Below are 57,671 nucleotides of genomic sequence, written 5' to 3' on the forward strand. Positions count from 1 at the left end.
TCCGCCATTGTCGCCACCTTCCGGGCCAAGATCGATGATCCAGTCGGCACTTTTGATGACTTCCATATTGTGCTCGATGATGATGACGCTATCACCCTGTTCTACCAATGCATTGATTGCCTTCAATAATTTCTTGATATCATGGAAATGCAATCCCGTAGTCGGCTCGTCGAAAATGAACAGCGTTTTGCCTTTGCCGGAACTGCCTTTACCCAGGAAAGATGCCAGTTTTACCCGTTGTGCTTCCCCGCCGGACAAGGTATTCGAAGATTGGCCCAAACCGACATAACCAAGCCCCACTTCCTGCAATGGCATCAGCTTGTCGGCCAGCTTCGGTTCGGATGTCCTAAAAAATTCAATGGCTTCGTCTACTGTCATATCCAGGATTTCCGCAATATCCTTATCGTGGTAGCGTACTTCCTGTATTTCCTGTTTGAACCTTTTGCCATTACATCCCTCGCACGTCAGGTAAATGTCGGCCATAAACTGCATTTCAATCTTCACCTCACCCTCACCCTGGCATATTTCGCACCGGCCACCATCGACATTGAACGAAAAATGGGATGGCTTATAGCCCCTGGCCTTGGAGAGCGGCTGTTCCGACATCATTTGCCGTATGTAGTCGTATGCTTTGATGTAGGTAACCGGATTGGAGCGGGACGACTTCCCGATCGGGTTCTGGTCGATCATCTCCACAGCTTCGATGCGGTCGACGCTTCCGGAGAGTGCGTCAAATCTTCCTACGTCTTCACTGAACTCTCCTTTGAGGCGCATTAGTGCAGGATACAGGATTTTCCGTATCAAGGTTGATTTTCCTGAGCCGCTGACGCCTGTCACGACAGTCAGGTTATTCAAAGGAATCTTTACATCGAGTTCCTTTAAGTTATTCTCACGTGCTCCCTTTATTTCAAGAAAATGAAGAGACTTTCTTCGCACAGACGGCACGGGAATGGAATCGTTGCCCAGCAGGAAATCAAGCGTGTGAGATTTGGCGCTGGTTTCTTCGGATTCGTGCCCATTGTCCTTCAACGTAATAATATCGCTTTGGTTACCCTGGAAAACCACATGGCCACCGCCTGTACCGGCTTCTGGGCCGATGTCGATGATCTGATCGGCGGCATGCATGACTTCCTCTTCATGTTCGACCACAATGACCGTATTGCCCAGATCACGAAGCGATTCAAGTACGCCCACGAGCCGTTGCGTATCCCTCGGGTGCAGGCCAATGCTGGGTTCGTCCAGAATATACATGGAACCTACCAATGCGCTACCCAGGGAAGTAGCGAGCTTAATGCGCTGGAATTCCCCACCAGACAATGTACTTGTCAGGCGGTTGAGCGTCAGATAACCGAGCCCGACCCGGTTCATATACTGAAGGCGTGATTCGATTTCAGTTAAGACGCGCCGGGCGATCTGCCGGTCGTGATCGCCGAGTTCGAGTTGTTTGAAAAACGATGAAACATCCTGAATCGGCATCAAAACCAGGTCTGTAATGGATTTGCCCCCTATTTTGACATAGGAAGCGTCTTTGCGTAACCGTGAGCCACGGCAGTCCGGACAGGTCGTGCGACCGCGGAAGCGGGAGAGCATCACGCGATACTGGATCTTATGAGTTTGCGATTCGAGCTCAGAAATAAAGTCATTGATCCCCTGGAAATATTGATTGCCGGTCCACAGCAGTTCTTTTTCCTGAGGGGTGAGGTCTTTGAATGGCCTGTGGATCGGGAAATCGAACTTCACCCCATTCCGAACGAGCGGCACGAGCCATTCACTCATTTTTTCGGTGCGCCAGGGAGCAATGGCTCCGTCGTATACCGAAAGGGCTTTGTCCGGAATAATGAGATCGGGATCAATACCCAGGATTTTTCCAAAACCTTCACACCTTTTGCATGCGCCGAATGGATTATTAAAGCTGAAAAGGTTGACGGTCGGCTCTTCGAAAGTAATGCCGTCGAGTTCGAACTTATCGGAGAAAACCCGTTTTTCACCATTCACAATATGAACCGTGCAGGTCCCTTCTCCTTCGAAAAAGGCAGTCTGCACCGAATCAGAAAGACGGTATTGGGTATCTTCATCATCGTGCCGGACTGCCGCACGGTCGATGAGTATGAAAACCTGGTTTCCGGCCTGCGGGAACTGATCAGGATTTTCGAGAATATCTTCAATGGAAACCACCTCCTCGTTCAGCACGATCCGGTTATATCCCTTAGAAAGCAAAATGGTCAGTTCCTCCATCTGTGAACGTCCGTCCCGGATCAGCAGGGGGGCGAGGATCATTACGCGCGTCCCTTCGTCATGCGCGAGCATGTAATTCACGACATCGGTCACCGAGTCCTTTCTGACCAGCTCTCCTGAAAGCGGAGAATAGGTATGCCCGATGCGTGCGAAAAGGAGTTTGAGATAATCATAGATCTCCGTTGACGTGCCTACGGTCGATCTCGGATTTCGGGTATTCACCTTTTGCTCAATGGCAATGGCCGGGGAAATTCCTTTAATATACTCTACCTCAGGTTTTTCCATGCGCCCGAGAAACTGTCTTGCATAACTGCTGAGGCTTTCCACGTACATCCGCTGGCCCTCAGCAAACAGCGTATCAAAGGCCAGTGACGATTTGCCCGAGCCGGAAAGACCAGTAATGACGACCAGCTTGTTGCGCGGAATCGCTACATCGATGTTTTTAAGATTATTAACGCGGGCACCTTTGATCAGAATGTATTGTCTCGGATCCAGCTCATCGAATTGAGCAGCTTCGATCCGGGGCACAGCTAAATGCATCATAGGGGATTATCGAATGGAAATGCGGTGTAAGTTTGTTGTCGTTGTGATCCTGTATTAACCAAAAGTGCCGGCATTTAGTTTGGTATTCCAAAACGTGATCGGGCGGTTGTTACTTTTCAGCGAAGACCTGACTGGCTTTTGAAAATGTCATGCCGTTTTTCACCGCTTCTTCAAATATAGGGTCAGCCAGATACCCGAAATTGGGCACGTCGGACATGCAATCCGATAATGCCACCACCTTGGACGCCAGGGCCGGTGCATACCTGACGATCTGCCGGATGCTCGTTGCAACGCAATGCGACCGTGCTTCACCCGCGATCAATACCTCATCGAAGGTACCGAGCTCGGCCAGAAATTGTTCATCCAGCTCTGTTTCCGGCGAACCTGCAACAGGAACCTGCGCTTTGAAAATCCCGAAATGCTCTGTCAGGGGGTTGATGCCTTTGGTAACTGCTTTGTATTCCCGACGCGTCCGGTGCGTCCATGCAAGGATCGAATGCATCAGTGTTTCATCCAGCGCTGCGCCTTTGGAGCCGATCAGGCAATGCTCGGGCCATATGAAATGGCGGAATTCACCTTCGTCTTCCAGCGTTTTGAGATATTGAAGAACATAATCCTTGTGATAACGGGGTATCCATTTTCCCGCTTCAACGGCCTGTGCTGTGATCAATGTAAATGGGGCGACGGTATTGCCGTTCTGATCTTCCCAAAAAAGCGGATGAGCGATGTCGAGCACCCGATGGGTATCCAGCGTCACGAAAATGGAATCGATATGCTCTCCTTCCAGCGCGATCAGGTTTGCGATACGCTCCACGTCTTTTTCCGCTCCGGGCACATACAATGCGCCATTGGGATTACAGAAGTCGTACTGGGCGTCTATGATGAGCAATGCGGTTTTTTTCATAGTCATTAGAAGTGTGGTCAATATTCCAGCTCTTGCGGCAGTTCCATTTGCCGGGCGTACATTTTGGAGCATAGGCTGAAAACAAGTTGCAGCATCCGGTTCGCATCTCTGAGATAATCAACCCGGTAATCTTCGTCCAGCTTGTTCAAGCCATTCAGGATGGCCTGGGCTTTTTTCGCAATGTATAATGCGCAGGTGTCGGCACGTGACGAATAGGTTTTCAGGATGTCGGCATAGCCTTCCAGGAAAGTATTCAGGAGAAAAATATTCAGTTCGATACCGCCTGTCTTGTCCTTGGTAACCTTCACATGATAGGCAATCTCGGAACTAAGGCTCCGCATATCCATAAGAACCCATCCGGGGGTGTTCTGATTGAATTTTGATGTTCTCAGGATCCGGCCCATTAATTCCTCCCGGCGCTCGGGGATGGTTGCGCTGTCCTCGATCAGTTCGAAATGGAGCTTGTCGCTCAGGGCTTTGTCTTTGGTGATGAGCCGCAGGAGGAGTTTATCCTTTTCTTTGGCGGGCATCTGGATAATCGCTTTTTTAAGCTGCTCTGGTAACGCCATTCGGGTGCTTTTTGATAACTTTAGTTTAATTCCCCGGTTATGCGATGTAACTTTATGATTCGAAAAAAGGGCGGGGAAGCTTTTTGACAAAAATATCAGATATGCCTAAATATCTCTCAATCAGTTTGAGCGTTGCGATTCTTTTAATTTTCGGATATACACTGATACAAAATGCCCTGAATGCCCCTTCGTTTGATGACTACGACACCACCGTCAATTTCATCCGGCGTTACTTCTTTGAACATTTCGATGCGGCCACACGACTGAAAGTGCTGTTCAGCCGCCAGAATGAGCATCGGATCGTTGTTTCCAAGGGCCTTGCTGCCGCATATTATGCATTTTTCGGTGAAATCAATTTCCGGAGCCTTGTATTGATCCAGAACCTGTTCCTGCCGTCGTTCTTTGTGCTCATGCTGGCGATCATGCGCTCGAAAGGATTGTTTTCTGCTCCCGCGGTGCTGTGGGCCGCAATTTTTCTCTTCAGTCTGGCTTTCTGGCAGGTTACGTTTTACTATTGGGGAGGAATTCAGCATTATACGGTTTTTTTCTTCTCCTTTCTGGCATTGTATATGCTCGATAAATCGGAACGTATAGTAAGTTCGTCATTTTTTATTGCACTTTTTGCAGGGGTAATGGCAGTGATTTCTTTTGGAAACGGATTTCTGGCAGTTGTGCTGGGGAGTTTCCTGCTGTTTGCCCAAAAGAAAAAGACGTTGTGGTTTTGCTGGACGGTTTTCGCCATCTTACTTGTGCTGGCAACCTTCCTGCCCCGGCCAGACCGCGTCGCAGAATCTCATGTCCCCTTTAATATGGAATGGATGGCGCGTTTACTGTTCACCTTTCTGGGGAGTTTTGTCTATGTAAATCCTCCCATAGGCCTGCAAATGAACATTGTGCTATGCATGATCGTGGGAGTTGGGGTAATGGGCACCTGGCTGTGGCTATTTTTCAAGGGATATGCATGGAAGGCGCCGTTGCTCTATTCCCTGCTTTCGTTGCCCATGTTGACGGGCATAATTATCGCTGTTTCCCGTTTTGAAACCAAAGCGGCCGGCGGCATTGCCCCGCGGTATATGTTCTTTACCGCATCGATTCCTGTCCTGCTGCTAATGATATTTATTGATTTGAGGATCCTGAAAAAGCAGCATCTGAAGTGGCTGACGAGCCTGGGCTTCATACTGTGGGGCGTAGTCTTTTTTAACAACCGGCAAGCGCTGTTTCAAAACAATGCGGAGATAGTGGCGACATTGCAACGATGGGAAAACGATCACAGCACGCCACTGATCTACTATAAACGATCGGAAGAGTATTCACAGATACTGGAATGGGCGGTTTCACAAAAGGTGGTAACCATTCCGTCAGATCATGCGGTTAATAAATAATGGGGATTGAAAACAGAAACCCCGTTTGGGTTACGGGGGCATTAAGTGTTACTTTGCGACATTTTGTAATTAAATACAGATACACATTATGATTTCAGTGGCTATGTGTACCTACAACGGGGCAAAGTTCCTGCCCGAACAGTTGAAGAGCATTGCTGATCAGACGGTTTCAGTGGACGAATTGGTTGTTTGTGACGACAGATCAAAAGATGACACGGTTGAAATCATAAGAACTTTCGCAGCGACGAGCAGATTTCCGGTCCGGATTCACGTCAATGAACAGAATCTGGGTTCGACCAGGAATTTTGAAAAATGCCTTTCGTTGTGCGAGGGAGAGATAATTATTCTGTCAGACCAGGACGATCGCTGGCGGAAGGACAAGGTGCAGAAGCAAGTCGCATTCCTGAATGCCCGGCCCGACGTGGACGCTGTGTTCAGCGACGCGGAGATAATCGACGACGATTCATTATCGACGGGCAAGACCATCTGGCAGGAAATTGAATTCGATAAAGCCCGGCGGCAGATATGGCAGGATGGCAAGCCGTATGAAATCCTTTTCAACGGATTTGTAGTAACCGGCGCCACATTGGCCATCAGGAAGTCGTGTCTTGAACGCATGATGCCATTTCCGACGCATGTTCCCGACCTGATACACGACGCCTGGATCGCCATGGTGCTTAGTTTGGAAAACAAGATCGAGTTCATTACCGATCCCCTGATCTTCTATCGGATCCATTCCAGCCAGCAGGTTGGGTTTGGCAATAAGGTAGAAAAGGTATATTTGAAGGACCGTTTCAAACGCGACCGCCGGAAAAAACTGATTCCGCTGGAAGAAAAGGCGAACAAACTTCATGAGCTGTACCTGCTGCTGCGCGCACTTCCGTTCGTTCCGCGTGAAAAACTGATCAAACTGTATTTGTCACAAAAACATTTTTATCGCAGGGCCTCACTGCCGGAGAATCGCTTCAAAAGACTTACGCCGATTCTAAGTCAGCTGATCCGGGGTTATTACAGGTTCAGCAGCAAGGATTGGTGGTTGCCCGCGATAGGAGATTTGTTGGAATAAAAAATTGGAAGTGAAAATGGCCGATAAAAAGTCATTGGTTGCCGTGCTTATCCCTGTTTACCAGGCGAAACTGAGCGATGCGGAGCAAATGTCGCTGCGACAGTGCATGGCTGTGCTGGGTAACTACCCGGTGATCATCGTGAAGCCTGTGAGCCTCGATCTTACCGAATTGCAGCAGCAATATCCGACGCTTGGTTTTCAATCGTTCGATGACAGCTTTTTCACCAATGTGGACGCCTACAACAGATTAATGGTATCCATTGATTTTTATAAAACCTTCACCACCTACGAGTATATCCTCATTTACCAGCTCGATGCATTCGTTTTTCGCGATGCGCTTAAAGAATGGTGTGGCAAGGGCTACGATTACATTGGCGCGCCCTCGTTGCACCAGCTAGTGTTCGATAGTATTCCGGCGGCGTCCAGTCAGGTTTTTGCGAATGCATTATCAACCCATCGTGTTGTTTTGAACGGGGGGCTTTCGCTGCGGAGAATTCCTGCATTTTTGCGGTATCTCAGAATTTACAATACATTTTATCCATCCTGGAAGGGTAACGAAGACATGCTTTTTTGCCAGGAGGCCGCGCGGCTCAGGCCTCTGAAGATCTTTATGAAATTGCCAGATTGGCGGGAAGCATTGCGGTTCGCATTTGAGAAAAGCCCGGCGGCGAGTTATGAGCTCACAAATCACCAGCTTCCGTTCGCGTGTCATGCCTGGGAACGCTATGATCCGGCATTTTGGGCCGGATTTATTGCTGTAAATCAGTGACTTTCTGCGTTTAACAATTTTTAACAAACTATCACCGATTTTCAGGCGTTCTTGCTGATATTATCAAAAACCCAATATCATCATGAATTTCAAGTTGCTTTCGGCCTGTTTTGGAGCGATTCTTATCTCCTGCCATACCAGCTTCGGGCAAGTTACCAATAACCCCAAAGTAGATGAACAGTCGGCGTCCTATGTGAAGATCAAACGCGTAGAACTGACAGATAACAACACCATTATTTACCTCCAATTTATTGAAAAAAAGGCTTCTGTACCGGAATTTCGCCCCCAGCCCAGAATGATGCCGTTCCCGGATTCCCGTCCGCAGCAAAGGCAGCAACTGCAGGAAGATCAGATTTGGCTGGATCCTGAAACGCGATTGTACAAGCCCGGGGAAATCGACAAAAAATTCAAATTTATCAAGGCTGAAAATATCCCAACGACTTCAAAGATGAACGTGGCATCGGGTGATACCGTGGACTTCGTGGCTTACTTCGAAAGGCTGTCTCCTGGTATTGAAGAGTTTGATTTTTATGAGGGAAGAAGCATGCCGGGGCAGCAGTCCTGGAATTTTTATGGCGTACACATCAAGAACCCGCTTAAAAAACAAACTAACCCGCCTTCTAAATCCACTGCAAAAACCGCAGTACCCTCCAAAAAGCCAGGTGAAAAGCCGGCGACGAAAGCTCCCGACAAGCCATTGTCTGCCAGGCAACCGGAGAAGGGGGCCAACCACGCATTTTCGGTGGTCAGCGGTACAGTATATGATTCAAAAACAAAGCAACCCATTCCTGCACGCATTACCTATATAGAGAAGGGCGATACACTTCAGGTTCAGTCGTCTTCCGGCAAGTACCGCGTCGGACTCGATCCCGAGGAAAAATATAATTTCCGCGTAACTGCTAGGGGTTACTATGGATCGTCGTTTACACTCGCGCCGGGGGACTCGTCTGAGCGCCCGGGGGGCAATCGGGATGTTTACCTCACGCCGCTGATTGTCGGAGAAACCATCCTTTTGCCGAATATTTATTTTGAAACCTCGAAATACACGCTTTTACCGGAGTCGTTCGACGAGCTGGACCGGCTTGTTGAGGTAATGCGGGACAATCCTTCTATTGAAATACGGGTGGAAGGTCATACCGATAATGTGGGTGATTTTGATAAAAACCTGGAATTGTCACGGCAGCGCGCAGAGTCGGTCAGAAATTACCTGGTCGAAAAGGGCATTGCGGAGGCGCGTATCGAAGCGAAAGGTTACGGAGGAACGCGCCCGCTTAAAAAAGGCAGCGAAGAAGAGCGGAAGAAAAATCGGCGGGTAGAATTTGTGATTACTGAGTTGTGAGGCAGTAACGTCGGTGAAGGTCAGTTGTAGTCAGGTATGGTCAGTTGAATCATTGATTGTCAGGAGGAGATACACACCTGTATTATGACAATTCCTGACTTAACTGACAACAACTGACTACTTCTGGCTATTACTTTTACCTCGCTTTGATAATATTGGTGAACTCCCTCGATTTCAGGGAAGCGCCTCCAACCAGACCTCCATCGATATCCGGCGCGGCGAACAGCTCGGATGCGCTGGCAGCCGTAACGCTTCCGCCGTACAGGATAGAAATTTCATCTGCAACTTCTGCGCCGTATTTGGAAGCGATGTGCTGACGTAAAGCAGCGTGCATATCCTGTGCCTGCTCCGCCGAAGCCGTCAGGCCGGTTCCGATCGCCCAGATGGGTTCGTAAGCGATAACCACTGAAAGCAGTTGTTCGGCCGACAAATGGAAAAGGCTTTCGGTAAGCTGGTTTTTCACAAAACCGATGTAGTCTTCATTCTGACGTTGTTCCAGCGACTCACCGCAGCAGAAAATAGGGGACACGCCGAAAGAGAGCGCAGTATTCACTTTCTCTGCAAGCAATGCGTTGGTTTCGTTGAAATACTGACGACGCTCGCTGTGACCGATCAGGACATATTCCACGCCAATCGATTGCAGCATCTGCGCGGAAATCTCGCCGGTGAATGCACCTGAAACTTTATCGGAACAGTTTTGAGCTGCCAGTGCAAAATTGGATTCGCTCTCGATATATTTTTGAATCGTAGTGAGGTAGATAGCCGGAGGGCAAAGGATGATTTTCGCGTCATTCCGGACCTCGTCTTTGGCCATATTAACGAGCTCCGACGTAAGCGCAACTGCTTCATCCAGAACCTTGTTCATCTTCCAATTGCCGGCAACAATTTTTTTTCGCATGAGAAAATTTTTATTATGGGAAAAAGTCTTTTAACGCAACAAAATTACCATATTTTCCTCATTTACATGATTATATGTATGTGATGAAAAAAATGTCGAAAAGTTTGCACATATAAAGATTTTTTTGTGTTTTATTCATGTGAAATGCATTATTTTTACTTTAATAACCAATTGGACTGAATTCGATACTTAGTATACACAGCAGGATATAAATAAGATAGTTAATTCATTTATAATCAATGTGTTTTGTGATGTTATCAGCGGAAATCGAAACTTAGCATTTAAAGAAAGGAGGCCACGATGAAGACGTCTAAGTGGTTAATAGCAGCGATCATACTTATTGCCCATACCCTAACATTCGGCCATTCCAGCGACGTACCCCCCGTTTCAGAGGAAAAGTATGGTTATTTTTTAGATAAAAACTATAAAATAGCCCGCATCCCGTTTGAACTGCATTCAAATCTCATCCTGGTCTATGTCAAGATCAATGACAATGATTCTCTGAGGTTTATACTGGATACAGGCGTCAGTTCCATTATCATTACAGACCCCCATGTGCTGAAACCGGACAAGCTGCGTTTAACGCGGAAGGTTAATCTCACCGGGGCCGGTGAAGGGAAAGCCATTTCGGCCCACGTAGCTATCGACAACCGGTTTTCGATGGGCAGGCTCAAAGCCAACCATCAGAATATCGTGATCCTGGAAGAAGATTTTCTCAGGTTATCGGAGTATGTCGGTGTGCCGGTCCATGGGATTTTCGGTTATGAGATATTTAATAACTTCGTGGTTACCATCGATTTTGCCAAAAAAGAACTGCTGTTGATGCGCCCTGACAAATACCGCTATAAAACCAGCAAAGGGGACAAACATCCATTGATTATCGAAGACACGAAACCGTTCACTGATGCCGTCACACTTTTTGCCGATGGGCGGGAGCACCCTATCCGGGTTCTGATCGATACGGGCGCCGGACATGCGTTGCTGCTCAACAATACACCGAAAGAAACTTTCAGATTACCCGAAAAAGTAATCAGGGCGCAGCTCGGACGTGGTCTGAATGGCGTGATCAATGGCAATCTGGGACGTGTCGATAAAATGCGGCTCGGACGCTTCGAGCTCAACAATGTAGTTGCATCTTTTCCCGATAGCATCGCATTCGGGTCCAAGCTCCGGGCCGGAGCAGAGCGGCAGGGCAATATCGGATGTGAATTATTGAGGCGGTTTAAGGTTACTTTCAATTATCAGGAGCACTATATGGTGCTGAAACCGATTAAGAGCCGCCTGCGTGAAAAATTCGAACATGATATGAGCGGGATGGAGATACGTGCGGAAGGTACAGACCTGCGTTCTTACATAGTGAACCATATCGTGACGGATTCTCCCGCCGCCAGGGCCGGATTGTTGGAAGGAGATCAATTGCTTTTTATCGATGACCACTCTGCGTCTGAGCTCAATGTCAGTGAGATATACAAATTGTTGCAGCGCGGTGACGGCAAAAACATAGACCTGCTGGTGAAGCGCAAAGGTGATATTTTCTTTACCCAGGTCACACTGCGCAGGATGATTTAGTATTTTTGACCAAACAAAAATTTGGCCGTTTGGAACGCTTCATCATCACAGAGGATGGCTCGCACTCATTATTCAGCGCGCAGTTTAACCAGCAATACCACTCTTTACAAGGTGCTTTGAGTGAGTCAGAGCATATCTATATCAATCTAGGCTTAAAACCGGTTCTGGAAAATACTCCAGGGCCGGTTTATGTTTTTGAAATGGGTTTCGGTACGGGTCTGAATGCGTTTCTGGCCTGGAAGCTCGCCGATAGCCTTCAAAAGCAGGTTCACTACACTTCTGTTGAGGCATATCCCATCAGCGTGGAGGAAGCCTCCGCGCTCAACTACGAAAAGCTTACGGGCGAAACCGGCCTGATGCGGCTACACGAAGCACCGTGGGCTTCAGATAACCATATGTCCCCCTATTTTATTCTCCGGAAAGACAAAGTCGCATTGCAGGATTTCGTTTCGGAGCGGTTTTCTGACGTAGTGTTTTATGATGCTTTCGACCCGCGCGCGCAGCCCGAATTGTGGACAGCAGAAATATTTTCCCAGGTAGCGGCCCAAACCAAACAAGGAGGCGTATTAGTTACATATTCTTCAAAAGGGATCGTTAAGAGAGCTCTGGCAGCGGCCGGATTTGTAGTAGCAAGGCATAAGGGCCCCGGTAGGAAGACACACGTATTGAAAGCCATTAAATTATAAGATTCATTGAAATCCATACCAGTATGAATTACCAGAATATCATTAGCCAGGAATTAAAGGAAGCGCAAGCCGTACTCGACGATTTTCTCAATGACCCTGCTCAGATCGAAAAAATCGAGGTGGCTGCCGGCCTGATGGCCGATGCGATCATCCATAACGGCAAAATACTTTCCTGCGGCAACGGTGGCTCACATTGCGACGCCATGCATTTTGCGGAAGAGCTGACAGGTCGTTACCGTGATAATCGTCGTGCGTTACCCGCGATCGCGATCTCGGACGTCAGCCATTTAAGCTGTGTCAGCAATGATTTCGGATATGAATATGTATTTTCAAGATATATCGAAGCGTTGGGGCAGCCGGGCGATGTATTGCTGGGATTGAGCACCAGTGGAAATTCGGGTAATATAATCAGGGCGGCAGAAGCTGCACGGGCAAAAGGCATGAAGATCATCATCATGTCGGGTAAGGACGGCGGAAAGCTGGCCGGCGTGGCCGATGTGGAGATTCGTGTGCCGCATTTCGGGTATGCCGACCGTATCCAGGAAATCCACATCAAAGTCATCCATATTTTTATGCTGCTGATCGAAAAGATGGTCTTGCGCGACTGACGGCGGCAGCTGTTTGGGTAATCTGGAAATGAAAGGAAGCAATGCACGCCATTTTGCATCAGGCGTTGTTTTTTCTGGTTGGAAGTTTGTTTATTGAGAATTAATGCCGGACCCATTGGCAACACCTGACCCATGTCCGGCTATTCTTGACCAACACTGACCAGTACCTATTATGAATGTCCGTCCATCCGCTGTTGTATTTCAAAATGATGCTATACTCACACTGCGTTATTGCTATGGAGAAAAAGAGGTCTTTGCATTGCCGGGAGGAAATCCGGATCCGGGCGAATGCCTTACTGATGCGCTTGCACGCGAATTGATGGAGGAGCTTGGTGTAGAAATCAGTGTGGTAGACATGCTTTTTTGTGGAGAAGTGATATGGCCGGAGGTTCAGAAAGAAACTTTGCACATGGTATTCAAGGCAGAAATAGCCAAGGGTGTGCCCACGCTGAATCCTGTCCATACAACAGCACTGGAGATCGTCTGGCTGCCTGTGGGCGCATTGGCGGGAATGCACCTGTACCCTAACACGGGAAAGCAAATTGCCGGATATTATAATCGGACGCAGCAGCCGGCGCATATCGGTATCATCGACCAACCCTACATCCGCTAACAATTCCCTAAGCCGGGCATTACTTCTTCGTTCGTTTCTATAAGACAGAAACATACTGTACTTTTGCATTTTTAATAGGCAGCAGGGTAAATGGAAAACGAAAAGAAGGAGAAATTATCCAACTTCTTAATAAGACGGGCGGAGAGGGATGTATTATCGAGAGGGCGTTCCATTTATAGCAGTGGCGGCTTAAAAGTTTCTAAACTCGATTACAATGGTCCCGGTAATGCGGAATTTAAGGTCAAAAGCGACTATTCGATTCAGTTTTACCAGATTTTTATCCGCGACTTTCTTACACCGCAGATCACTACCGAATGTTCATGCCCCGATAAAGCGGGGCTGTGTAAACATCGTGTAGCAGCGATTTTGTACATTCTTGACAAAATGCCGACGATCAAACAGGTTGTTCACGAGATGAGCAATACGGTGATCGAACTTCAGGAAATCCGGGAAGCGCAGCTGCGCAGTATGGTTTTGGATGAAACCTGGCAGAACCGGGAGAATGCCGGTCCTGTCGAGATCCTGTCTGCCAAAGAAGGAGAAGCTGAATGCCGGATGTCGGAAAACGGACTGGAGTTTCTGATGACATTCAAGCGTGTAAAGGGAACCCGGCAGGTCCAGACTTCCTGCACATGCAACCAGAAACTGTGGGTACCCCTTTGCGAACACAAGCTGGCCGCGTTGCTGAAATTACGTGAGGAGCTGGGAGAAAAGGCATTCGAGGTCATGCGTGATCTGACTGCTGAAAAGAGCAATTTGCTGGCTGAATACGGCTACTCGCTGAATGATCAGTTCAAAGATAAATTTGAATTCAGGCTCGACGAAGATGGAGGCCTGCAACTCATAAAACTGGATCCCGCGATTCAGAAAGTTGGCCCTTATCAGGACTGGAAATCACTGCGCGACAGGATTTTACCGACGCAGGAGGCTTCTTTTAGTGTAACGTTAACCGAGAACGGGCAGGAAGATGAGGATCGGATGTCCATATTCGTTTTCTGGCCAAAAGGAAAAAACCACCTGCTTGACATCGGTTTTGGTGTTTTTTCAGTCAAATACAGTTCCAAGTCAGAGAAAGTGACTAATATCCGGAACATTGCCGGAGGGTCAAGTCATTATTATTCCGCGGACGAAATACCGGTACTGACCGAATCTGATGCGCGTCTGGTACGCATTGCCAAACATTGGGAAGAAGGACTTCAGAAATTTATCCGTAAACAGGGCTGGGCGTATAATGCTTATCTGCATTTTGATGATGTGGAAGCAGATCAGCGCTATGAGGCGAGGAATTACGTGGGCAAGCAACTTACCCGCGTTTTCAATGACCTGGATCCTGAAAGGCTCTTTCTGGCGGACGGTGATTATGTTACCAGCAACCACCAGCTTACCCAGCTCGAATTGCACCGGGAGCCTGTCAAGTTGTTTTTTGTCCTGACCGAGGACAAAGAATTCATCACCCTCAATCCTTATGTGGAGCTTAAAGCTGGTACACCGCTGGAATTACAGAAGGTCGTCTCGCTGGATAGCTTTTGGCTGGGTATTTATAACGAAAAGATACTATTCCGCTGGGCAGGGATCAGTGAAGCCGAAATGGTGACCTACCTCAGTCATAATGGTTTTAAAATCCGGGTAAAAAAGGATTTTGCGGAAGACTTCCTGACCAACTGGATTATTCCGGTAACGGAGAAGTTCGACGTGATTTTTCAGACCCGACATGAGATCCGGACCTCCCCGCTGAACTTTCAGAAGCCGAAATTTTACCTGAAAGAGGATGAGGCTAATCTATTGATTGTACCTTCCTACGTGTACCTGGGAGAGAACGGAGAAGCCGAGGAGCTGGAATTGTTGCATGACCAGCGGCGCACCAAAGCTAGCTACGAGAACAGCCAGATCACCATGCTGGAAAGGGACAGCCAGGCTGAAAATGATATATGGGAGTGGACGAGAGGGTTACACCCGGGCTTCGGGCACCAGACCGGTCAGCCGTTCTTTTATGTTCCTTTCGATCATGTGATGAAGGATGGCTGGCTTTTCAATTTCGTAGATGCCGCCAAGAAAAAGCACTACGAGGTATTCGGGTTCAAGGACCTGAAAAAAATGCGTTTTAACCCTAACAGGGGCACAGTTAAAGTGCATACTTCTTCAGGCATTGACTGGTTCGATATGAAAATCGAGATCAGCTTCGGAGATCAGACCGTGTCCCTTGCCGACGCCAAGAAAGCATTGCTGAAAAAGCAAAACTATATACAACTTCAGGACGGATCGCTGGGCGTGCTCCCCGACGAATGGATTGCGAAACTCGAACCGCTGATGCAGTTTGGCAGGATCGAAGACGATCAGATCCATTTGTCCAAAATCCATTTCTCGCTGATCGACGAACTGGTTTCCGAAATCGATAATGAAGCGGTGTACAAGGAATTATGGGAGAAGAAGCAAAAACTGCTCAATTTCAAACAGATTCCTTCCGTCGCACTTCCTCAGAATATTGAAGCTACATTAAGACAATACCAGGAGGAGGGTTATAAATGGATCCATTTCCTGGACGAGTTTGGCTGGGGAGGTTGCCTTGCGGATGATATGGGTTTGGGAAAAACCCTGCAAATGCTCACATTCCTGCAACAGCAAAAAAACCTGGATCCAAAATATACGAATCTTGTCGTAGTTCCTACCACGTTGATTTTCAACTGGCAGGCGGAAGCTGCGAAATTTACCCCAGACCTGAAACTGTATGTTCATCGGGGGATGTCGAGAAGAAAAGACATCGATTTTTTCCGGGAATATGACATCATTCTGACCACCTACGGAACCATGCGAAGTGATGTGGAGCTTCTTCGGGCGTTTGACTTCAACTACATTGTTCTCGACGAGGCACAAGCCATTAAAAACCCCGATTCGCTAACATCCAAGGCATCCCGGCTCCTACGCGCTCGCAACCGGCTGACCATGACTGGTACTCCGGTAGAGAATAATACGTTTGATCTTTACTCGCAGTTTGAATTCCTGAACCCGGGGATGCTCGGTCACGCGGATTTTTTCCGCACCGAATATGCGACGCCTATCGACAAATACCAGGATAAGGAAAAGGCCGCTGAACTACGCAAGCTGGTTTATCCATTCATGTTGAAACGGACTAAAGAAGAAGTCGCCACGGATCTGCCCGACAAGACCGAGACAATCCTCTTCTGTGAAATGGGTAACAAGCAGCGGAAAGTTTACGACACGTTCCGCGAACGGTACCGGCAGGAGATTGCCGAGAAGCTTGCAACAGAGGGGCTTAATAAAAGTAGTTTCCTCATTCTGGAAGCACTCCTCAAACTACGGCAGATATGCGACTCTCCCTCGATATTGTCGGGAGATGAAGATTTCGGAAATGAGTCGGCCAAGCTGGAAGAGCTTACCCGCGAGATAGAGGAGAATGCCTCCAACCATAAGATATTGATTTTTAGTCAATTTCTGGGGATGCTGGATCTTATCCGGAAGCATCTGGAGAAGGTCAATATTCCTTACGAATATCTGGACGGGCAGACTGTCGATCGGGCGGGAAGGGTGAATCGTTTTCAGAGTGATCAGACTTGCCGTGTGTTCTTAATGAGCCTGAAAGCGGGTGGCGTGGGATTGAACCTAACCGAGGCGGACTATGTGTACCTCGTCGATCCGTGGTGGAATCCGGCGGTAGAGCGTCAGGCGATTGACCGTACGCACCGGATCGGGCAGACGCGCAAGGTATTTGCTTATAAAATGATCTGCAAGGATACGATTGAAGAGAAGATCTTGCTGCTGCAACAGCGGAAGCAGGATCTGGCGGAAGATTTGGTGGGAGGAGAGTCCGGTTTTATCAAGAAGCTAAGCCAGGAAGATATTATGGGGCTTTTCAGCTAACCTACCAGACCAGGCTTAGTAATTTAGTATTTTGCCTCCCGAAGAAATGTTCAGCAGCCTCTGATTGACCAGCCGGGCTGATATTTCCTTTTTTGAAACGGTATCGGCCGAGGCGAATTCAAATGTTTGTGAATCGGTCAGTAGCTGATCACCGAACTGTGGTTCCTGCGTTTTATCGTTGTTCTGGCCAATTGGCGAAAAATTGTACATTTTTTCTACACTTTCGCCCTTGGTCGCCCCATACCTGGACTCTTTTTGCATTACGCAGAGAACCAGTAAGACTGAGGCAATTAGAAGTGTAATTTTGTTTTTCATGACAAGAGATGTCTTTTGCATAGGGTTTAAATCAGACAACTGCTTTTCAAAGAGCAAAATTCGCGCCAAAAGGTTGGAAGACATAAAGAAATTGAAAGTGAAAAGGCCGCAAATCTGCATGATTTGCGGCCTTTTGATATTTAGAAGCTTACGGAAGCACCGCAGTGAACTCAATTTCAACAAGATAGTCGGGCGATACCAGTTTACTGATTTCGTAAATTCCGGTAGTAGGCTTGATGTCACGGAAATAAGCGCCATGAGCTCTCGCGATTTCATCAAAACAAGTAATATCGGTGGTGAAAATCCGTGTACGAATCACGTCGTTCAGACTTGCGCCAGCGTCCTGCAACACCTTGTCGATTCGTTCGATGATGTTATTGGTCTGGGCATAGGCATCATCAGCTTTCACTTTTTCGCCGTCAACGATCGCGACAGTGCCGGCTACTTCAACGATGTTTCCAATGCGTACCGCGCGACAGTAGCCCATTTTGTCTTCCCAGGGAGAGCCGGAGAGAATATTTTGTCTTGACATATGAATGGTTAAGTATTTGAAAATGCAAATATACGTAGTGACCGGACAGACGCCGCGTGCCATATTTATCTTTCCTCTTCCCTTATAGCCAACGCAATCCGGATCTGCCCATAGTCAAACTGCTCGTTCAGCAGCTCGAAGAGGGGCTTCAGGGGATCATTTTTACCAACCTGCATTTCGTTGGCGGCACTGGTGATCGTCTGGTAGGAATGGGGATCGATGAGTGATTTGAGATCTACCGGATGACCATCTTCACGGAGCTTCACTAAATGAGAGATGATGGTTACCGGGTTAAGATCGCGTTTCTCCGCAATCACTTTGACGGAATACCCGGCATTGTAAAGGTCTAACGTTTCGACGAAAGTCATGCCTTTCATGATCCGTGTACCCGGCTGATTGTTTTCCCGGGCGAAATTCAGGATTTCGTTAATGAATGCTTCCCCATATCGTCTGAATTTTTCGGCGCCTACTCCCGAGACGGCCTTCATCTGCGCCTCGGATACTGGTTTTCTCTGCGCCATTTCGGAGAGCGTCGCGTCGCTGAAAACAACATAAGGCGGTACGCCCAATGCGTCGGCCAGTTGCTTTCGCAGTGTACGCAGACGCTCGAAAAGCGCATCCCGGACGATCTCCTGCTTTGCTTTTTCCTTCGGAACCAGTTCTTCTTCCTTGGCTTTGCGCTCACTGAGCGGGATGAATTTCACCAGCTCCACATGGCGTTCGCCTTTCAGGATCTGACGGCTTACCGGGTTCAGCTTGAAACTGTGTGCCTCGTCATATGCAATGTCCATGATGCCGGAATTCAGCATCTGACTCAGATATTCAGCCCATTCATCGCCCCGAAGCTCGTGCCCGACGCCGAATGTGGGCAAGCGATCATACCCGTGTTGCAGAATGTTGCGGTTACGGCTACCCCGGAGGATGTCGATCAACATACCCATGGCCACTTTCTGTTCGGTACGTGCGATGCCCGACAATGCCTTTTGCGCGATGACCGTCGCGTCGAACCGGGTCCGTGGGTTCCGGCATACGTCACAATTACCGCAGTCGTGTTCGACGGGCTCATTGAAGTAGCTCAAAAGGATCCTTCGCCGGCACATATCCGCCTCCGCATACTGCTTCATGCGGTTCAGTTTGGCGTGAAGGAGTTCCTTTTGCTCCGCCGACTGGTCCGAATTGTTGATCATGTCCTGCCGGGTGATAATGTCCAGATAGCTGTAAAACAACACGGTATCTGACGGAGAGCCGTCGCGGCCGGCCCGACCAATTTCCTGGTAGAAGCTCTCCACGTTGGAAGGCAGATTATAGTGAATTACCCAGCGCACGTTCGATTTGTCGATACCCATTCCGAACGCAATGGTAGCCACGATGATCTGGATATCGTCCCGCAGAAAGTTCTCCTGGACCTGGGAGCGCTTGTCGGCAGCCATACCTGCATGGTAGTAGGCTACCCTGAATCCTTCCTTTTGCAGGCTGGCAGCAACTGTTTCAGTACCCTTGCGGCTCAGGCAGTAGATGATGCCGGGCTGCCCGTCGTGACGTTTGAGAAAACTCTGTATCTGTTGAATGCGCTTCCTTCCTGGAAGTACATTGAGACTGAGGTTGGGTCTATCGAAGCTTGAAATGAAAGTTTCGGCGTGCTCGATGTTCAGCTGCTTAAGAATATCGCGGCGTGTTACCCTGTCGGCGGTTGCGGTCAGTGCTATAATGGGCACATTGGGAAAGCGCTGCTTCAATGACGTAAGCTGCCGGTATTCCGGCCGGAAATCGTGCCCCCAGGACGAGATACAATGCGATTCGTCGATGGCAAACAGGCCGACATTCCATTCCCTCAGAAACTCAAACGTATTTCCTGAAAAAAGCCTCTCGGGAGCGATGTAGAGGAGTTTCAGCTCCCCCAGTTTAGCCTGCCACATGACCTGGTCCTGCTCTGGGCCGGAGAGCGTCGAATTCAGGAATGCAGCATTGATCCCGTTGCCGCGCAATGCTTCTACCTGGTCTTTCATCAGTGCGATCAGCGGGGAAATGACGATAGTCAGTCCTGCACGCAGCACTGCGGGGATTTGAAAACAGACAGACTTACCGCCACCGGTTGGCATCAGGACCAGGCAATCGCGGTCGACCATGACAGTATCGATGATTTCGGACTGCAGCGGACGAAAGGAGTCGTATCCGAAATATTTCTTTAATGCTTCCAGTTTGTTGACAGACATCGGTATTGGTTTAATATGTACTTCTAAATTTCCTTTCGCGGTGCAAAAATAGGCACTCAGAGCAGATACATGACCTGCAATTTGATTTCACTTCGTTTGTTTCCGCTAATTTCATTCAATCCCGAGCTGATCTGCGCAAGGTTGAGGTAGCGTGTTTGAGACCATCGGACCCACATTTTCAGGTTCTTAGCGAAGGTGTAGCGCAGCATCAGGTAGTGTCTCGTGCCGGCATCATAATAGGCCGGGATTGAGAAAGCGTACAGCATATCTTTTTCATAAACATATTGTCGGCTGTCGTAATCGTCTGTTTTGAAAAAAGCTAGGCGAATGCTGACCTCCAGTTGCCGGAAATGTGCGGTAATGTCCTGTAAAACAGTGAACCCGTTCGATCCACGAAGTCCTTCGTATTTTAAGCCGCCATATTGGAATCTTGTTCGTAGTGTGTATTTCATCGGCACCTCATATTCGAGATTGAGCATTGCTGTGCGACGGGTAGAATTAATAACAGGTGCTGGTTCTGTTTTGCTGTCGGGCTCGTTGCTTTGTTTGTGTTTTTCGTGAAAAAGCAATGAGGCATTGAACCGTTTATTCGGCTTCCAAAGTGCCCGAAGGAGATAATCGAAGCCTTTGGAGGGTGCATCGACCTGATATTTCAGCCAGGGAAAGTGGAAGTGGTCGTAGAATGCGCTGAGTTGCCAGCGGCGCGGGGCAAATCGGATTCCGGCATATGCCCCGGTTTCATTGATGGGACGCGTGGCCTCGCTCATTGGATTGCCATATAAAGTATGGAAGTTACGGGCATAATGTCTGAGTAATATCGAACAATCCCATTTTTTACCTAAACTAATAACCGCACCACCCAATGCGCCCAATCCGCCGCTGCGAGAAAAGGCACTTTCTCCGAAAAAGTGAAAGTTTTGCCAGCGGTAATCGCCATGCAGGCCGGCAATGAAGTTTTGTTTCCCCGAAAACTCGTATTGGTTGTAAGGAAGATCCCGTTTCCTGAGCACAGAGCTGTAATGCGTTTGCAGTAATGACAGGCCAACCTGCCCTGACCGGAGCTTTTGCAGTAAATGCAGACCAACGTTCCATTCGGTGAGTACATGATGCTTATCGATTTCCGCAGGCGTGCGATGATAGCCGGATAGGGGTAGTGAAGTAGTGATGCTCTCTGCGGCTTCATCCGTCGGCTTTTCCTGTGTAGCATCCCTTTTTACTCTTGAAAAAAACGTAGTAATGTCGGTGCGCTCCGCAACCCGGACCGTTGCTGCCAGGCCGCGAAAGAAATTGGCTTCCGTTGAAGAGGTATAAGGTTTTATGCCTGTTGTGCTTCGATAGGTGGTTTGGATGACTTCCGAGCTTTTACCCAGTGAAAACCCGGCACCGGTGATCATCCCTTGCCCCGCCTGCATTTGGAAGTCGCCAACCACCAGGTTTTTAAATCTGCCGCGGTTCATGATCTGTGTGTGGAAGGAAAGAAAGTCAATGCCGAAAACCTGTTGCTTAGGCTGCCAGGTCCAGAACTTTTCTCCCGCATCTTTCTCCAATGTCAGGCCAATGCTATGCGAGCCGGTACGTGCATTGCGATAGCGCAAGTAGCCGTTGAAAGCGGAACCCTGATAGCGGGTTGTTGAGGATGAGCCGGAATCCAGTGGAGAAAAGCCCTTTTGTCTTTCGAGTAACTTCCCCGATCTGAACATCAGAAAATGCTGTCCCGGATTTTTGAGCGACTCGTTTATTGAAAGCACAGGTTTGCTGATAGTGATAAAAGGAAGCAATCGCCGGATGGTCTCGAGGTCGAAGTCGGGAACGGCCTGCAATTCATACAAGGACAATAATGGGCCGAATTTTTCGCGATAATCCAGTAATGACCGGAGTTGTTTTTCGGATAAAATAAATGTTGCGGAGAGCTCGTCGGCGGTACCTTTATTCAGGTCCAGTGGGCTGGCGTAAAGCTGGATCAACGCTTCATAGAGCTCGGATGCGTCGGTATCTTCGGGAGGGATTGGAAAAAGCTCGGCGATGAATGCATTGATATCGATTTCCGGCCGCGGGGGTTCCTGCGCTTCGCAATGCGGAAAGATTATTGCAAATAGTAATGCAAGGCACAATTGGCAGCGAACGGCCACGGAGCCCCGAAGGTCAAAAGCGTATGTCTGTTTCATCGATCTCAGCATACGCTTTTGATAAAATGAAGAGGTTAGAAGGCTTTCAGGCTTAAATCCAGACTTCGTGCCTGATGCGTGAGCGCACCGCTGGATATGCCATCCACGCCGGTCTCCGCCACGGCACGCAATGTTTTTTCGGTAATATTCCCGGATGCCTCGGTTTCATAGCGTCCGCCGATCCTTTTCACCGCTTCACGCAGGTCTTCCAGCTGGAAGTTGTCAAGCATGATGATGTCCACCTGACCTACTCTCAATACCTCGTCCACCTCTGAGAGATTGCGGGTTTCGATTTCGATTTTGAGCTTTCTGCCGTTTTCTTCCAGGTATTTCCGGGCACCAGTAATGGCTGCTTCAATGCCTCCCGCATAATCCACGTGGTTGTCTTTGAGCATGATCATGTCATACAAGCCCATCCGGTGGTTTACCGCGCCGCCGATTTTTACCGCTATTTTTTCAAAGAGGCGGAAGTTCGGGGTTGTTTTGCGGGTGTCGAGCAGTTTTACCGGCAGGTCTTTGATCAGGTCCGACATCTGCCTCGCATAAGTGGCAATGCCGCTCATGCGCTGCATGATATTGAGCACCAGGCGCTCTGCTTTCAGGATCAACCGGGCATTTCCTTCTACCGTCAAAACAATGTCTCCTGTTTTGACGACAGAACCGTCAAAAAGTAACACATCAATTTTCGCTTTGGGGTGATTGTAATATCCAGCGGTTTCGTCGAAGATGATTTGCGCTACTTCTACGCCGGCGAGAATGCCGTCCTGCTTCACGAGCAGTCTGGCGCGCTTGGTTGCATTTTCAGGAACACTTGCGAGGGATGAGTGGTCTCCGTCACCGATATCTTCCAGCAGGGCGAGTCTGAGAAGATTCCGGAGTTCATGTGGATCAGTTTCCATGATGTAGTTGAATTTGAATCAGTAGGTCTGTTGCCGGTACGCCATATTGTAGCGTATTGCAAATGTAAAAACGTTGGAGTTGGTTGCCACGTTTACATCCTGCGATTTCACCTTCCTGATTTGATAGCGGCCATCCAGAAAAAGGTTGTGGGCCAATGAATAAGACAAACGAAGATCAGTAAATAATGTCGAAGCCTTGATACCCTGACCGATTTTCTGGCCATCTTCACTTTCGCCTACGCGGTTGTCGCCCCGGGTTTCATAGTTTTTCGAAATATCGCCGCCGAAATTCATGGGTAAGCCGGTAGTGGGGTCTTTACCCTGGCTTGCCTTCATGACTGTGCCGTATATCGACAACCTCGGCGTGACTTTATATCGCAAGATCCCGAGATACTCCCGGAAATTCGCGCCCAGCGGGTGGGCGAGCGATTGCCCGTAATGCATATAATTGCGCCCGCCGTCCTTATGCGAGTAGGTGTACGGTCGCACAACATTGTATTCGGCCTGCAAATCGAGGTTAGGAACTCCGAATGCGTCCACATATTTAGCGCCGAGCTGGAAGCTGTATTTGTTCGTCCAGGACTTGCTGCCGTTGAAGAGGAATTTGGTCAGAAATTCATCGAGTACAAACTGGCTGTAAATCGAAGCCTTCTTACCCACCAGCCAGCGGAAGTCGAATCCGAGCAATGCATTGTCCTGGCTTCCGATATAGGACTCGATGTAGCGATAGAAAATGATCGGGTTGAGATAGTTCAGGTCATATCCGCCGCCCACGGAGTCGCGGTTGAAGACTTCCGCTTCGAATACGCCGAAATTGATCTTGTCGGTCAGGTTCACGCTGAGGTGGTGAATGGCGGCAAATTTCTTTCTTCTCAGAAACTCGGAGAATGAATCTTTACCTCCATCGATCATGCTGGTCCACAGGTTGGTGTAATGAAATTTGCCAAGCTGCGTATCAACTCTCAGGAAGAGATAGGGGCTGCTGTTGTCCGAGAGGATCAGCGAACGGTAGCCGCTGCCGAAAACGTTGTGGTCGTGACCGAATTTGACATTAACCGCTTTGAGTGGACGGAAGGTAATATATCCCCTGGCCGACAGGAAGTCGATGCCGTGGTTGCGGGTGACTTTGGCCAATCCTTCTCCCGGGAAACTAAATTCCGGCTTGAAATTATCGACATAGCGCGGAAAACGCCCCTGGCTGTCCGAAACGAATGTGTAGAAACCCAGCTTATCGTTGATCATCCCCCGGATTTCCACGCCTCTGGTCGTGAACCAAAGCGATTGGGTCGTATCATAGCTGTTGTCCTTACCGATAAAATTGGTGGTCGTAAAATTAAAATGAAGGTCGAAGTCCTTGTTGTGAATGCTGTACAGATCAGCCGGGTGATCGAAAAACTTCCTTTTTTTTCCCGGAGGCGGTGATTTGAACCAACCTAGCCGCGCCAGCTTGCTGTATTTGGCGGAGTCTGTAGCGACCATGCCTTTGGTCCATTCCCAGCTGTCTTCTCTCAGATAATCAATAGTTTCCCAATCCCGGTCGGTAAGCTCCACGGTCCCTTCTTTGAGAATGGAGTCGGTCAATGCAACCACTGCCTTTCTTTCAAACGGCTTGACATTCGAATGAAATCCCTCGGTGAACTTGCCGCGCTTGATTTCGAGACGATCGATCAGATGGTAGTAGTCGTCATTGAATGGAACAAAAGAGCTTTGCGCTTGTACGTATGACAGGGATACCAGTGTAAAAAGCAGTATTTTAAAAGGCCGGATAATTCCTTGATACATAGGCAAAAAAATATCTTCTGATCACGCAAGTATAGCTCTTAGCAATAATTTTTAGAATTGGTGTTCCAAATTACGTCAATGAATTTGTATTATCTTGCATGGAGTAGTCTAAAAAACTGTTATCCCCATGTTTTTACTGTCCCAGAAACCTTCCATTGCAGATCACTATCTCGCGGAATTACGCGACGTAAATTGTCAGAAAGACAGGATGAGATTCCGGCGCAATATGGAGAGACTTGGGGAATTACTCGCCTACGAATTATCCAAAACACTGACTTACAAAACGGAGAAAGTAGAAACTCCGCTGGGTATGGCCTCCGCCAGATCGTTGTTGCAGCCGATGGTTTTAGCCACGATCATGCGTGCGGGACTGCCGTTCCACCAGGGCTTTCTAAATGTTTTCGATAAGGCCGACAATGCATTTGTGGGGGCGTACAGGGGCCATCATATCAACGCGGAGGAGGAGTTTACGGTTGAAATGGATTATATCACCAGCCCCGACCTGACCGGTAAGATCCTGGTCATGATCGACCCGATGCTCGCTACCGGCCGGTCGATGGAAAAAGTTTATCATGCGTTATTACGTTTCGGAATCCCTTCGCAAACGCACATTGCCTCGGTGATCGCCAGTCCCGAAGGAGTAGAATATCTCCGGAAAAGGATCCCGCAATGCCGTCTCTGGCTCGGGGCGGTTGATCAGAAACTGAACGAGCAGTATTATATAGTACCAGGCCTCGGCGACGCCGGTGACCTGGCCTATGGTGAAAAATAAGTGCGTTAGTTCAGCAGCTGGTCAAACAGTATCGATACATAGTAGGTACTGCCTACATTCGGGCTTGCATAGGATTGTATGTAGGATTTCCCAAACAGATTCGTCCCACCCAGTTTGACAATCGATTTGATCACAGGTATTTTCAGACTGACCTGAGCATCCAGATTGTTGATCGCCGGTACCTGTGTGTTGGAAAAGACCGGTACGTCGGTGGTTGTAGGCACCACAAAGCTGGACTCCCACAAAAATGCCTGCTGGTGGCGGAACACGACATTGAAACCCCATGTATTGCTGCTGGTAATGCGTCTCCCGAAGTTGACGTTATACCGGTATTTCGGTGTGTTGAACTGTGAGTACTGCACTTCCGGTGAAGGTTTGAAGTCGTGTAGTTCGTTGTTGGCCAGATTGCCCCCCACGTTGAAACCCTTTGGCAGCGCATAATTCAATCCGATTGCAAAGCCCCTGGTGGTGATCGTCTCACTGGTATTTACAGTGCGTGCATAGCCGGAGTAATTCCCTACACCGATTCCCGATTCGATCGGAAGGCCGAGCGCGGCCGGGGCCGTTGGTACGACAATGACCGTTCCGCCGAGCAGATTTTTGTATTTGCTGATATAATAGTAGGCGTCAACAAACAGCTTTTTTGCAATAATCCCTTTGTATCCGATTTCATAGGATGCAATGCGTTCGGGCTTCATTTTGACGGGCTGATATTTGGGCAATTTTTCCAGCGCATATGCCTTGGCCAGGTCAGGAAGCAACCCCGGGACCTGGGCTGCCAGAATGCCCGGAAGTTGTGCAGCCAGCACACCTGGAAGTGCCTGGTTGACCCCCGCTGTAATCGCGGCCTGTATGACCGACGGATTATTGGGAATTGTGCCCGCTGCTACACCCTGGTTGACTTGCGCTGTTACCTGTGTGGTTACGGCTTGGGTAATGCTGGCTGTGGCTTGCTGAGTTACGGCTGCAGTGGCGTATCTTTTCGCACTCTCAATCACCGAGGGATCGCTGTTGACGACATTCATGACAGCCGCTTCCGAAAGGTTTTGCCGGAGAATACCGTTCGACAGATTGTACCGGGTATCAAACTCGGGTAACCCGCCTACCAGAGTTCCCGACGGAGTTTTAAGGTCGATGTATTGATTCTGGGTGGTAGGAATGCGGAAACCGGTCTGATATGAAAGACGGATATTATGCTCACCGAAGGTTGTAACAGCGGACACCCGTGGAGTGAACTGGCCCTCGAAATTCTCATTTTTATCGTAGCGGATAGAGCCCGTCAGTTTCAGGTGGTCCGACAGGAGGTTTTTGCCCGCCTGGACAAATGCCCCGAACTCGTTGATCGGAATGCTGCCGTCCCGCCCCTCTTTAGTGTCTGCAAAAAGTGTCCCGGCTGAGCGCAATGTATAAAGGCGGTAGTTGGCGCCGGCAATCAGTTCGAGAAAGCGGATCTGGTTTTTGAAATTGTAAAAACCCTCGGCATGATACATATTGGTCCGATCTGCAAATCCTCCTCCGCCATTGACGATCGGCATATTCCGGTACTTGTCGAGCAGTTGATTGAACGCACCGCTTCCCGGTTGAGGCATCCCCTGATCCGCTGCCTGCCGCGCGAGCAGGTGCGCGTCCGCTTCTGCCGTACCGGCACCTCGCGCGCCTACAAATGCACCTACATACTGGCCAAACCAGGCATTATTCGGTTTGATCTCTCCGAGCATGGAAACTGCCGCGAGACCGGTGAGGTATGATTTTCCTGAGCGTTCCTGCGTGGTGTATGCTCTTATTGTAAAATTGTCTCCCCGAAGTTCCAGTTTTGCCTGTGTCAGATTAAAATCTCGAAGCGAGTAACGGCCGGTCCCGGTATAAACGGTAGTGCCGTACCCATAATTAACCTGAGCAATGGCTTCCACTTTCTCATTCAGCCGGTAATGTAATGCCGCATTGGCCTTGAAGCTTTGGGTATTATAGTCGACGAGGTCTTTTTCGCGATAACCGGTTCGGCTTACAAATGTATTGGGCACGAGATTAACCGCCTCCTGAGGAATCTGACCCACCGCTGCCAGCGCTTTGGCCACTGCATTGATATTGGTTTGGATTTCGTCGCCATAAACATTCACACCGTCATAATCGAGGTCGGTACCTTTGCCTCTGGCGGGATCTCCATTACCCCCCACATTGAGATTGGTATAGTTGGTTGCCTCCCAGTCTTTGGCCTTGATGTATGACAGGTTGACTTTAAATGCGACCTTGTTGTTAAATGCTTTTGCATAACGGATCGTGGCGTCGACAAAGGGTGTGGTCGCTTTGGAACGGTTGGATTCGTGCATGACCCCGCCCTTGACATTGGCGCTCAAACCCTGGTATAGAAAAGGACTTTTGCTGTTCATCAGGATCAGGCCGTTTACGGCATTGGGTCCGTACAGCGCGGAAGCCGCTCCCGGCAACACCTCTACGCTTTCCACGTCCAGCTCCGACATTCCGATAATATTGTCGAGCGGAAAGTTAAGGCCGGGTGCCTGGTTATCCATACCGTCGATCATCTGGACAGTCCGTGGATTACCCGTGGCCCCGAAGCCACGCATGTTCACCGATTTGAACAGGACACCCTGGGTAGTCATGTCGATACCCTTAAGGTTGGCAAGTGCGTCGTAAAAATTGGTGGACGGTGTGTCACGAATGCCCCGGATATTCAGTTTTTCAACTGCAACAGGTGACTTCATAACACTTTCCTCGACTTTCGACGCAGAAACGACGATTTCCTTACCAAGAATGGGTTGCTCGGCTAACTTGATATCGAGATTGGACATACTTGCTGTGACAGCTATTTCCTGCGACTGAAATCCCACCGAAGAGAAAATGATCGAAAATGGGGGATTCGATGAAGTGGCGAGCCTAAATTCACCTTTTGTATCGGTAATGGTACCTGCCACTTTGCCCTGTATGCGGATGCTGACACCGGCAAGCGGTTCTCCGGTGACGGACTCCGTTACCTTTCCGGTTAAACTAATCTGTGCAAAAGAATGTTGGCAAAGCAACAATAAGAAGAGGCAGTACCGCGAAATTTTGAAGGATGTAGAGATTGAGTTCATGGTTTTTAATGGGTTGATGTTAGTAACAAGTTAACAAGAAATCAGGCTCGTTGTAATTGTGTCCTATTTTTTCTTTATACGGTTACAATTCTAAAGGGAGGAGGAATTAAAAGCAAAAAATGAATCGATGCTAAACCGGCATTTAATTTTTACCCGGGAGGCGCTCAGATCGCCGTGAACTAACTTTCCCGCACTTTTCGTCGGAACGGATGGAGCATACTGACTCTTTATCATTAGTTTTGGGTGATTTTATTTAACGTTATAACAAAATATACCTTACACAACACAAATGCAGGATACTTATGTAATTATCATGGCAGGCGGTGTGGGCACCCGGTTCTGGCCTTTCAGCAGAACGGATTTCCCAAAGCAGTTCCACGATGTGCTTGGCACGGGCAGGACACTGTTGCAGCAGACTGTCGACCGGTTCGATGGCGTTTGCCCTATTGAGAACATTTATATAGTTACCAGTCAAGAGTACAAGGAGCTCATTAAAGAGCAGATTCCGGAATTAACCGACGATCAGATCCTGCTCGAACCTCACCGGCGGAACACCGCGCCTTGCATTGCTTACGCTTGCTACAAAATTGCGGCCCGCAATCCGAATGCGAACGTGGTCGTGGCCCCTGCCGACCATATTATTCTGAAGGAGGAAATATTCAAGGATACAATCAAGGTAGCACTTGGTGCAACCCGCAATGAGGATATCCTCGTAACGTTGGGTATCCAGCCAACACGCCCGGATACCGGTTATGGCTATATACAGTACATTCCGGATAAATTGACGGTGAAAAAAGTTAAATCGTTTACCGAAAAGCCACACCTGGAACTCGCACTGCAGTTTCTGGACAGCGGGGATTTTGTCTGGAATGCCGGCATATTTGTCTGGAATATTAATGCATTTAAAAAGGCACTAGCGCAATTCCAGCCAAACATAGCCGAGATTTTCCAGGGTGGAAACGATCATTATTATCTGGATACGGAAGACAATTTTGTGCAGCGGGCGTATCAGCACTGCGGCAGCATTTCCATTGACAATGGGATCATGGAAAAGGCCGACAATGTACACGTCGTTCTGGCCAGCTTCGGATGGTCGGACCTGGGTACCTGGAAATCGATGTATGAAGTTTCGGAAAAGGATGCCAATATGAATGTTACGGATGGCAACCTTATTCTGCACAATACGACCAACTCGATCATCAAAACCCCGCAGGATAAGCTGGTTGTGATCAATGGGCTCGACGGTTTTATCGTAGCTGAATTTGACGGGGTACTTCTGATCTGCAAAAAGGACGACGAACAGAAAGTGAAGGAGTTCGTAGCCCAGGCTAAGGAGCTCGATCCAAAATATGTTTAAGAAGCATTATCAAGTTCAAAGCCAGGTTGTGAGACCTGGCTTTTTTTGTCTGGAAGCAAGTGCAGAAAAGTTTACCTCTTCAATTCAGAACCTTCTCAATCTCAAAAAACCTCACATCCGCCTTTACATGCTCCAAAATGCGCTGTGAGCGCTCGGGCCGGGCATCGGTGATGAATACCTGGCCGAGGAAACCGGTGTCGATGAGTTCGATGAGCTTGTGGATGCGGCGATCGTCGAGTTTGTCGAAGATGTCGTCGAGCAAAAGGATCGGCGTTTTATTCTTCTCCTCTTTCAGTAGTTCGAACTGCGCAAGTTTCAATGCAATTAAAAAAGACTTTTGCTGCCCCTGCGACCCAAATTTCTTCAGGGTTACCCCGTCGATTTCGAAAACATATTCATCCTTGTGCACGCCCTTCCCTGTGCGCTGCGCGTGCAGGTCGCGGCTGCGATTGCGCCTGAATTCGGTTGGAAAATCAGGACTCGCTACTTCGCTTTCGTAAATCACGTCCACTTTTTCATGCCCGCTGCTCAGGAATTCATAGTATTTATGAAAAATCGGGATGTATTTCTGCATGAAAACGCTGCGGTGTTCATAAATCCGCTGCGAAAGGATGATCAGCGGTTCGTTATAGGTTTCCAGCAGGTCTTCGTCGAGGTAATTCCTTTCCGCAAACAGTTTGAGCAGTCCGTTTCGCTGGGTTAATATCTTGTTGTATTGAAGAAAATCACCCAGATAGCCAGGTACGGCTTGTCCCAGGACACCATCGAAAAAGCGTCTTCGCTCCTCGCTGCCGTCGCGGATCAGGTCGGTGTCGTCCGGGGCGATCAATACCACGGGAAAAAGCCCGATGTGGTCGCTTAGGCGGTCATAATGCTTCTTGTCGGCCATGAAAACCTTTCGCTGGCCCCGTTGCAGGCTGCATGTGATCTGGATGTGCTTGCCCGACTCATTGAATACACCGTCAAGCAGGAAGAAATCGTTAGCATGGCGCACTCCCAGCGCGTCCTGATTGTGAAATGCGCTTTTGGTAAGCGTTAGAAAATAGATTGCGTCGAGGAGGTTTGTCTTTCCGCTGCCGTTCTCTCCGACTATACAGTTCACATGTTTTCCAAAAGTGAAGGCCTTCTCCTCATAACTTTTAAAGTATGTAAGGTGGAGCTTTTCTAGCCACATGAACTTCTTTGTTATTTAGTTTATGCTTATTTTCGCAAATCATTTGCGTGAGTACGGCAAAAACAGACTCTGTTCAAACCACTAACTTTAAGACAAAGTTCTGTCTTTATAAACGAGAACCAAATACATGGCCACCGTTACTGAGAAAAAGAAAGCTTCAGCCCCCAAAAAATTACAGCATTCGACCGAACGCTATATGTTCTGGTTTGAGAATATGCTTCTACAACGTCGTTTTGAAGAAAAAGCGGGCCAGCTTTATGGTCAGCAGAAGATTCGTGGTTTTTGTCACTTGTATATCGGCCAGGAAGCTTGTTCTTCCGGTGCGGTAAGCGCTTTGAAAAAAGGCGACAAATACATTACGGCTTATCGTGACCACGGTATCCCCATTGCATTGGGTACTGATCCGAAGGCAATCATGGCAGAACTTTACGGCAAGAAAACCGGTACCACCAAAGGTAAGGGTGGTTCAATGCACATCTTTGACAAGGAAAATGGCTTCGTCGGAGGCCATGGTATCGTCGGAGGTCAGATTCCCCTGGGCGCTGGTCTGGCATTTGCGGAGAAATATAACAAAACCGATAACCTGTGTATCTGTTACTTCGGTGATGGCGCGATCCGCCAGGGTTCATTCCACGAAACGCTGAATATGGCGATGAGCTGGAAGTTGCCTGTGATTTTTGTAGTGGAAAACAACGGATATGCCATGGGTACTTCCGTGGCACGTACATCTAACGTGACTGAGCTTTACACCCTTGGCGAAGCTTATGATATCCCCTCGGAGCCTGTGGATGGCATGAGCGTTGAGGCGATACACGAAGCGGTGTCACGCGCGGCGGACCGCGCGCGAAAAGGCGAAGGACCTACTTTCCTTGAATTCCGGACTTACCGTTACCGCGGGCATTCGATGTCTGATCCTCAGAAATACCGTTCGAAAGAGGAGGTGGAAGAATACAAACACCGTGATCCAATCGAGCAAATCCGTTCGGTGATCCTGGAAAACAAACTTGCTACCGAAGAGGAACTTGAAAATATTGATAAAAAAGTGAAAGAGGTCGTTGCCGAATGTGTCCAGTTCGCGGAAGATTCGGAATGGCCGGATCCGAAAGAAGCCTATACGGATGTGTATGCCGAAAACGATTATCCTTTTGTGATGGATTAGTATAATCCGAAACGCATGAATAAAAAACCCGCCGGATTACTTCGACGGGTTTTTTAAGTAATTTCAGCTTTTAGTAAACGGGAGTTGATCCTGTGTTAAGTTTTTCACGTAGATTGAGTTCTAGTAATAATTTAAAGTATGTCCCTGGATCAGGATTTTGAAAACGAAGAAGAGGAAGGCGAAGGCAAGGAGATGTCGTTCATCTCGCATCTCGAAGAGCTGAGATGGCATGTCATTCGTGCTGGTGCTTCGATTCTGGTATTTGCAATACTCGCTTTCGTTTACATTAAAGAGCTTTATCACTATGTAATCATCGCCCCTTCCCGGTCCGATTTCTGGACTTACAAAATGCTTTGCAAGTTGTCGGTGATCGTGGGTTACGAGGATTTGTGTATCAAAGCGCTGAACTTCAAATTGCAGGCGATCGGAATGGGTGATCAGTTTACTATGAGTATGACCTCATCAGTAATAGCCGGTCTTGTATTCGCATTTCCGTATGCATTCTGGGAAGTATGGCGTTTTATCAAGCCCGGTTTGAAACCTTCGGAGCGGCGATCTGCACGCGGAGCTGTTTTTTACGTTACTTTCCTGTTCTTCTCCGGCGTGCTGTTCGGGTACTATGTGGTAACGCCGCTGGCGATCAACTTCCTTGCCAACTTCACGCTGGACCCATCGATTATCAACGAATTCAGCATATCCTCTTACATTTCCCTGGTCGCGACGCTTACATTGGCTTGTGGTGTGGCATTCCAGCTTCCGATCGTGGTGTTTGTGTTGTCGAAAATCGGAATTCTGACACCCGCATTCATGAAGGAATACCGTAAGCATTCCATGATCGTTATCCTGATCGTTGCGGCGGTTATTACGCCATCGCCGGATATTTATAGCCAGATTCTGGTCGCAATTCCATTGTTCCTGCTCTATGAGGTGAGTATTATGGTTTCCGGAAAAGTGGAGCGGGAAAAGATCCGTGAGGAAAAGCGCCTGGCGACATTGGGTAATACCAGTACCGAAGACTAGGTAGGTTCAGGCATTAAACTTTTGACAGACCTCGGCCAACCGGTCGAGGTCTTCTTGTTGGTGCAGGGTGCTGATCGCAATGCGGGTTACCGGCGCATCGCTGGCAGAAGGGTAGGGGAAACACGATGCCATGATGCCATTTTGAAGCAGATGATCAAACAATGCAGCATTGCGCGAACAAAATACGGGATAGCTTGCTAGGGAATCGAAATGCGTGCCCCGTTTTATAAGCTCATTGAAATAAGTAACATTCTTCATCAGTAGTGCATGTGCAGCCCGATAATGGTCCTGTTCCAAAAGCATTTTTAACGCATACGCATAGGCAGGTGCTGGCGGGGACGCGCCCGCGTACCAGGGAGATTTTTGCAATGTTTCAATCGCCGCCCCGGCCCCCCAGATAGCCCCGGCAGGAATTCCCATCGCCTTGTTCAGGGACGACACAAAAATGGTTTGTGCCAAAATCTTTTCATCGAGTTGTGGTAAAATGCCCTTTCCTTCCTTGCCAAGAACACCGAGCGAATGGGATTCGTCAATCAGCAGCCATACCTGGGTAGAATCTTTCAGTCCATTGAAAATGGAGAAATCAAAAGCCTTTACGATAGGCGAACCCACGGCGTCGGTGCAAATAATGTGCGTGGATCCCGGAGCCGAGCCGTTGATTTTTTGAACCGTCCATCCTGCCCATTCGGCCCAATCCATTTCCGTTCGCTGAAATTGATTGCCCCAAAGAGCGGGATGGACACCCGGCGCATAATGGTACCTGACATCGGACTGAATGGATTGCCTGGAAACAATGGCTTCGATTTCCTTCATCAGCAGCTGCCCTGCCCACATACCGGAAGAGACGATCATCGCAGCCGGAGCATTCACGAAACTAGCGAGATTAGCCTCTGCTTCCGGGTAAATGTCGAGTCGGAGGCTGTTGTTTCTCGAACTCCCGTAATGATTTCCGAAAGTCGCCGTAGCCAGTTGCAAATATCTACGAAGGGCTTCGTTGTGTCCCATACCCAGGTAATCTGTCCCGCTGAACCAAAGGTAATGTCGTCCGTCGTTCGTCTCGACAGTCCTTCCGGGAAGTTGGCGGGTATGATAGGTTGCCACGGCGCAGGGTTACAGGAATTCTGGTTTCAGGGTCGCACCGGTTCCGTAGCCGGACGCGTAAATGATTTTTCCATCGTCGAATGTAACGCCGGTTGCGGGGTCATTGGTGATCAGTAATGACCCGTCCATGTCGACATAATCCAGAAGTGGCAACAGATGGGCGATGGCGGAGATACCGATACTGGTTTCTGTCATACAGCCTATCATGGTTTGCATGCCCAGGCTTTTTGCTTCGGCTATCATGCGCAATGCAGCGGTAGGTCCGCCGCATTTGGTCAGCTTTACATTCACACCATGGAATAGTCCTGCACAGTTTTTTACATCGCTTTCTATAATGCAGCTTTCGTCTGCGATCACGGGAAGCGTGCTTTGGGAAAATACTTTTTTCATGCCGGTTATATCATCGGCAGGCAAGGGCTGTTCGATGAATTCGACACCTAACGCAGCGAGCTGCGGAGCCAGTTCAATGGTTTTTTTCGCCGTCCAGCCACAGTTGGCATCGACGCGGAAAAGCGCATCGGTATTTTTGCGAAGTTCCTGCACGATACGGAGGTCCTCCTGCGTGCCCAGTTTAATTTTATAGATCGGCCAGGGCATTTCCTTCATCTTGGCGACCATTTTTTCCACAGTATCGATACCAATGGTAAAGTTGGTCATCGGAATGCGGTCGGGTAGTAGTCCCCAGCTTTCATACAGTTTCTGTCCTTTCTTTTTAGCAAAAAGATCCTGCGCAGCTTCGTCAAGCGCACATTGGGCAAATGAATTGGATTTCAGTTTTGGATGGACCAGTGCCCACAATTCTTCCGCTGACCGATAGTTCTCCGACTCAATGAGCGATTTAGCGGTTTCGAGGGCTTCGATCATGTTATCGATCGTGATGCCATAGTAGGGATTGGCAGTAGCCTCGCCAAACCCGCAAAGCCCATCGTCGTCTAGTCTGACAATCAAGGTCTGCTGAATGTCGCGTGAGTCATGCGCAATGGTGAATGTATGTCTGAGTGCGAGATCGAACCGGTAGTAGGAAAGCTTCATAGGGTATAGGGGTCGGTGAATATCATCGTTAGTTTCGCATATCGAGACCCCACGATAATTTACTTCTTAAGGTATTCAAAAAGCTGTCGTCTTTCATCTTGATAAGCCGGGCAATAAAGCCCGCTTTTCTAACCAGCAATTGCGTGTTTTCATCCACGATACGGGAACGAGCATCGAGCGAGACCAGGAAATTGCTGCTCCTGCTTTTGACTTCCAGCCGGATAATCGCCGTGTCTTCGACCACCAGCGGGCGTACATTCAGATTATGCGGGCTGATGGGTGTCACGATGAAATTCTGGGAATGTGGCACCAATACCGGGCCTCCGCAGCTCAGGGAATAGCCGGTCGAGCCCGTGGGGGTCGAGATGATCAAACCATCGGCCCAATACGAATTCAGAAATTCGTCGTTCAGGTAGGTATGAACCGTGATCATCGACGAAGTATCCGTCTTGGTGATTGTAAAGTCGTTGAGGCCGAAATTCAGGCCGTCAAAGAGGTCAATGTTGGACTCGACTTCGACAAGTGTGCGCTCATCGATCCGGAATTGGCTGTTTTCCAGGGCGGTTATCATGTCTGAAATGCGCTCGGGTGGCACAGTAGCCAGGAAGCCCAGGCGTCCGACATTGATTCCTATGGCAGGGGTCTGTTTTTTACCAACGTGGGAAATGGTTTCCAGCAGTGTTCCGTCACCGCCCATACTTACGACGAGTCGCGCGTCAAAGAGTTCTTCGGGTTTTTCATAAACCAGCTCGGAATAGTGTGTAACGTTGTTTTGGTCCAGGAATGTGCGGAAAGCTTTCGAAAGCTGAACTTCGACTTTCCTGCGGGACAGTTCACCGAACATATTTTCAATGAACGGACGGGCGGACTCATTGAAGTTGCGTCCGTGGATAGCTATTTTCATGAATGAAAAAGTAAAACTGCTGGTTTCCCCCGAAAGATACACGACAAATGGGCCGATTCAAAAGCCAGGATGCATTTACGAGTGACCGGATTTAGGTGGCCAGATAGCGTAAAAGCATATCGAGCCGCTCCTGATCCAGGCTTTCAATGGGATCGTTGGCGTGCGCTTCTTCGATTTCGTATCCGAAACGTTCCAGCGTGGCTATAATGGGGGTAATGTGGGTCCGGTTGAGTTTAAGGGTCAGGCGAGCTTCGTTGGTGGGATTGTAAACTTCCCCTGAGGAATAATAGCTGCTCAGAATTTTTACGCCGTTGGACTCGATCAACCGGCTGATTTCGGACAGAGAGTAACTTCTTTCTGCAACACGCAGCACGATCACAGCACCTTTTTCCTGAATACCCAGCTCGTTGACAAACTGCTCGACAAGATTAGTGACGAGGATACTGCCGGCAAATGTACGGTCTTCGTGCAGTACCGGAATTATCAGCAGCCCAAATTGATTGACTAACCGAAGGAGCTCGTAAGGATGCTGATCTTCTGTTGCGAATATATCCTTATGCTGAATGATAACTTTGGAAAGCGGCTCGGAAATGTCGGTGATATCGAAGAGAATGTCTTCCGAAACGATACCCTGATAAGAACCGGAATCGGCAACGACCAGCTGTTTGGTGCCGAATTCATCCATCCAATCCAATGCCGTACCCACCGAATCATTCGGTTTCAGGACTGGGATCATTGGGTTGATGAGATTGGCTGCTAGCATGGGTCAGAACGTCATTTTCCGAAGCTATAAAAAAACAATATATGGATCAACTTTCGTAGCAAAAGAAATTTCGGCCCAATTCCCGGCCAACTAGGCAACCTGTACTGACACGTGCTTTTCCAGAAAGCTTTCCAGTATCACATTAAACTCATGCGGATGCTCCATCATCGGCGCATGGCAACACTTGTCAATAAAGTACAATTCGGAATTGGCGATCAGGCGGTTGAATTCGTACCCGACGTGAGGCGGAGTGATCGTATCATTCAATCCCCACACCAGGAGCGTCGGCACGTTGATTTGATGCAAATCTTTGGCCAGATTATGACGTTGGGCTGATTTGGCGATTCCGACAATGCTCATACACTTTGGAATGCTCGATGTGGTTTCAAACACCTCGTCGATCAGGTCTTTTGTAGCAACTTCCGGATCGTAAAATGTATAAGCCACGCGTTCCTTTATATAATCATAGCTACCCCGTTTCGGGAACGAGCCGCCCATTGAGTTTTCGAACAGGCCGGAGCTTCCCGTAAGCACGAGACGCTGAACGTTCTCCTGGTTTTTCAATGTGTATAGCAGACCGATATGACCTCCGAGCGAATTGCCGATGGTGGTTACGTTGGTAAGGTTTTTAAAGGAAACGAAGTCTTCAAGAAATGTCAGCAATGCTTCCAGTCCGGCTTCCCGCGGAGGAAGTTCGTATATGGGCAGAAGCGGGATCACGACTCTGTAACGGGTAGAAAAATGGTCTATAATTCCATCCCAATTGCTCAATGCCCCGAAAAGGCCATGCAAAAGCAGTAAAGTCTCGCCCTTTCCCTCGTCGATAAACTGAAACCTGCCTTCCGCACGTACTGGATATTTCATTCTTTTTGTGGATTTAAGACCATTTATAACTTATCAAAGAAACTAGTGCATGATAAGGATACTCTACAAAACTAGTTATTTTTTTGGTTGTTCAATGACGTAAAGTAACAAACGGGTTTCGAATTTCTTGTAAATATTATATTAATAATAAAAGAATAAGTCGATTAACACAGAATGATGCAATTCTGTTCCTCCGATGGAAGGCTGCCCCTCCCCTGTCGCACAGGTATATTTTGTCAAATTAAGTCTTACCCCATTGGTCGGCTTTCCTGCTGACCGGATTGCGGTTCAGGCGAACCGGTTATAGTTACGTCAAGCCACTTGGAGTCTAACCGAAATTTAGCCAGAATTTATATTGAAAAGGAATTAGAAAAAAATTAAATCCGTCTGTAAATTCTTTGATTATCTGAAAATGAAGAAGATTTCCCGCCTGATCGCTGCATTACTGATCATCCAAGTTTTGAACATTCCGTTACTGGCGCAAACAGAAATTCCGCTTTATCCCGGGAAAGTACCCCATGCTATCGACGCCGAAAATCAGGAAACCAACCAGAACAATGTGATAAGGAATGTCTCCAAACCTACATTGCGTATTTTTCTTCCACCAGAGGGCAAAGGGAACGGAGCGGCGGTTATTGTTTGCCCCGGGGGCGGGTACGGTGTGCTTGTAATCGACCGGGAGGGATTTCAGGTTGCAAAGGCATTGAATGAAGCAGGTATAGCGGCATTCGTATTGAAATACAGATTACCCAGCGACCGGATTATGAAAGACAAGTCAATCGGACCGCTCCAAGATGCACAACAGGCTATCAAAACAGTAAGGGAAAGAGGGACGGAATGGGGTGTTGACGGTAGTAAAATTGGCATTATGGGCTTTTCAGCCGGAGGGCATCTGGCAGCTACTGCGGGAACACATTATGATAGCAGCTTCATCGAAAATCCGGCAAAAACGAGCCTTCGTCCGGATTTTATGATCCTTGTCTATCCTGTTATCAGTTTTCTGGATAAAATAGGGCATAAGGGGTCAGCCACTAATTTGCTCGGACCCGCTCCGCAAATGGATAAAGTGAAGTACTTCTCTAACGAGTTGCAGGTTACAACCACCACGCCGCCCGCGTATCTGACGCATGCGGGTGACGACACCGTCGTGCCGGTTTCCAATAGTATCCGGTTTTATGAAGCATTGAATGCAAAAAGCATCGCCGCCGATATGCATATTTATTCCAAAGGCGAGCACGGCTATCTCAAAGTACCCGCTTTCGAAGAATGGTTCGGGCGATGTTTGCATTGGATGCGCACAACCGGAATACTTCCTTTAAAATGATCAGCCCGGTTGGATTTCTTCCACGGAATCCAGTTTGGAGAAGGGCGAATTCGCGCTGATGTACTCGGGGATAACCATTTTCAACACAGCCACGATCCGCTCCGGCTGGCCGGAATCCAGTGCTTTCTGTAATGCCGACATAGACTGTCTTACGCACATGCCGGAAGCTTCCGGGAATCGCGTCGTTTTGATCTTTCCGTGTCGGGCTGCAAGGTTGTCTTCTTCCGGAAGGTCCTCCGACAGCTTCTCGCCGGGCCTTAGCCCCGTGTATTCGAGAAAAATGTCTTTTTCCGGCAGCAAACCAGCCTGAATAATCATTCGCCGGGCGACATCGGTAATCCGGATCGGCTGGCCCATATCGAACGACAATATTTCGCTGCCGTAACTGATCGCGCTGGCCTCGAGTACAAGCTGACAGGCCTCGGTGACCGTCATCATGTAACGGTTGGCGTCCGGGTGGGTAATGGTCACAGGACCGCCATTCTGAATTTGCCTGGCAAACCGGATCAGAAATGAGCCGTTGGAACCGAGTACATTGCCAAACCGGGTAATAATGAAATGGGTTTGTTGCGGATATTCCCGGGCGAGGTACTGGAGGTAGATTTCTCCGAACCTTTTCGTCGCACCCATAACACTGGCCGGTCTGACGGCCTTGTCTGTAGAGATGTAAATGAATTTTCGGACGTGATAGGCAACGGAAAGATCTGCAAGGATCTCTGTGCCCAGGATATTCGTCTTGACCGCTTCATAAGGGTTTCTCTCCATGAATGGCACGTGCTTGTAGGCCGCGGCGTGAAATACGCCGTGTATGTGCGCCTGCGAGAATATTTCCGACATGCGGAGCGCATCGGTTATGCTTGCAACATGGGATTGGATATCGGTTTGAGGAAATCTTTGCCTGAGATGGAGATCCAGATCGTTCAGTGCCGTTTCAGCCTGATCAATGAGAATAACACCAGCTGGATTATATGTACAAACCTGCACAGCCAGTTCACTCCCGATCGAGCCTGCGGCGCCGGAGATGAGGATGGTGTGACCGCCGATTTCCTTTATGATGTTTTCCGGATCGAGGGTAATGGGTTCGCGACCAAGAAGATCTTCCGGCATAAATGGGAAGGGAGGGTAGGTGTGAGAGCTCAGCATCCAGAATATCTTTTATATGTGTTCGATATTCTTGATACGTAACTTTGGTGGTTAAGTAACAAAAAAAGAGCCGTAAAATGTACAGCTCTTTCCGTAACCCTTTAAACGGTAATATTTTATCAGATCAGCCCTTCGAAAATGCCGGGAGCAAGACCGAACAGGATCGTCAGGAATGTAGCCAGCAGCAGGATAATCTGGTAGAACGGAGCCACTCTGATTTTAATCAGATCTCCTTCTTTCAGGTAAGACGAAATAATGACCCTGAAATAGTAGTAGATGCCGACAGTTGACATTAAAACAGCAATCACAGTGATCCAGATAATGCCGCGCTCTGCCGCGCTGGTAAAGATGAAAAATTTACCCCAGAAACCTGCGGTCAACGGTATGCCGGCCAGCGAAAGCATCGAGACGGTCAGTACAAATGCAAGCAGAGGGTTTTGCTTGGCCAGGCCATTGAAAGCCTCATAACGCTCATTGGGTTGGCCTTCGATGGTTTTCTCTTTCGAAACGAGCATCAACACTCCGAATGCAGCTATTGTTGACAGCGAATAAGCCAAAGAATAGAAGATGATTGCGCTTTGCGTTGGTTTGCTCAGGGCGGTCAATGCGATCAGTAAGTATCCGGCGTGCGAGATACCCGAATAGGCAAGCATCCTTTTGAAGCTGTTCTGGCTGCTGGCACCGATGTTGCCAACGAGTAATGTCAGTACGGCGATAACCGCTATGACGATCCACCAGAAGCCATAAATCGAGAATGTGTTAGTCAGCAAACGGAACAGTGCGGCGAACCCGGCAGTCTTAACGACAGTCGACATAAAAGTCGTAAAGATCGTCGGTGCTCCTTCATAAACATCAGGGGTCCAAAAATGAAACGGTGCTGCCGATACTTTGAAAAGCATGCCAATCAGCAACAGAAGGAACCCTGCGTAAAGGATGTATGATTGTGTTCCCTGCGGAATGTTGGATGCGAAACCCTGAATCTGCGACAGTTTGAACGAGCCGGTTGCACCGTAAAGCAACGTTATGCCAAAAAGCATGAACCCTGTCGCGAAAGCGCCCATCAAAAGGTATTTCAATGCAGCTTCGTTGGAGCGCAGGTTACGTTTGTTGCTCCCGGTAAGAATGTACATGGCCACCGAAAGTATTTCGACACCGATGAAAAGCATGATCAGATGCTCAAAACCGATCATCATGATGGCACCTACGAGCGAAAACAGCATCAGTCCGTAATATTCAGCAGGTTCGGAGTCCGGGTTATCCTGAAATCCTCCTGAGATCGCAACGATCATAAACGCAGAAAGCAGAACAATCCCGTTGAATGCCAGGGTTACATTGTCGACCCGCAGCATATCACTGAAATAAAGGAATGGACCTTTACCCCATTCAATAAAGTTGCTGCCCAATGCGATGATCAGAAAAAGCAGCGTGGCGGGAAGCAGGATGTTTTTGGATTTCGAGAAGCCCAGGAAAAGCGTGACAACTCCAAGAAACGACAACAATATAATGGGATACATATTCTAACTTAGTTATTGACCAGTTGCAACAATTGGCTTACAGCAGGCTCTGTTAATTTCAGGAATGTACTGGGGTAAACGCCGATCCAGAATACCATGATGATCAGTGGCAACAAGACAGCACGTTCGCTTGCCGTGAGGTCCTGGAAGCCTTCGACCCACTTAGATTTAGGCCCGAACATCGATTTCTGGAACATGCGCAGCATATATACTGATCCCAAAATGATCGTCAGACCGGCTATTGCACCGAGCCACTTGTCGTAACCGAATACGCCTGACAGGAGCAGGAATTCACCGACAAAACCGTTGGTCAGCGGCAGCGCGACACTACCGAGCAACAGTATCATAAAATATACGCTCAAATGCGGCGTGCTCTGGGTAATGCCTCCCAATTGGTCGAGGTAACGCGTCTTGGTCCTCGCGTAAATGATATCGACTATGAAGAACAGGCCGATGACGTTGATACCGTGCGCAAGCATCTGGATCAATGCGCCCTGCAATCCATTGATAGAGGAAGAAAATACGCCTGCTGCCATCAGTCCTACGTGCGCGAAGGAAGAATAGGCGATTAGGCGTTTCATATCGCTTTGCTGGATCGCGATAATCGATCCGTAGATAATTCCAATAACTGAAAGGATCATCGCCATCAATCCCCATTGATCCATTCCTATCGGGACGATCGGAAGCAGGAAGCGGATCAAGCCATAAACCCCCATTTTCAGCATAATACCGGATAGTAGCATCGTGGCGGGAGTCGGCGACTCGGTATATGTGTCGGGTTGCCAGGTATGGAAGGGAAACAAAGGCATTTTGATGGAAAATGCAATGAAAAATGCCCAGAAAACGAATCCCTGTGCCATCGGGCTCAGTTGCAACTGATATAATGCGGTGATTTCGGAGCTATGTGTGCCGGGTGTCTGGTAGTAGAGATACACCAATGCAACCATCATGAACAAGCTACCGAAGATCGTATAAATGAAGAACTTGAAAGTGACTTTTAATCTGTTTTCGCCACCCCATACTGCCGCGAGGAAATACACGGGAATGAGTGCCGCTTCAAAGAACAGGTAAAACAGGAACGCATCCGTGGCCGTAAACACACCAATCAGCGCCGATTCCATGAAAAGGATGAGAGAATAGAACGTAGCCTCGTTTTTGTACTCGTTTTTAAATGCAGCAAGGACAATCAGGGGCGTCAGAAATGTTGTAAGCAACACCAGAAGCATGCTGATACCGTCCACGCCTGCGGCAAAAGAGATTCCTCCCGATGCTACCCAGGCATATTTAAATCCAAACTGACTACCCGCAGAGGGGTCAAATTGCAGCCAGGTGAAGATAGCAACGCCCAATGAAGCGAGTCCGCCAACCAGGGCTATCTGCTTCGCCAAGCGCTCGCCGGACAAGAGTGTGATAACGCCTGCCGCTATCGGTAATAGTATTAAAAGAAGAGTAAGCATATTTTCAGGTCGACGGTCAGCAACAAATGATGAACGGATTTATGAATGGTCGGTTCAGAGTAACAACTTCCAGAACAATATGGCCACAATGCCGATGACCATTGCGAAGACATATTCTCCCGTTGATCCGGATTGTGTTTTTCTCAATAGCTTCGCCGACAGGTTTACCAGCCGCACCACAGCATCGATCACGAGATCGATGAAAAACTCGCCGAAACTGTAAAGAATATTGGAAAGGGTCTTGATCGGTTTTACAAATACGGCATCGTAAAGCTCATCCACATAGTACTTGTTATAGATGGCACGTTGCAAGCCCGATTTCTCCTCCGTATCGGGGGCCGGAACAGCCGCTTTTTGTACATACATCACATAGGCAACAATCGCGGAGATCAGCGCAGCAGCCACTGAAATGCCCATCAGCGTATATTCTTCCGAATGGGAAAGTGTTGTGGGTTCAAACGCAACCGGATTGGCTTGCCGTGCCAGGTCATAGAGCGGGCTCATAAATTCAGCCAGGTGGTGTGTGCCGTGCAGCGCCTCTGGAACACCGATGAATCCACCCAGTGCAGAAAGTACTGCCAGGACGATCAGCGGGATGGTCATGGAGGCAGGCGATTCATGCAGATGGTGCTCCTGCTCATGTGTACCACGGAAAGTACCGAAGAAAGTCAGGAACAACAGACGGAACATATAGAACGAGGTCATCACCGAACCCAGCACACCTACTACCCAAAGCAGCTTATTATGTTCAAAAACATGGGCGAGGATTTCATCTTTGGAGAAGAAACCTGCAAATGGCGGTATACCTGATATCGCGATCGTGGCGATCAGAAATGTCAGGAAGGTAACGGGCAGTTTTTTACGAAGTCCGCCCATAGACCGGATATCCTGCTCGTCGGACATGGCGTGGATCACGCTACCGGCACCGAGGAAGAGCAATGCCTTGAAAAATGCGTGGGTAATCACATGGAACATCGAAGCCGAATAAGCCATCGCGCCCAGGCCCATGAACATATAACCCAGCTGACTTACAGTAGAGTAGGCCAGTACTTTCTTGATATCATTTTGCAGAAGACCGATCGACGCGGCGAACAATGCGGTAGCGCCCCCGATAATGCCTACGATTTCCAGCGTGGAAGGCGCCAGGGAATACAACACGTTGGAGCGGATCACCATATAGATGCCCGCCGTAACCATCGTTGCAGCGTGGATCAGGGCTGATACCGGTGTCGGCCCTGCCATGGCGTCGGGCAGCCAGGTGTAAAGCGGGATTTGCGCCGACTTACCCATTGCTCCGACGAACAGGAACAAGGTGATGGTGATGATCACAGGATCGCCCACCTGGAAGCTGCTGGCGGCTTTGGCAAACACTTCTGAATATTCGACCGAACCGAATGTGGCGATAATGGTGAAAATACCCAGCAGAAAGCCCAGATCACCCACCCGGTTCATAATGAATGCTTTGCGGGCTGCGTTGTTATAATTCGTATTCTTGTTCCAGAATCCGATGAGCAGGTAAGAGCAAAGTCCCACGCCTTCCCAGCCGATGAACATGATCACATAGTTCGAACCCAGCACGAGCAAGAGCATGAAAAACAAAAACAGGTTCAGGTAAGCAAAGAATTTACCAAAACCTGAATCATGATGCATGTAGCCAATGGAGTAAATATGGATCAGCGAGCCAACTCCGGTAATGATCATCAGCATCAGCAGCGAAAGCTGATCGATCTGAAAAGAGAACGGAATGTTCAGGTCACCCACAGATATCCAGTCAAAAAGAGGGAGGATCAGGGGCTGACTTCCGGACGCTACAAAAGCGTTGAAAGTCATCACCGAAAGCACGAAGCTGGCTACTACGGCCAGTGTTCCGATAATGCCTACCGCGCCTTTTGGAATATGAGGGAATCCTATTCCGTTGATCAGAAAGCCAGCGAGTGGCAACAGCGGAATCAGGATGAGTAATGATGCAGACATGTCTATTTTTTAATCTTTAATCTCTGGATTGTTTACCAGGCAAGTGCCGGAAAAGCCGGTTTTACCATTTCAGCTTGTTGAGGAAACCAATGTCTGTATTTCTGGTATTCCGGTAAATCATTACGATGATAGCAAGCCCGACGGCTACTTCCGCCGCTGCCACAGCCATGATAAAAAATACGAAAACCTGTGCGGAAGGATCGGACCGGTAGGATGAGAATGCGATCAGAAGCAGATTAGCTGCATTCAGCATCAGCTCCACGGACATAAAAATGATAATGGCATTCCTGCGTGTAAGTACGCCGATGATACCAATCACAAATAGTAAGGTGCTGAGAATTAGATAACTTTGAAGTGGGATATTTTGAATAACCGCTGGTATGTTAACCTCTGGCATGGTAGGGTTTGGGATCATAGCAGGTTTACCTTATTGGATATCCGGTTAAAATAGTCAAAAATAGATTTCAGGCAAAAATAGACATAATTACTACTTACTCAAATCTGTCGGAGTGATTATGTCAACGTTGGGTTAATCCCCTTAATTTAATCTCCGTCAATTTCCGTTTAGTGTCAAGCGGGAATTCCCCTTTCATGATCCAGTCAAAAAATGATGGTTCGTTTTTCAGGATGTCGATCACACGTTTGCCATTGTGCTTGCCAAAGTTAAAGACCTCTTCTCCCTTATCATTGTATACCATTCTCCCCGCAAAATCGACGATTCGCGATGCAGTGAGTTCATGCAGTGCTGCCATATCGTTTTTGACTGGTTCGGTCTGGTTGCCATGGCTGTCCGAAACGGTTACTCCTTCATACATCGCGATCTGACCCTGAAGTACTTCAAAGGTAGCGATCGTGTCCGCCTCGGCGCTGTGCGCGTTATCGAGCGTTTTGCCGCAATAGAACTTATAAGCAGCAGATAGGTTTCGCGGTTCCATCATGTGGTAAATGCGCTGAACATCAACCATCCGGCGGTTCTTGACATCAAAATCGACGCCTACCCGGAGGAACTCTTCGACGAGCATCGGAATGTCAAAGCGGTTGCTGTTGAAACCGGCGAGGTCGCACCCTTCCAGAAATGAAGCGAGGTTTTTGGCTATACTTTTGAACGTAGGCGCATCCTTTACATCTTCATCATAAATTCCGTGTATAAGGCTGCTTTCCAGAGGGATTGGCATTTCGGGATTGATTCTCCGTGTGCGGATTTCAATTTCTCCGTTTACCAAAGCCTTGACCACGGAGAGCTCGACGATGCGGTCACGAACGATGTTAACTCCGGTTGTCTCGAGATCAAAAAAAGCAATTGGCTTTTTCAGATGGAGGGTATGCATGGGGCTACTCTGATTGGTTTAAGCGCAGCGAAGTTACGCCGAAAGGCATGACAGCGCAAGAAACCATTTAGTTTATACAGATTATAAAAAGGATTCCCGCATACACAGGTATGCGGGCGACTCTCCGGGAATAAACATTATTGATGTGCTCCGACGGTAGGATCAGCGGCATCAATCGATCCAGTCATAGGACTTTGTGACCGCCTTTTTCCAGCCATTATAATAGGCAGTACGTTTTTCTTCGGCCATATCGGGGTTCCAGGTGTGAGCGATGGCCCAGTTTTTCTTCAGATCATCGGTGCTATGCCAGTACCCCACCGCAAGACCGGCAGCATATGCGGCGCCTAATGCAGTTGTTTCGGCTACTGCGGGCGAAACAACCTGTGTGTTCAGGATATCCGATTGAAATTGCATCAGCAGCTGGTTGTGAACCATGCCGCCATCCACACGCAACGATGATAGTTTGATACCGGAGTCCTGCTCCATCGCACGAACTACGTCCACCGTTTGATATGCCGTAGCTTCGAGGACCGCCCTGGCAATGTGGCCCTTGTTGACGTAACGCGTCAGCCCGGCGATGACACCGCGTGCATCGTTGCGCCAGTAGGGAGCATATAGCCCTGAAAAAGCGGGCACAAAATACGCCCCGCCATTGTCTTCGACCGTCTTGGCGAGTTTTTCAATGTCGCTGCTGTTTTTGATGAGCCCCAAATTGTCGCGTACCCATTGAACGAGTGCGCCGGTTACGGCTACGCTGCCTTCCAGGGCATATTTAACCGGATCATTACCAAATTTGTAAGAAATGGTAGTGAGCAGCCCGTTCTCTGATGTTTTCAGCTCATTTCCCGTATTCATTACCAGGAAGCACCCGGTTCCGTAAGTGTTTTTAGCCATGCCCGGCTCGAAGCAGGTTTGCCCCACTAGCGCTGCGTGCTGGTCGCCGAGATCTCCCGCAACTGGTACGCCGGGAAGTACTTCGCTGGTTACGTTGCCATACACCTCGCTGCTACTTTTAATGGCAGGCAGCATAACCTCGGGAATATTATAAGCGGCAAGCATTTGCTGGTCCCATTGTAAGGTGCGCAGGTTCATCAGCTGGGTCCGGCTTGCATTGGTAACATCCGTTACGTGAATGCCTCCGTTTGTCCCGCCGGTCAGGTGCCAGATCAGGAATGTATCCATATTGCCAAAAATGGCCTCTCCCTTTTCTGCATCTTGCCGAATGCCTTCGATATTATCAAGCAGCCATTTCAGCTTTAAACCACTGAAATAGGTCGAAACGGGCAAGCCGGTAATATCACGGAACTGGTTTAAGCCTCCTTCTTTTTCATACCGGGTTACCAGGTCGGTGGTGCGCGTATCCTGCCACACCAATGCATTGTAGTAGGGTTTGCCCGTTTTCTTATTCCAAACCACGGTGGTTTCCCGTTGGTTGGTTATGCCGATCGCGGCAATATCGGTTGCATGCGCAGAGACATGGATTCGGGCCAGGGCGATAACTTCTTGTGTATTTTTCCAGATTTCGGTGGGATTATGTTCTACCCAGCCCGGATGCGGGTAAATCTGTTCGTGTTCTTTTTGTCCTACTGAAACGATATTTCCCTGACGGTTAAAAAGTATGCACCGCGTACTGGTGGTTCCCTGGTCAATGGCAGCAATGTATTTGGACATATTGGTATTATGATTGATTTTATTTGTAATAAAGTCAGTAAATAGGAAAAATTAACCGGCCGGGACAAATGCGTTGGTAATTTTATTAGCCGGAGCATTGGAAAGTAGCGCCATGTCGTTCCCTATCTTTATATCCATGCGATAGCCGGGCAATACACCATCCCCTATGAAAAACAAAAAGGTCAAAACCGGGTTAATGGCTACCGTATGCCTGATGCTCCTTTTTTTGATGCTCGACCTTATCTTTCCATTCAAGCCGGACGTCCGGTACGCAACGCAGATTACCGATCAGAAGGGACGTGTCATTCACGCATTTTTGAACAAAGAGGACAAATGGAGGCTTTATTCGAATGTGAATGAAATTACCCCGTTGCTTCGCAAAACGCTGATCTACAAGGAGGATCAGTACTTTTATTATCACCCTGGTGTCAACCCTTTTGCAGTCGTAAGGGCTGCGTTCCGGAACATGCTCTCGGGAAGACGTACTTCGGGCGCTTCCACGATCACCATGCAGGTGGTGCGGCTCACCGATCCGCAACCACGGACCTATCTCAACAAGATCGTTGAAGTGTGGCATGCATTGCAATTGGAATTACATTATTCGAAAGCGGAAATTCTCCAGTTCTATGTTAACCTGGTGCCTTATGGAGGTAACATTGAAGGAATCAAAGCGGCGTCGCTATTGTACTTTGGCAAGCAGCCGCAGCTGCTGAGCCTGGCCGAAATCACAGCATTGACCATTGTACCTAACCGGCCGTCGAGCCTTCGTCCCGGTACGCGTAACGAGGCATTAAAAACAGCGAGGAACCAATGGCTCTTACGATTCGGGGAGGCGGGCCTTTTTGAGAAGCAGGTGATCAGGGATGCATTGGAGGAGCCGTTGAACATCAAGCGGTTGCGCATGCCCCGGCTCGCCCCGCATTTTTCCAGGCGTTTGAAGCTACAATATCCGGATGAACCCGTGATCCGCACGACGCTGAACATGCAGTGGCAAAACCAGGTCGAGGAGCAGGTAGGAAACTATATCAACAGGCGCCAGTTGATGAATATCCATAACGCGGCCGTATTGGTTATCAATAATGAAACGATGGAAGTGGAGACCTACGTGGGCTCTGCGGATTTCAACAATCCGTTTGACGGTGGCCAGGTGGATGGTGTACGGGCTGTGAGGTCGCCTGGCAGCACCCTCAAACCTTTGTTGTATGCGCTTGCGTTTGATGAAGGTATTATTACTCCCAAAACGGTTGTTAATGATGTGCCTGGCAATTTCGCGGGATATGAACCCGAAAACTTCGACCGGCATTTCAACGGGGCTGTGACTACCGAGTTTGCATTGGCCAATTCCCTTAATATACCTGCGGTGAAGGTACTTCAGGACCTGGGGACACCGGCATTGATCGGTAAACTCAGAAAGGCGGGCTTCAAAACAGTCGACAAGCAAGCGAAGGATCTGGGATTATCCATGATCCTGGGAGGCTGCGGCGTTACTCTCGAAGAGCTCACCAGGCTCTTCGCAGCATTCGCCAACGAGGGAAGATTGCGAAATCTCCGCTACAATGCCTCCGAACCCTTGAACGAAAAAGGGATACCCATCGTTTCCAGGGAGGCAACTTTTCTGACAACCAACATTTTAACACAAATCACCCGCCCCGATTTGCCGACTAATTTTGACAATACTTATCACCTGCCGAGGATTGCCTGGAAAACAGGGACTTCCTACGGCAAGCGGGATGCATGGAGCATCGGCTACAACAGAAGGTATACGGTCGGGGTTTGGGTGGGTAATTTTTCAGGACAGGGCGTTCCGGAGCTGAGTGGTGCCAATACGGCAACACCATTGCTGTTTTCGATTTTCAACACGTTGGATTACAATTCACCAAAAGGATGGTATCAGGCGCCGGCGAATGTTTCGGCGCGTAATGTTTGTCCGGTTAGTGGTGATATTCCCTCTGATTTCTGCGATCATCAAATTTCCGACCAGTACATTGTAGGTATTTCGGCCTACCGGAAATGCCAGCATATGCGCTGGGTCTTTACAGACCAGGCGGGCAGGGTTTCTTACTGTACCTACTGTCTTCCGGAAAAAGGCTTCGAAAAAAGGACTTACCCGAACCTGGCTCCCGAACTAATCGCTTTCTATGAAATGCAAAAGCTTCCCTATCAGAAAATCCCTCCACACAATCCTGGGTGTGAGCGGGTGTTTCATGAAGGAGCCCCATTGATCGTAAGTCCGAATGAGGGCAGCGAGTACTATATCAGGAAGGATGAGCCGCAACAGATTCAGCTTGCTTGCCAGGCGGCTAACGACGTGCAGGAGGTGTATTGGTATGTTAATGACAAATTATTCCGGAAAGTACCGCCGCATGAGGGTATTTTTATCAACCCACCTCTAGGCAGAGTCAAAATCTCATGCAGTGACGATAAAGGCCGGAATGCCGACGTATGGATTGTAGTGAAGCGTATGTAATGCAGCTGCGTCACAATGGTTGATCCTGCGCTTCCTGATACAGTACCTGAATCAGCGTCTGACCGACCGCCTTCAACGTCTTCGGATCGATGTTTTCCATTGTATCATGCGCAGTATGCCATTGGTCGAAAAACGTTCTACCGGGGACGTTCTGGCGTGTATGTATGATGTCGATCATTGGAATGTGGGCCACTTTGTTGACGGGTACGTGATCATCGGTGATCGCGGCGCCCGGTTCATCGATGAAATAGTTACTGTAACCCAGTCGGCTCGCAGTTGCCCATACCTGTCTCACCACGTCATCGGCCATTTGAGTGGAATATCCTTCTTTGAAAAATGTGGCACCTTTGGCTCCGGCCATGTCGAGCAGCACTCCGAAATAGGCGGTATAGTTTGGAATGTGCTTGTTAGCTGCCCAGTGCTGCGACCCCAGACAAAAGCCGCTGTACTCCATTCCAGTGTCTTCCGACTCCGATGAACCCCAGTCCTCTGCGTCAAAAAAGATTATGTCCACTCCAATTTCGGGCTTGACAGGCTGGGTTGACAGCGCACGTGCGACTTCCAAAAGGATACCGACCCCGCTGGCGCCATCGTTGGCGGCAACCACAGGTTTATCTTTTATTAAAGAATCCTGATCCGAAAATGGCCGGGAATCCCAATGCGAGGCCAGCAATATGCGCTTGCCCGCGGCTGGGTTGAAGCTTCCGATAATGTTTCTCGCATTCAGTTTCTTTCCGTCGAAGGTCGTCGCGGTGAAAGGCTGTTCGGTTACCTGCCAACCATATTTTTTAAGCGTGGCAGCAAGGTAGTCCCCGCAGGCTTTGTGCGGGGCGGAGTTGGGTACCCGGGGGCCAAAATTCACTTGTTTCTGAACAAATTGAAAAGCACTGTCCGCATTGAAATCCGTGCTTTTTACCAACTGCGGTGCATTCTGTTCCGCCGTTTGTTCAGAGCTGTCTTTGCTTTTGCAGCTGTAAAAACAAATGATGATGGCAAATATGATGGGTAATTGTTTCAAAGATAGGCGGTTAGAAAGAAATGGCATCTCCTGACTGAATATTGTTACTTTTTGTAAAACCTGCATTAACTTCCACCACATACTGCATCGTCCCTAACGGCGGAATGCTCTCCTCCGAATAGGGCTTGGTATTTTCTGCAATGGAAATGATTTTTTTATCCGGACCTACATAAATAATGTCCAAAGGTATGGATGTGTTTTTCATCCAGAAACCATTCTCTCCCGGCGTTTCAAAAATAAAGAGCATACCGACGGAATCAGGTAGATAGGGACGGAACATCAATCCCTTGGCACGTTCCGCCTCGTTTTCAGCGACTTCGACATCGATTTTCTTATAGGGTTCGCCTTTTTTGAGGAATGTCACTTCCCCTTCTTTGATGAAAACGGGTGGCGACACAGCTGCAACGGGCGTTTCGACCGATTTACTTTTACCAGAAAACGATGCTACAAGATACGCTACTCCGCCTAGGAGGAACACGCCCAGAAGAATGTATGCTAATACCGACTGCCGTTGTTTCATAGCTATTCTTCGTAAGCCCAGTCGATCCTTGTTTTGGTATCGCGGATCACCAGCCCCTGATTTTTGAAGTAAGAACGGATTTCGTCTACTTTTTCGTAGTTCTGGGACAGCTTAAATTCGCGATACAGTTTCAGCATTCCGTCCAGAATAGCCTGGCCTTCCGCCAGCTCTTCTTTTAGCCCTAAAACGTCTTCGAAGAAAGTAATAAAATTCTCTTTCAGGGAAGTAAACACCGCTTCGCCCAAAGCAGCCGATTTCAGCTGGCCCATGTTGAGCATATTGATATATTTCAACAGGTTGAAAAGATTTGCAAATGCAACAGCCGTATTCAGGTCGTCGTTCATTGCGTGATAAAACCCTTCTATTGATTTCTCGATATCAGCCTTTTTATTTTCGTCCGGATTGACGCCGTCTTCATGCACGTAGGTCAAGAGCTTGGCAAGGCGTAGTCCGTTCGCAAGTTTCTTATATCCCTTCTGTGCGGCTTTCAGGGCATCGTTTGAGAAATCGAGCGTGCTGCGGTACTGGCTTTGCAGCATAAAGAAACGAACCGTCATAGGGCTGAAGGCCTGGTCGAGGAGCTCATGGTTCCCTGAGAAAAGCTCGGCCGGAAGGAATGAGTTACCCAGCGACTTGGACATTTTCTGCCCGTTCACGGTGAGCATATTCGTATGCATCCAGTAACGGACCGGTTCTTCGTCGGTTAATGATTTCCCTTGAGCGATCTCGCATTCGTGATGCGGGAATTTGAGGTCCATGCCGCCGCCGTGGATGTCAAACTGCTTGCCCAGGTATTTGGCGCTCATGCAGGTACATTCGAGGTGCCAACCCGGGAAGCCCATTCCCCAGGGCGACTCCCATTGCATGATATGCTCCGGACTCGCTTTTTTCCACAATGCGAAATCAAGCGGGTTCCGCTTTTCAGCCTGACCATCCAGTTCCCGGGTTTCGTTCAGAAGATCCTCGATAATGCGTCCGGAAAGTTTTCCGTATTCGTTTCCGCCTGCCTGGTATTTATTAATGTCGAAGTACACTGAGCCATTGGATTCGTAAGCGAGTCCCTTGTCGATCAGTTTTTGAACCGCTTCGATCTGCTCGATCAAATGGCCGGTCGCCGTAGGTTCGATACTGGGGGATAAAAGATTAAAAATGGCAGTTACCTCATGAAAATCGTTGGTATAGCGCTGGACGATCTCCATCGGCTCCAGTTTTTGTAACTTGGCCATTTTACCGATTTTGTCCTCACCCTCCTCACCGTCGCCTACCAGGTGACCCACATCGGTAATGTTTCTGACGTAACGCACTTTGTAGCCGATATGCGTCAGATAGCGGAACAGGATATCGAATGACAGAAAAGTGCGGATGTTACCCAAATGCACATTGTTATAAACGGTCGGTCCGCACACATACATGCCGACATAGGGGGGCGCAATGGGAACAAAAACATCCTTTTTACGGGTAAGCGTATTGAATATTTTGAGAGGCTGGAAAGTTTGTGCGGTCATTTATATCTGTACTTTCTTGATTATTTAGTTTTCTTTTCGAGGCGGGTTTCAATCCAGTCGATGATTTTTTCGGCCTTTTTTAGCCCTAATGAAGCCGTATCAGCACTTCTGATTCCCTGATAACCCATATCAATGTGAAGGATTTCATAAGCGGTTGTGAAATTGGACAACAGACTTTTATCAATTCGGCTCAGTTCATGCTGGTACCACTCAACGCTTTTCGGTGTTTTCTTATTCTTTTCGCCCAAAAGCTCGTTCAACACCAACAAGATGCCTGTGTAGGCTGTGTGACCAGCAATCTTAACGTACTTTTTATCCTGATAAAGCCCATACTGTTTCCTTGCGTTGTTGCTGAGAAAATCCTTTGCATTGTCAATATGTCGTCTTGCCTCTGTAAATGCTTCCATGATAGTATGTGATAAAATGAGGAGAATACTTTGATTCAGACAAAAATAGCAAATAACCCATGATTGATTGGTAGCCGTTTAGCAGAAAGCAAATGTGCAAAGTCGCTATTCAGGTGTTTTGTTTATCTTCGCAGCGTTTTTGCATTTAAAATCCAGTTTGAAACTAACTTAAAATCAATAGAGTACTAACTTATGAGTTTACTTACCGTAGGATCTGTTGCATTCGATGCGCTCGAAACCCCATTTGGAAAAACAGACAAAATTATCGGCGGTGCGGCCACTTACATCACACTAGCTGCTTCCTATTTTACCAAAGAAAATAACCTAGTCGCTGTTGTAGGCGCTGATTTTCCCGAAGAAATGATCGATTTGCTGGGAGACCATGGTGTGAATACCGAGGGGTTAGAGGTTGTACAGGATGGTAAAACGTTCTTCTGGTCGGGTAAGTACCATGAGGATATGAATACCCGGGATACGCTGATCACCGAATTGAATGTAATGGAACATTTCGATCCGATGATCCCGGACTCTTATCAGGGAACTGAATTCCTGATGCTGGGCAATACAGTGCCCGCTACTCAGAAATTAGTGATCGAACGCCTGGCGAAGCGCCCTAAGCTGATCATGCTCGATACGATGAACCTTTGGATGAATATTGCTCTGGATGATCTGAAAGCGGTTCTGAAAATGGTTGATCTGATTACGATCAACGACGAGGAGGCCCGTTTGCTTTCGGGCGAGTACTCGCTCCGCAAGGCTGCCGCCAAAATTATGGCGATGGGCCCCAAAACGTTAATTATCAAAAAAGGCGAGCACGGTGCATTACTGTTCCAGGACGACCGGATTTTCTTCGCCCCTGCTCTACCCCTGGAAGAGGTTTTTGATCCAACCGGCGCGGGCGACACGTTTGCAGGCGGATTTATCGGCTACCTGGCGTCGACCAATGACATTTCTTTTGAAAACATGAAACGTGCCATTATTTACGGTTCGGCCATGGCGTCGTTCTGCGTGGAGAAATTTGGAACGGAACGCCTGGTGAACCTCTCAAAAGAGGAGATCGACGCCCGTGTTCAGGAGTTTGTGCAACTGTCGAGCTTCGAAATACAATAAAGTTTAAAGTTCGGAGTCAATGAGTCTATGAGTTGGGATCGTGTTCTGCTTGTAGGCTCATTTTTTATGAACGCATTGGTCCTTTTTGTTTAAAAGAGTGTAACCCTGCTGATAACTTGAAATTCCCATGAAACTATTTCTGAAAGCCATTCCTTGCCTGTTTTTGGGGTTGATTTTTTGCATAGATGCGTCGGCGCAGCACGCCGCTTTGCCGCATTCGAAAAATAAGACCGTCGTCATTGCACATCGCGGAAATCATGTGAATGCGCCTGAGAATACGCTGGCATCGACGCGCGACGCAATAACCTGCGGGGCGGATTATGTGGAAGTGGACCTGAGAACCTCGAAGGACGGACATCTTCTTGCTATGCACGATGCCACGGTAAACAGAACGACCAACGGGACAGGAAAAGTGGCCGATATGACGTGGGCGGAGTTAGAGGATTTACAGGTTTTTAACCGCAATAAAAAGACGCACCGTATCCCGGAGTTCAAGGAAATTCTCGCACTTTGCAAGGGGAAAATCAATATTTACCTGGATTTTAAAGATGCAGACGTGACTGAAACATGGAAGCAGATCAAAGCGGCCGGAATGGAGCACCAGGTAGTGGTTTATCTGAATAAGGAAGAGCAATATAAACAATGGCACGAAGCAGCCCCGCATTTACCGTTAATGACCAGTCTACCTAAGGAAGTGACCAGTAAGGAAGAGCTGAAACGTTTTCTGTCCCAAATCCAGGTACAGGTGCTGGATAACGTAACCAACCCCGAACTGCTGAAGGCAGCCCATGACTCAGGGCTATCCGTTTGGCTGGATGTGCAAAACCCGGACGAAGGCCCTGCATCCTGGAATGAGGCTCTACACAAAGGAGTGCAGGGTTTGCAGACCGACAAACCTGCCGGGATGGTTTCTTATCTGAAAACAGCCGTGCAGTAACACGTCACATCATTGTATATGAAAAGAGCTGCTATTTGGATAAGCTTCGTGTTGTTAGGGAATGGCTGCAAACCATCCGGAAAGGAGCACACCGCTTCGGACACGCCGAAGCAGACAGCCGAAGTGTATGCGACATCTCGGTTGCTGGACGCTGATATCGATCCGTTCATCTCAATGGATGGTATGACGGTTGAAGAGGTAAAACAACTCTTTGAAAGGATGTACAAAGCAGATCAGCAATACCGGGATAGCCTCAACGCGGGTCGGAAGGAAAATGAGGCTTTTTATATCCGGAAAATGATAGCCAATGACGAGGCGAATCTTAAAATTCTCGATAAGATTGTTGAGAAGTTCGGCTGGCCGCGTATAAGTATCTTTGGTAAGGAAGCCGGGGAAACGGCCTGGCTGATCATCTGGCATCACCGTGGAAAAAGGCATATTCTGTGCCGTCACTTCGACTTGATGGAAAAGGTAGCAGATGAGAATGAGATGGAGCCCGGTTTTTTTGAACAAATCAAAGACGAGGTAGCGTTGCTGTCACCCGACCAGATTCCTTACTAGCTATTACCGGAATAAATAACCTTGTATACCGGGCAATCGGTATCATGAGCACCGGGCAAATAGCCGGTGCTCATCAAAAATTCGTTTACAATTTCTCCGCCGGTGAACTTGAATGTCTTTTTGAAAAGTTTTACCCACTGCTCCTTGCTCATCGGGTGATTCGCATCTATCCATGCCTTAAAGGAGCCGTATTCTTTTTTCAATTCAAGGATTTTTTGTGCATTTACGATTGCTGCATTCACTTTGAGGCGGTTACGGACAATACCGGGATCGGTCAGTAACCGTTCACGGTCGGCATCGCCATATGCAGCTACTTTTTCAATAGAGAAATGATCATAAGCAGAACGGAAGCTATCCTGCTTGCGAAGCATCAGCGTCCAGCTCAGACCTGCCTGATTGATTTCGAGTAGCAGCCGGCCGAAAAGCTCATCGTCATCATCGATCGGGAAGCCGTACTGATTGTCATGGTAATGTTTGTGCAACAGGTAGTCAGCCTGTTCTGAGGAATTGTTGTTGACGTAAGTGCAATATGACATC

The 57,671-nt window shown here is 48.4% G+C and carries 47 protein-coding genes (1 of these 47 only partly in view); 18 read left to right on the forward strand and 29 right to left on the reverse strand.

All coding sequences use genetic code 11. The features are described from left to right. The 3 genes from uvrA to BP71_RS35100 all read right to left on the reverse strand — a co-directional run. On the reverse strand, positions 1 to 2,778 hold the 5' portion of the coding sequence (gene uvrA, locus BP71_RS35090; RefSeq protein ID WP_496386345.1) for an excinuclease ABC subunit UvrA. The gene continues 84 nt to the left of window position 1, outside the view; only the first 2,778 of its 2,862 coding nucleotides appear in the window; the start codon lies at positions 2,776 to 2,778; its stop codon lies off the left edge, out of view. Between the two features lie 109 nt (positions 2,779 to 2,887). Beyond that, positions 2,888 to 3,682, reverse strand: coding sequence for a cysteine hydrolase family protein (locus BP71_RS35095; RefSeq protein WP_496386346.1), 795 nt, complete (start codon positions 3,680 to 3,682; stop codon positions 2,888 to 2,890). 17 nt (positions 3,683 to 3,699) lie between these two features. Continuing rightward, entirely contained in the window at positions 3,700 to 4,251 is a 552-nt protein-coding gene (locus tag BP71_RS35100) for a hypothetical protein (protein ID WP_496386347.1), read from the reverse strand. Between the two features lie 101 nt (positions 4,252 to 4,352). Between BP71_RS35100 and BP71_RS35105 the strand changes: the two genes are divergently transcribed. From BP71_RS35105 to BP71_RS35120, 4 genes are all read left to right on the forward strand, one after another. Next, the gene (locus BP71_RS35105) at positions 4,353 to 5,633 is read left to right on the forward strand and encodes a hypothetical protein (RefSeq protein WP_496386348.1); all 1,281 of its coding nucleotides are present in this window, start codon (positions 4,353 to 4,355) and stop codon (positions 5,631 to 5,633) included. Positions 5,634 to 5,721: 88 nt separating this feature from the next. After that, positions 5,722 to 6,699, forward strand: coding sequence for a glycosyltransferase family 2 protein (locus tag BP71_RS35110; RefSeq protein ID WP_496386349.1), 978 nt, complete (start codon positions 5,722 to 5,724; stop codon positions 6,697 to 6,699). A 16-nt stretch (positions 6,700 to 6,715) separates the two neighbouring features. Continuing rightward, complete coding sequence (locus tag BP71_RS35115; RefSeq protein WP_496386350.1) at positions 6,716 to 7,468, forward strand: DUF5672 family protein; 753 nt, start codon at positions 6,716 to 6,718, stop codon at positions 7,466 to 7,468. 82 nt (positions 7,469 to 7,550) lie between these two features. After that, the gene (locus tag BP71_RS35120) at positions 7,551 to 8,807 is read left to right on the forward strand and encodes an OmpA family protein (protein ID WP_496386351.1); all 1,257 of its coding nucleotides are present in this window, start codon (positions 7,551 to 7,553) and stop codon (positions 8,805 to 8,807) included. 136 nt (positions 8,808 to 8,943) lie between these two features. Here BP71_RS35120 and tpiA read toward each other — a convergent pair whose 3' ends face one another. Beyond that, positions 8,944 to 9,705: a triose-phosphate isomerase gene (tpiA, locus tag BP71_RS35125; protein ID WP_496386352.1), complete on the reverse strand. Its 762-nt coding sequence runs from the start codon at positions 9,703 to 9,705 to the stop codon at positions 8,944 to 8,946. A 300-nt stretch (positions 9,706 to 10,005) separates the two neighbouring features. Between tpiA and BP71_RS35130 the strand changes: the two genes are divergently transcribed. The 5 genes from BP71_RS35130 (at position 10,006) to BP71_RS35150 (ending at position 17,057) form a co-directional block, all read left to right on the forward strand. Further along, positions 10,006 to 11,274 (forward strand): aspartyl protease family protein, encoded by a 1,269-nt coding sequence (locus tag BP71_RS35130; protein ID WP_496386353.1) that lies wholly within the window; start codon positions 10,006 to 10,008, stop codon positions 11,272 to 11,274. Positions 11,275 to 11,303: 29 nt separating this feature from the next. Then, positions 11,304 to 11,960, forward strand: coding sequence for a tRNA (5-methylaminomethyl-2-thiouridine)(34)-methyltransferase MnmC2 (mnmC2, locus tag BP71_RS35135; RefSeq protein ID WP_496386354.1), 657 nt, complete (start codon positions 11,304 to 11,306; stop codon positions 11,958 to 11,960). Positions 11,961 to 11,983: 23 nt separating this feature from the next. Further along, entirely contained in the window at positions 11,984 to 12,568 is a 585-nt protein-coding gene (gene lpcA / locus BP71_RS35140) for a D-sedoheptulose 7-phosphate isomerase (RefSeq protein ID WP_496386355.1), read from the forward strand. A gap of 172 nt (positions 12,569 to 12,740) precedes the next feature. Beyond that, complete coding sequence (locus BP71_RS35145; protein ID WP_496386356.1) at positions 12,741 to 13,181, forward strand: NUDIX domain-containing protein; 441 nt, start codon at positions 12,741 to 12,743, stop codon at positions 13,179 to 13,181. Positions 13,182 to 13,271: 90 nt separating this feature from the next. Next, entirely contained in the window at positions 13,272 to 17,057 is a 3,786-nt protein-coding gene (locus BP71_RS35150; protein ID WP_496386357.1) for an SNF2-related protein, read from the forward strand. A 15-nt stretch (positions 17,058 to 17,072) separates the two neighbouring features. Here the strand turns inward: BP71_RS35150 and BP71_RS35155 are convergent, their stop codons facing one another. From BP71_RS35155 to BP71_RS35180, 6 genes are all read right to left on the reverse strand, one after another. Continuing rightward, positions 17,073 to 17,372, reverse strand: coding sequence for a hypothetical protein (locus BP71_RS35155; protein ID WP_496386358.1), 300 nt, complete (start codon positions 17,370 to 17,372; stop codon positions 17,073 to 17,075). Between the two features lie 148 nt (positions 17,373 to 17,520). After that, positions 17,521 to 17,904, reverse strand: coding sequence for a RidA family protein (locus BP71_RS35160; protein WP_496386359.1), 384 nt, complete (start codon positions 17,902 to 17,904; stop codon positions 17,521 to 17,523). Between the two features lie 65 nt (positions 17,905 to 17,969). After that, a complete protein-coding gene (gene recQ, locus BP71_RS35165; protein ID WP_496386360.1) occupies positions 17,970 to 20,117 on the reverse strand; it encodes a DNA helicase RecQ in 2,148 nt (715 codons plus the stop codon). A 56-nt stretch (positions 20,118 to 20,173) separates the two neighbouring features. Next, positions 20,174 to 22,282 carry a ComEA family DNA-binding protein gene (locus tag BP71_RS35170; protein WP_496386361.1) on the reverse strand — a complete coding sequence of 703 codons (2,109 nt, stop codon included), beginning with the start codon at positions 22,280 to 22,282 and terminating at the stop codon, positions 20,174 to 20,176. A gap of 35 nt (positions 22,283 to 22,317) precedes the next feature. Then, entirely contained in the window at positions 22,318 to 23,181 is an 864-nt protein-coding gene (gene nadC, locus BP71_RS35175) for a carboxylating nicotinate-nucleotide diphosphorylase (protein WP_496386362.1), read from the reverse strand. Between the two features lie 18 nt (positions 23,182 to 23,199). Next, positions 23,200 to 24,963, reverse strand: coding sequence for a capsule assembly Wzi family protein (locus BP71_RS35180; protein ID WP_496386363.1), 1,764 nt, complete (start codon positions 24,961 to 24,963; stop codon positions 23,200 to 23,202). 127 nt (positions 24,964 to 25,090) lie between these two features. Here BP71_RS35180 and upp point away from each other — a divergent pair, with 127 nt between their 5' ends. After that, positions 25,091 to 25,735 (forward strand): uracil phosphoribosyltransferase, encoded by a 645-nt coding sequence (gene upp, locus BP71_RS35185; protein ID WP_496386364.1) that lies wholly within the window; start codon positions 25,091 to 25,093, stop codon positions 25,733 to 25,735. A 5-nt stretch (positions 25,736 to 25,740) separates the two neighbouring features. Here the strand turns inward: upp and BP71_RS35190 are convergent, their stop codons facing one another. Next, positions 25,741 to 28,824, reverse strand: coding sequence for a carboxypeptidase-like regulatory domain-containing protein (locus BP71_RS35190; RefSeq protein WP_496386365.1), 3,084 nt, complete (start codon positions 28,822 to 28,824; stop codon positions 25,741 to 25,743). Positions 28,825 to 29,113: 289 nt separating this feature from the next. Between BP71_RS35190 and BP71_RS35195 the strand changes: the two genes are divergently transcribed. Further along, positions 29,114 to 30,181, forward strand: a complete 1,068-nt coding sequence (locus BP71_RS35195) for a mannose-1-phosphate guanylyltransferase (protein ID WP_496386366.1) — start codon at positions 29,114 to 29,116, stop codon at positions 30,179 to 30,181. Between the two features lie 79 nt (positions 30,182 to 30,260). On the opposite strand, the gene recF is transcribed toward BP71_RS35195, so the two are convergent. Beyond that, on the reverse strand, positions 30,261 to 31,355 hold the full coding sequence (recF, locus tag BP71_RS35200) for a DNA replication/repair protein RecF (protein WP_496386367.1): 1,095 nt from the start codon (positions 31,353 to 31,355) through the stop codon (positions 30,261 to 30,263). Positions 31,356 to 31,482: 127 nt separating this feature from the next. Here recF and pdhA point away from each other — a divergent pair, with 127 nt between their 5' ends. Then, positions 31,483 to 32,514 carry a pyruvate dehydrogenase (acetyl-transferring) E1 component subunit alpha gene (gene pdhA / locus BP71_RS35205; protein ID WP_496386368.1) on the forward strand — a complete coding sequence of 344 codons (1,032 nt, stop codon included), beginning with the start codon at positions 31,483 to 31,485 and terminating at the stop codon, positions 32,512 to 32,514. A gap of 138 nt (positions 32,515 to 32,652) precedes the next feature. Continuing rightward, on the forward strand, positions 32,653 to 33,534 hold the full coding sequence (gene tatC / locus BP71_RS35210) for a twin-arginine translocase subunit TatC (RefSeq protein ID WP_496386369.1): 882 nt from the start codon (positions 32,653 to 32,655) through the stop codon (positions 33,532 to 33,534). Positions 33,535 to 33,540: 6 nt separating this feature from the next. On the opposite strand, the gene BP71_RS35215 is transcribed toward tatC, so the two are convergent. The 5 genes from BP71_RS35215 to BP71_RS35235 all read right to left on the reverse strand — a co-directional run bounded on the left by BP71_RS35215 (position 33,541) and on the right by BP71_RS35235 (position 38,198). Beyond that, positions 33,541 to 34,635, reverse strand: a complete 1,095-nt coding sequence (locus BP71_RS35215) for an aminotransferase class I/II-fold pyridoxal phosphate-dependent enzyme (protein WP_496386370.1) — start codon at positions 34,633 to 34,635, stop codon at positions 33,541 to 33,543. A 9-nt stretch (positions 34,636 to 34,644) separates the two neighbouring features. Next, positions 34,645 to 35,667: a dipeptide epimerase gene (locus BP71_RS35220; RefSeq protein WP_496386371.1), complete on the reverse strand. Its 1,023-nt coding sequence runs from the start codon at positions 35,665 to 35,667 to the stop codon at positions 34,645 to 34,647. Between the two features lie 28 nt (positions 35,668 to 35,695). After that, positions 35,696 to 36,571 (reverse strand): NAD kinase, encoded by an 876-nt coding sequence (locus BP71_RS35225; RefSeq protein WP_496386372.1) that lies wholly within the window; start codon positions 36,569 to 36,571, stop codon positions 35,696 to 35,698. Positions 36,572 to 36,662: 91 nt separating this feature from the next. Next, complete coding sequence (locus tag BP71_RS35230; RefSeq protein ID WP_496386373.1) at positions 36,663 to 37,334, reverse strand: CBS domain-containing protein; 672 nt, start codon at positions 37,332 to 37,334, stop codon at positions 36,663 to 36,665. Positions 37,335 to 37,424: 90 nt separating this feature from the next. After that, positions 37,425 to 38,198, reverse strand: coding sequence for an alpha/beta fold hydrolase (locus BP71_RS35235; RefSeq protein WP_496386374.1), 774 nt, complete (start codon positions 38,196 to 38,198; stop codon positions 37,425 to 37,427). Between the two features lie 412 nt (positions 38,199 to 38,610). Here BP71_RS35235 and BP71_RS35240 point away from each other — a divergent pair, with 412 nt between their 5' ends. After that, positions 38,611 to 39,522 (forward strand): alpha/beta hydrolase, encoded by a 912-nt coding sequence (locus tag BP71_RS35240; RefSeq protein WP_496386375.1) that lies wholly within the window; start codon positions 38,611 to 38,613, stop codon positions 39,520 to 39,522. Here BP71_RS35240 and BP71_RS35245 read toward each other — a convergent pair whose 3' ends face one another. The 7 genes from BP71_RS35245 to glpK form a co-directional block, all read right to left on the reverse strand. After that, complete coding sequence (locus BP71_RS35245) at positions 39,523 to 40,665, reverse strand: polysaccharide biosynthesis protein (RefSeq protein WP_496386376.1); 1,143 nt, start codon at positions 40,663 to 40,665, stop codon at positions 39,523 to 39,525. It abuts the gene before it with no gap. Between the two features lie 119 nt (positions 40,666 to 40,784). Continuing rightward, positions 40,785 to 42,179, reverse strand: a complete 1,395-nt coding sequence (locus tag BP71_RS35250; protein ID WP_496386377.1) for an NADH-quinone oxidoreductase subunit N — start codon at positions 42,177 to 42,179, stop codon at positions 40,785 to 40,787. An 8-nt stretch (positions 42,180 to 42,187) separates the two neighbouring features. Further along, on the reverse strand, positions 42,188 to 43,636 hold the full coding sequence (locus BP71_RS35255) for a complex I subunit 4 family protein (protein WP_496386378.1): 1,449 nt from the start codon (positions 43,634 to 43,636) through the stop codon (positions 42,188 to 42,190). Positions 43,637 to 43,690: 54 nt separating this feature from the next. Continuing rightward, complete coding sequence (nuoL, locus tag BP71_RS35260; RefSeq protein WP_496386379.1) at positions 43,691 to 45,610, reverse strand: NADH-quinone oxidoreductase subunit L; 1,920 nt, start codon at positions 45,608 to 45,610, stop codon at positions 43,691 to 43,693. A gap of 61 nt (positions 45,611 to 45,671) precedes the next feature. Continuing rightward, complete coding sequence (gene nuoK / locus BP71_RS35265; protein WP_295929650.1) at positions 45,672 to 46,025, reverse strand: NADH-quinone oxidoreductase subunit NuoK; 354 nt, start codon at positions 46,023 to 46,025, stop codon at positions 45,672 to 45,674. A 103-nt stretch (positions 46,026 to 46,128) separates the two neighbouring features. Beyond that, positions 46,129 to 46,938 carry an exonuclease domain-containing protein gene (locus BP71_RS35270; protein WP_496386380.1) on the reverse strand — a complete coding sequence of 270 codons (810 nt, stop codon included), beginning with the start codon at positions 46,936 to 46,938 and terminating at the stop codon, positions 46,129 to 46,131. 171 nt (positions 46,939 to 47,109) lie between these two features. Continuing rightward, the gene (glpK, locus tag BP71_RS35275) at positions 47,110 to 48,609 is read right to left on the reverse strand and encodes a glycerol kinase GlpK (protein WP_496386381.1); all 1,500 of its coding nucleotides are present in this window, start codon (positions 48,607 to 48,609) and stop codon (positions 47,110 to 47,112) included. Positions 48,610 to 48,775: 166 nt separating this feature from the next. Between glpK and pbpC the strand changes: the two genes are divergently transcribed. Then, on the forward strand, positions 48,776 to 51,076 hold the full coding sequence (pbpC, locus tag BP71_RS35280) for a penicillin-binding protein 1C (RefSeq protein WP_496386382.1): 2,301 nt from the start codon (positions 48,776 to 48,778) through the stop codon (positions 51,074 to 51,076). Between the two features lie 10 nt (positions 51,077 to 51,086). On the opposite strand, the gene BP71_RS35285 is transcribed toward pbpC, so the two are convergent. Genes BP71_RS35285 through BP71_RS35300 form a run of 4 tightly spaced genes read right to left on the reverse strand, consistent with a single transcriptional unit; the run spans position 51,087 to position 54,526 of the window. Further along, the gene (locus tag BP71_RS35285; protein WP_496386383.1) at positions 51,087 to 52,121 is read right to left on the reverse strand and encodes a M28 family peptidase; all 1,035 of its coding nucleotides are present in this window, start codon (positions 52,119 to 52,121) and stop codon (positions 51,087 to 51,089) included. Further along, on the reverse strand, positions 52,105 to 52,614 hold the full coding sequence (locus tag BP71_RS35290) for a DUF192 domain-containing protein (RefSeq protein WP_496386384.1): 510 nt from the start codon (positions 52,612 to 52,614) through the stop codon (positions 52,105 to 52,107). Before BP71_RS35290 ends, BP71_RS35285 begins: the two co-directional genes overlap by 17 nt. Positions 52,615 to 52,616: 2 nt before the next feature. Next, positions 52,617 to 54,119: a cysteine--tRNA ligase gene (cysS, locus tag BP71_RS35295; RefSeq protein ID WP_496386385.1), complete on the reverse strand. Its 1,503-nt coding sequence runs from the start codon at positions 54,117 to 54,119 to the stop codon at positions 52,617 to 52,619. 20 nt (positions 54,120 to 54,139) lie between these two features. Further along, complete coding sequence (locus BP71_RS35300; RefSeq protein WP_496386386.1) at positions 54,140 to 54,526, reverse strand: DUF5618 family protein; 387 nt, start codon at positions 54,524 to 54,526, stop codon at positions 54,140 to 54,142. Between the two features lie 192 nt (positions 54,527 to 54,718). On the opposite strand from BP71_RS35300, the gene BP71_RS35305 reads away from it, so the two are divergent. The 3 genes from BP71_RS35305 to BP71_RS35315 all read left to right on the forward strand — a co-directional run bounded on the left by BP71_RS35305 (position 54,719) and on the right by BP71_RS35315 (position 57,134). Beyond that, complete coding sequence (locus BP71_RS35305) at positions 54,719 to 55,636, forward strand: PfkB family carbohydrate kinase (protein ID WP_496386387.1); 918 nt, start codon at positions 54,719 to 54,721, stop codon at positions 55,634 to 55,636. 127 nt (positions 55,637 to 55,763) lie between these two features. Then, the gene (locus BP71_RS35310) at positions 55,764 to 56,573 is read left to right on the forward strand and encodes a glycerophosphodiester phosphodiesterase family protein (protein ID WP_496386388.1); all 810 of its coding nucleotides are present in this window, start codon (positions 55,764 to 55,766) and stop codon (positions 56,571 to 56,573) included. An 18-nt stretch (positions 56,574 to 56,591) separates the two neighbouring features. Then, positions 56,592 to 57,134: a hypothetical protein gene (locus BP71_RS35315; RefSeq protein ID WP_496386389.1), complete on the forward strand. Its 543-nt coding sequence runs from the start codon at positions 56,592 to 56,594 to the stop codon at positions 57,132 to 57,134. On the opposite strand, the gene BP71_RS35320 is transcribed toward BP71_RS35315, so the two are convergent. Next, positions 57,131 to 57,670: a DNA-3-methyladenine glycosylase I gene (locus BP71_RS35320; protein WP_496386390.1), complete on the reverse strand. Its 540-nt coding sequence runs from the start codon at positions 57,668 to 57,670 to the stop codon at positions 57,131 to 57,133. The genes BP71_RS35315 and BP71_RS35320 overlap by 4 nt on opposite strands. Position 57,671: the final 1 nt, after the last annotated feature.

Source organism: Dyadobacter ginsengisoli DSM 21015 (genome assembly GCF_059568735.1).

Excerpts from the sequence above, each read along its gene's own strand:
- BP71_RS35095 (WP_496386346.1), bottom strand. The coding sequence starts at position 3,682 with ATGAAAAAAACCGCATTGCTCATCATAGACGCCCAGTACGACTTCTGT.
- BP71_RS35100 (WP_496386347.1), bottom strand. The coding sequence starts at position 4,251 with ATGGCGTTACCAGAGCAGCTTAAAAAAGCGATTATCCAGATGCCCGCC.
- BP71_RS35105 (WP_496386348.1), top strand. The coding sequence starts at position 4,353 with ATGCCTAAATATCTCTCAATCAGTTTGAGCGTTGCGATTCTTTTAATT.
- BP71_RS35110 (WP_496386349.1), top strand. The coding sequence starts at position 5,722 with ATGATTTCAGTGGCTATGTGTACCTACAACGGGGCAAAGTTCCTGCCC.
- BP71_RS35115 (WP_496386350.1), top strand. The coding sequence starts at position 6,716 with ATGGCCGATAAAAAGTCATTGGTTGCCGTGCTTATCCCTGTTTACCAG.
- BP71_RS35120 (WP_496386351.1), top strand. The coding sequence starts at position 7,551 with ATGAATTTCAAGTTGCTTTCGGCCTGTTTTGGAGCGATTCTTATCTCC.
- tpiA (WP_496386352.1), bottom strand. The coding sequence starts at position 9,705 with ATGCGAAAAAAAATTGTTGCCGGCAATTGGAAGATGAACAAGGTTCTG.
- BP71_RS35130 (WP_496386353.1), top strand. The coding sequence starts at position 10,006 with ATGAAGACGTCTAAGTGGTTAATAGCAGCGATCATACTTATTGCCCAT.
- lpcA (WP_496386355.1), top strand. The coding sequence starts at position 11,984 with ATGAATTACCAGAATATCATTAGCCAGGAATTAAAGGAAGCGCAAGCC.
- BP71_RS35145 (WP_496386356.1), top strand. The coding sequence starts at position 12,741 with ATGAATGTCCGTCCATCCGCTGTTGTATTTCAAAATGATGCTATACTC.
- BP71_RS35150 (WP_496386357.1), top strand. The coding sequence starts at position 13,272 with ATGGAAAACGAAAAGAAGGAGAAATTATCCAACTTCTTAATAAGACGG.
- BP71_RS35155 (WP_496386358.1), bottom strand. The coding sequence starts at position 17,372 with ATGAAAAACAAAATTACACTTCTAATTGCCTCAGTCTTACTGGTTCTC.
- BP71_RS35160 (WP_496386359.1), bottom strand. The coding sequence starts at position 17,904 with ATGTCAAGACAAAATATTCTCTCCGGCTCTCCCTGGGAAGACAAAATG.
- recQ (WP_496386360.1), bottom strand. The coding sequence starts at position 20,117 with ATGTCTGTCAACAAACTGGAAGCATTAAAGAAATATTTCGGATACGAC.
- BP71_RS35170 (WP_496386361.1), bottom strand. The coding sequence starts at position 22,282 with ATGAAACAGACATACGCTTTTGACCTTCGGGGCTCCGTGGCCGTTCGC.
- nadC (WP_496386362.1), bottom strand. The coding sequence starts at position 23,181 with ATGGAAACTGATCCACATGAACTCCGGAATCTTCTCAGACTCGCCCTG.
- BP71_RS35180 (WP_496386363.1), bottom strand. The coding sequence starts at position 24,963 with ATGTATCAAGGAATTATCCGGCCTTTTAAAATACTGCTTTTTACACTG.
- upp (WP_496386364.1), top strand. The coding sequence starts at position 25,091 with ATGTTTTTACTGTCCCAGAAACCTTCCATTGCAGATCACTATCTCGCG.
- BP71_RS35190 (WP_496386365.1), bottom strand. The coding sequence starts at position 28,824 with ATGAACTCAATCTCTACATCCTTCAAAATTTCGCGGTACTGCCTCTTC.
- BP71_RS35195 (WP_496386366.1), top strand. The coding sequence starts at position 29,114 with ATGCAGGATACTTATGTAATTATCATGGCAGGCGGTGTGGGCACCCGG.
- recF (WP_496386367.1), bottom strand. The coding sequence starts at position 31,355 with ATGTGGCTAGAAAAGCTCCACCTTACATACTTTAAAAGTTATGAGGAG.
- pdhA (WP_496386368.1), top strand. The coding sequence starts at position 31,483 with ATGGCCACCGTTACTGAGAAAAAGAAAGCTTCAGCCCCCAAAAAATTA.
- tatC (WP_496386369.1), top strand. The coding sequence starts at position 32,653 with ATGTCCCTGGATCAGGATTTTGAAAACGAAGAAGAGGAAGGCGAAGGC.
- BP71_RS35220 (WP_496386371.1), bottom strand. The coding sequence starts at position 35,667 with ATGAAGCTTTCCTACTACCGGTTCGATCTCGCACTCAGACATACATTC.
- BP71_RS35225 (WP_496386372.1), bottom strand. The coding sequence starts at position 36,571 with ATGAAAATAGCTATCCACGGACGCAACTTCAATGAGTCCGCCCGTCCG.
- BP71_RS35230 (WP_496386373.1), bottom strand. The coding sequence starts at position 37,334 with ATGCTAGCAGCCAATCTCATCAACCCAATGATCCCAGTCCTGAAACCG.
- BP71_RS35235 (WP_496386374.1), bottom strand. The coding sequence starts at position 38,198 with ATGAAATATCCAGTACGTGCGGAAGGCAGGTTTCAGTTTATCGACGAG.
- BP71_RS35240 (WP_496386375.1), top strand. The coding sequence starts at position 38,611 with ATGAAGAAGATTTCCCGCCTGATCGCTGCATTACTGATCATCCAAGTT.
- BP71_RS35245 (WP_496386376.1), bottom strand. The coding sequence starts at position 40,665 with ATGCTGAGCTCTCACACCTACCCTCCCTTCCCATTTATGCCGGAAGAT.
- BP71_RS35250 (WP_496386377.1), bottom strand. The coding sequence starts at position 42,179 with ATGTATCCCATTATATTGTTGTCGTTTCTTGGAGTTGTCACGCTTTTC.
- BP71_RS35255 (WP_496386378.1), bottom strand. The coding sequence starts at position 43,636 with ATGCTTACTCTTCTTTTAATACTATTACCGATAGCGGCAGGCGTTATC.
- nuoL (WP_496386379.1), bottom strand. The coding sequence starts at position 45,610 with ATGTCTGCATCATTACTCATCCTGATTCCGCTGTTGCCACTCGCTGGC.
- nuoK (WP_295929650.1), bottom strand. The coding sequence starts at position 46,025 with ATGATCCCAAACCCTACCATGCCAGAGGTTAACATACCAGCGGTTATT.
- BP71_RS35270 (WP_496386380.1), bottom strand. The coding sequence starts at position 46,938 with ATGCATACCCTCCATCTGAAAAAGCCAATTGCTTTTTTTGATCTCGAG.
- glpK (WP_496386381.1), bottom strand. The coding sequence starts at position 48,609 with ATGTCCAAATACATTGCTGCCATTGACCAGGGAACCACCAGTACGCGG.
- pbpC (WP_496386382.1), top strand. The coding sequence starts at position 48,776 with ATGAAAAACAAAAAGGTCAAAACCGGGTTAATGGCTACCGTATGCCTG.
- BP71_RS35285 (WP_496386383.1), bottom strand. The coding sequence starts at position 52,121 with ATGCCATTTCTTTCTAACCGCCTATCTTTGAAACAATTACCCATCATA.
- BP71_RS35290 (WP_496386384.1), bottom strand. The coding sequence starts at position 52,614 with ATGAAACAACGGCAGTCGGTATTAGCATACATTCTTCTGGGCGTGTTC.
- cysS (WP_496386385.1), bottom strand. The coding sequence starts at position 54,119 with ATGACCGCACAAACTTTCCAGCCTCTCAAAATATTCAATACGCTTACC.
- BP71_RS35300 (WP_496386386.1), bottom strand. The coding sequence starts at position 54,526 with ATGGAAGCATTTACAGAGGCAAGACGACATATTGACAATGCAAAGGAT.
- BP71_RS35305 (WP_496386387.1), top strand. The coding sequence starts at position 54,719 with ATGAGTTTACTTACCGTAGGATCTGTTGCATTCGATGCGCTCGAAACC.
- BP71_RS35310 (WP_496386388.1), top strand. The coding sequence starts at position 55,764 with ATGAAACTATTTCTGAAAGCCATTCCTTGCCTGTTTTTGGGGTTGATT.
- BP71_RS35315 (WP_496386389.1), top strand. The coding sequence starts at position 56,592 with ATGAAAAGAGCTGCTATTTGGATAAGCTTCGTGTTGTTAGGGAATGGC.
- BP71_RS35320 (WP_496386390.1), bottom strand. The coding sequence starts at position 57,670 with ATGTCATATTGCACTTACGTCAACAACAATTCCTCAGAACAGGCTGAC.